Source organism: Nocardioides mangrovi, assembly GCF_020073815.1.
Taxonomy (GTDB): Bacteria; Actinomycetota; Actinomycetes; order Propionibacteriales; family Nocardioidaceae; genus Nocardioides; species Nocardioides mangrovi.
Genome location: NZ_JAIQZJ010000021.1, coordinates 1 through 56,910 on the forward strand (window position 1 = coordinate 1; position 56,910 = coordinate 56,910).

Sequence of the window (56,910 nt, forward strand, 5' to 3'; positions counted from 1 at the left end):
TGTTAAGCACGCCGCCAGCGTTCGTCCTGAGCCAGGATCAAACTCTCCGTTGAAAACGTAAAATTCTACCCTGACAGGAGACACTGACATCAAATGTTGTCAGAATCATTGTCAAAGAAATCCGCGACCAAACCCACCCGAAGGCAGACCCAGTCAACGGGGCATAAACAAACTAATTCGTCGACTATGACACACTGTTGAGTTCTCAAAAATCAGACGCACTCGGAAGTTCGGCTTTTCGGCCTCCCCGTCCGGGGCAACTCGTAAAACTTAGCGGATTGTTTTGGCCCGGTGCAAATCCGGGCTTTTCCGCCGCATCCCGCGCACACCACAGTGCTTTCCAATTTTGGAGGGTCTCAGTGAGACGCGCTTCGCCACCGGAAAGGTGATGATGAGAAGGGGATGGCCGCCGGGGCCGGAGGCCCGACCTGACCGGTCTTGCCTCCCGCCGCTCCCTGGCGACTCGGAGAACATTAGGGGACTCTGCGGCCGAGTTCAAATCGGGCGCGCGTGACCCGGCGCACAACCACGTTTACGCAGGTCAGGAGGGGGTCAGCGGACCTCGACGCCGGCGAAGTTCTTCTTCCCGCGGCGCAGCACGAGCCAGCGCCCGCCGATCAGGTCGTCGCTCGACGGCACCTGCTCGGGGTCCTCGACCCGCTGGTTGTTGAGGTAGGCACCACCCTCGCCGACCGTGCGCCGGGCCTCCCCCTTGCTCTTGGCGAGTCCGGTCGCGACCAGGAGGTCGACCACGGAGGGCAGCTCGTCGCCGTCGACGACCGTGCTCCCGGTCTCCTGCAGCGCGGCGCCGAGCGTGTCCGGGCTCAGCCCGGACAGCTCTCCCCCGCCGAACAACGCAGCCGACGCCGCCTGGATGCGCTCGGTCTCCTCCGCACCGTGGACCAAGGTGGTCACCTGCTCGGCGAGCGCGCGCTGGCCCGCGCGCAGGAAGGGCTTCTCGGCGTGCTGGGTCTCGATGTCCTCGATCTCCGCGCGGGAGAGGAAGGTGAAGATCCGCAGCAGCTCCCCGACCTTCTCGTCCTCGACGTTGAGCCAGAACTGGTAGAAGGCGTACGGCGACATCATCTGCGGGTCGAGCCACAGGGCGCCGCCCTCGGTCTTGCCGTACTTCGTGCCGTCGGACTTGGTCACGAGCGGCGTCGCGAAGGCGTGGGCCTTGCCGCCGTCGGAGCGGCGGATCAGCTCGACGCCGCCCGTCAGGTTGCCCCACTGGTCGGAGCCGCCGAACTGGAGCGTCACGCCGTGGTCGCGGTAGAGGTTGAGGAAGTCCAACGACTGGAGCAGCACGTAGCTGAACTCGGTGTAGCTGATGCCCGCGTCCAGCCGGCTCTTCACGACGTCGCGCGCCAGCATCCGGTTGACGGGGAAGTGCTTGCCGATGTCGCGCAGGAAGTCGATCGTCGAGAGACTCGCGGTCCAGTCGTAGTTGTTGACCATGGTCGCGGCGTTGGCGCCCTCGAAGTCGAGGAAGGGCTCGATCTGGTGGCGGACCCGCTCGACCCAGTCCTTGACCGTGTCGAGGCTGTTGAGCACGCGCTCCCCCGACTCCTTGGGGTCACCGATCATCCCGGTCGCGCCCCCGACCAGGGCGTAGGGCGTGTGGCCGGCCAGCTGGAGCCGCTTCGCGGTGACGATCTGCACCAGGTTGCCCATGTGGAGGCTCGGCGCCGTCGGGTCGAAGCCCACGTAGAACCGCACGCTCCCCACGGAGAGGGCCTCGCGCAGCGCGTCGAGGTCCGTCGAGTGGGCGATGAGGCCGCGCCACTCGAGGTCGTCGAGGAGTGTGGGATCGACGGTCACGGTGAACCTTTCAGTGCGGGATGTGCGGTCCCAGCCTGCCATGGAGCGCGTGACTAGGCTCGCGGGGATTCGGGAAGGACGGATGACGTGATCGCAGGGAGGTACGTGCTCGACCGCGAGATCGGGCGCGGGGGGATGGGCGCGGTCTGGCTCGGCACCGACGAGGTGCTCGGTCGTCAGGTCGCGCTGAAGCGCGTCGGGATGGGCCCTGGCGGCGCCACCCCGGACCTGGAGCGGGCCGAGCGCGAGGCCCGGCTGGCCGCCCGCCTCAACCACCCGCACGTCGTGGCCATCTACGACCTCGTCGAGGACGGGGACGAGCGCTGGCTGGTCATGGAGTACGTCGCAGGCGTCACGCTCGCCGCCCTCGTGCGCTCCGAGGGCCCGCTGCCGAACGAGCGCGCCGCCGCGATCGTCCGGCAGGCAGCGGACGCGCTGGCTGCGGCGCACGCAGCCGGGATCGTCCACCGCGACGTGAAGCCCTCGAACATCCTCGTCGGCCCGGACGGCCAGGTGAAGCTGTCGGACTTCGGCATCGCCCGCGCCCAGGCCGACGCCTCCCTCACCCAGACCGGGCTGGTCACCGGCTCGCCGGCGTACCTGGCGCCCGAGGTGGCCTCGGGCCAGCAGGCGACCGCGGCCAGCGACATGTGGTCGCTCGGCGCGACGCTCTACCACTCGCTTGCCGGGCAGGCGCCGTACGAGGTCGGCGACAACGTGCTCGGGGCGCTCTACCGGATCGTCCACGAGGAGCCGCCGCGGCTCGCGGGTGCCGGGTGGCTGGACCCGCTGCTGCGCGCCACCATGGCCACCGACCCGCACCAGCGCTGGACCAGCGCGCAGGTGCGCGACTACCTGGCCACCGGGCCGTCGGCCGCGGCGGCGCTGCCCGTGCCGGCGGCGGCTCCGGTCGCCGAGACGCCGACCCTGCGGACGCTGACCATCCCGCCGGCCGCCCCGCCGCCGGCGGCGCCGCCGGTGACCCCACCTCCCCGCGAGCGCCGCGGACGCGGCGCCGTCGCGATCCTGGCCGTTGCGGCGATCGTCGTCGCGGTCGCCCTCGTCGCCTGGCTGGCGCTGCGCGGCGACGACACCCCGGCCGAGACGGGCACCGACAAGCCGACGCGGTCGGCCTCCTCGGGGCCGGCGACGTCGGGCACGTCGCAGGCCGCGGTCACCGAGGACGGCATGGAGAACTTCGTCGAGGACTACCTCGCGACGGTGACCACCGATCCTCACGCGGCGTGGCAGCAGCTGACACCGGACTTCCAGGCGCAGAGCGGCAACTTCGGGCAGTACCAGAAGTTCTGGCGCACCATCAGCACCGCCGACATGACCAGCGCGCAGGCGGACCCGGAGTCGAAGCAGATCACCTACACGGTCGAGTACCAGCACCCCGACGGCTCGAAGACGAGCGACGAGGTCACCCTCACCCTCGAGGGCACCGACGGGGACTACCTCATCGCCGCGGAAGACTGAGTCCCCGCGCCCTCGGACCCCCTACCCTGTGCTCGGGAGGTTCGATGGAGCTGGCGGCGCTGTACCGCGACATCGTGGAGAGGTCGCCCGACGCCATCTGGGTCTGCGACCTGGAGGGTCGCACCCTCTACGCGAACCCCGCGATGCTGCGGCTCTACGGCGTCGACGAGGCCGAGATGGCGCGCACCACGGTCTTCGACTCCCTCGACGAGCCCGGCCGCCAGCAGTTCCGCGAGCACCTCGAGGTGCTCAAGAGCGAGGGCGCGAACGGCGAGGACGTCGACGTCCTCTTCTGGCGCAAGGACGGCACCTCGCTGTGGGTGATCATCAGCGAGCGCGAGCTCCGCGGCCCCGACGGCGAGATGGCGGGCTTCGTGCACCGGATCAGCGACTACAGCGGCCGGCGACGCGCGCTCGACGACCTCACGGAGAGCCGCCGCCGGCTCGCCGAGGCGCACCGGCTCGCGCGACTCGGCAGCTGGGAGTGGGACGTCGTCACCGACGAGATCACGGCGTCCGAGGAGCTCTGCGCCCTGTACGGGCTCGACCCGACGGCGTTCCCCGTCACCTACGACGACTTCCTCGGCATCGTGCACGAGGAGGACCGCGCGGCCGTCGACGCCGCGGTCCAGGAGGCGCGCGACGAGCCGCGCGAGTTCCGCTTCCTCTGCCGGATCAGCAGTGGGGACACCTGGGTGTGGACGCGCGGGCGCGGCGAGTCCGTCGCCGGCGCGGACGGCCAGGTGGTCGCGATGTCGGGCACCCACCAGGACGTGACCGAGACCAAGCTCGCCGACCTGGCCCTGGAGGACCAGGTCCGCCAGAACACGCTCATGCAGACCGTGGCGGTCGCCGCCAACGAGGCGCGCAGCCTGCGGGAGGTACTGTCCCAGGCGCAGCACCTCGTGCTCCTGCACGACGACTGGAGCCGCGGGCGCGCGTTCGTCCCGGACGAGTCCGGCGAGCGCGTCGTACCCCTCTACGTGAACGAGGGCGACGACGAGGCCGACCTGGCCACGCCGGAGCACACGGCGATGGAGCTGGACCTGGCCAACCGCGCCTTCCGTGAGCGCGCCTCGAGGTGGGACGAGGAACGGCTGACGATCGCCTTCCCCGTCTCCTACGACGAGGAGGTGGTCGCGGTCGTCACGATCACCTCCGATCCCCCGCTCTATCGCCACGACATGATCCAGTCGATGGTCGAGCAGGTCGCGGTGCAGCTGGGCCGGGTGGCCGAGCGCGAGCGGCACGAGCGAGAGCTCGCCGACGCCCGCGACGGAGCGATGGAGGCGTCACGGCAGAAGTCGGAGTTCCTCGCGACCATGAGCCACGAGATCAGGACCCCGCTCAACGGCGTCATCGGCTTCAACGACCTGCTGATGCGCAGCGACCTCAGTGCCGACCAGGCGCGGCTGGCCTCCGGCGTCCAGGTCGCCAGCCGCGCGCTGCTCGCGATCATCAACGACGTCCTGGACTTCTCGAAGATCGAGGCCGGGATGCTGGAGCTCGAGCGGCTCGACTTCGAGGTGCGACCGGTCTTCGACCAGGTCGCGAGCATGCTCGCCGAGGCCGCACGCGCCAAGGGTCTCGAGCTGATCGTCTCCTGCCACCCCGACGTGCCGGAGGTGCTCTCCGGCGACCCGACGCGGCTCGCGCAGGTGCTGGCCAACCTCGGCTCGAACGCCGTGAAGTTCACCGAGTCCGGCGAGGTCTTCATCCGCGCGACCGCGACCCCCGCCGCGGACGGCGGCACCGTCCTCGAGGTCAGCGTCACCGACACCGGCGTCGGGGTCGACCCCGAGCACGTCGCGACGCTCTTCGACGCCTTCACCCAGGCGGACGCCTCGACGACGCGGCGGTTCGGCGGGACCGGGCTCGGCCTCGCGATCTCCCGCGAGATCGTCCAGGTGCTGGGCGGCGAGATCGGGCTGCGGCCGAACCCCGGCGGTGGCAGCGTCTTCTGGTTCACCGCGACCTTCGCCGAGCCGGCCGGCCCCGGCGTCGACCCCGACGACGAGCACGGCCGCGCCTGGCTCGCGGACCGGCGGGTGCTGATCGTCGACGACAACGACCACAACCGGCTGATCCTCGAGGAGCAGCTGGCCCGCTGGCGGATCCGGACCCTGTCCGCGGTCAGCGCCGACGAGGCCGAGCGACTGCTCGCCGCGGCGGTGGCCGCCGGCGACCCGGTCGAGGGGGTCCTGCTCGACATGAGCATGCCCGGGCGGGACGGGCTCGACCTGGCCCGCGCGCTGCGCCGCGCCCCGTCGTACGCCGGGCTGACGCTGCTGATGCTGACCTCGGCGACCACGCCGACGCCCGCGGAGCTCGAGGACGCGGGGATCGCGGCCTGCCTGTCGAAGCCCGCCCTGGCCGGGGAGATCCGCACCGCCCTCCTCGCCCACCTCGCCGGCGTCGGTCCGCGCGGCGAGGAGGAGGCGGTCCCCGCCGACGGCCCGACCACCTCGCGCCGGGTGCTCGTGGTCGAGGACAACCCGGTCAACCAGCTCGTCGCCGTCGGCCTCCTGGAGGCGATGGGCTACACCGCCACCACCGCCGACGACGGCGAGGCGGCGCTGGCGGTGCTCGCCACCAGTGCCTTCGACGCGGTGCTGATGGACGTCCAGATGCCCCGCATGGACGGTTACGCCGCGACCCGGGCGATCCGGGCCGGTGAGAGCGACGGCCAGCGGCTCCCGGTGATCGCGATGACCGCGGCCGCCGTCGAGGGCGAGCGGGACCGCTGCCTGGCCGCCGGGATGGACGACTTCCTGACCAAACCGGTCGACTCCGCCGCGCTGAGCGCCGTGCTCGATCGTTGGACATCCCACGGGGACACACCGGTACGCCGTACGCTTCCCCGCGTGTCCGCACCTCGGGAAGAGCAGTCGTCCGGCGACCTCGGCATCCTCGCTCTGGATCGCCTCGACGAGCTCCGTGACCTCGACCCCGGCAACACCGCCTACCTCGACCGGGCGATCGGGAACTTCGTCACCAACACGCCCGGCACCCTGGAGCAGATCCGCACCGCGGCCGACGAGGGCGACGCCCCGCTGCTCAAGCAGGTCTCGCACAAGCTGGCGGGCGGCGCGCTCAACCTCGGCGTGACCGCCGCCGGGCGCGCGGCGCAGCAGATCGAGCTCGTGGCCGACACCGGCACCACCGACGGGGTGACCGACCTGCTCGACGAGCTCGAGGAGCAGCTCGCCGTCGGCCGCTCGGCGCTCCTGGCCTACCAGGCGCAGTACAGCTCCGGCGCGGCGTCCTGAGGTTCGGCGTACCCGCGAGCGGGTACGCCGTGCAGCATGAAGAGCATCATCGGCCTCGTGGTCGTGGTCTGGCTGGTCATCGGCGTGCTCGCTGCGTGGCAGCGCGGCTACTTCGGCGACGACCGGGACGTCAGCTGCAAGTCGACCGGGGACACGGTGCTGACCATCGTCGCCGGCCCCCTCAACTACTTCGGCGCGAACCCGAAGGTCGACTGCGAGGTGAACCTTCCCCAGCCGTCCCAGTGAGGATCAGCGGTCCTCGGTGCGGTCCTCGGCGCGCTCCTCGTCGGCTGTCGGCGGCGCCGACCGGTCCAGCGCGCCCTGGTTGCCGACGAACGCCGCGACCGGCGGGATCAGTGCCGCGACCACGCTCATCACGACGGCGGCGGTGGTCGACCACAGGCGGACGACGTTCCACGCCAGCAGGATGAGCACCACGCAGGTGCCCATCAGCCAGAAGTAGGCCCGGTGCCGGCGTCGTCGTTCCACTCCTCGACGGTAGTCCGGCGCCCCGCGGCGGTGGTGCGAGGCCGAGCGCGGCGCCTGTCACGCCGGGTCAGCGCTTGTTCCCACCGTGCTGCAGCACCGTGGGTAGAGGCAGTAACGGGGCGTGACAGCCACGGAAGGCCCGGCTGCGAGGCAACCGGCACGAGATCGGTAGGCTCACCCGCCACGGGGCGGTAGCTCAGTCGGTCAGAGCAGAGGACTCATAATCCTTGGGTCGTGGGTTCGAGCCCCACCCGCCCCACGCGAGCTCCGCGGCACTACCGCAGGACCGCGCGCAGGTCGAAGGACATGTTCGGCGTCGCTCGGTAGTTGAGGTGGGTCTCGGCGCTGACGACGTTGGTGCCGTTGACCAGCAGGCTGGTCGGGACAGTGATCGTCAGGGGCGCGCCGCGGGCCGTGGTCGTCGAGCGGGCCGACGAGGCGTAGGTGTTGTAGGAGATCGTGCCGGTCGGCATGTTCGAGCGCGCGACCTCGGTGCCGTTGACGTAGACGACAACGCCATCGTCGGCCCAGGTGGTGAGGGTCAGCGAGGTGACCTTCGTGGTGTCGAGGACCTGGAAGCTCCGGCGCGCCTGCATCGCGATCGGCCGGTCGGAGGTGGTCGCGAAGGAGTCGACGTTGGTGGCCACGGTCGAGTCGCCGAAGCCGAGGGGCGCCGTGCCGCTCCCCCACGACGAGTCGTCGAACACGGCGGTCGTCCAGGCGACCGGTGGCGTGGAGGCGACGTACCGCCAGCGCCAGGTGGCGCCGTACGGGATCACCGTGGGGTCGGCGGAGGCGACCGTGATCGGATGGGAGGCGGTGCCGATCGCGCCGTCGTCGTCGGTCACGGTCAGGGTCACGGGGTAGGTGCCGGAGACGGCGTAGGCGTGGGTCGGCTGGGCACCCGTGCCGGTGGTGCCGTCACCGAAGTCCCAGGAGTACGACGCGACGGTGCCGTCGGAGTCGCTCGAGCCGCTGCCGTCGAAGGACGCCTGCAGCTGGTTGGCGGAGCTCGTGAACGCCGCCGTTGGCCGGGCGTTGCCGGTGAGGACGGTCGCGGTGAGGTCGAAGGTGACGTCGGGGGTGCCGCGGTAGTTGAGGTGCGTCTCGACGGCCACGACGTTGGTGCCGGCCACGAGCAGCCCCGGATCGGCGTTGATGTGCACGGCCGGCGCACTGGCCGCCTTCGGCGCCGCCGACGCGAACGTGGTGGTCGTGACCGCACCGGCCGGCATGTTGGCGCGCCCCACCTCGGTGCCGTTGACGTAGACGACGGCACCGTCGTTGGCGACCGTGTCGAGGACCAGCTGGCTGACGCGGGACGGGTTGGCGACCGTGAAGGTCTTGCTGAAGTACGCCGCGCGCGGCCGGTCGCTCGTGCTCGCGAAGGTGTCGATGTTGGTGATCACCGACGTCGCGCCGAACCCGAGGGGTGCGTTGCCGCTGTTCCAGCCGGACGAGTCGAAGCCGGCGGTGTTCCAGCCGGACGGGAGTGCGGCGTTGTCGAACTTCCACCGCCACGCGGACCCGTTGGCGATCACGGTCTGCGTGGGCGAGTCGGCGGTCACCGTGTGGGTGACGGTCGACAGGGAGCCCTCGTCGTCGAGCACGCTCAGGGTCACGTCGTAGTCGCCGCCCGCGGCGTAGGTGTGCGAGATGGTGGCGCCGGTGCCGGTGGTCCCGTCGCCGAAGTCCCACGAGTAGTAGGTGACCGAGCCGTCGGGGTCCGTCGACCCGGTCGCGTCGAGGTCGGCCGTGAGGCCGTCGACCGACGAGGTGAACGCGGCCGTCGGCGACTGGTTGGTGTCGGAGGCCGTGGCCGTGAGCGCGTCCAGCTCGACGTCGAGACCCATGTCGGAGGACGTCCGCGAGAACTGGTGGACCTCGATGGCGACCGTGTTGCGGCCGGTCACCAGCAGACTCGTCGGGGGCGTGAAGCTCGCCAGCGCCGTCTCGGCGCCTCCCGAGCGGTCGGTGAGCGCGAGGGTGGAGCTCGTGATCGAGCCGCTCGGCAGGTTGTCGCGCGCGACCTCGGTGCCGTTGAGGTAGACGACCGCCCCGTCGTCGGAGGAGAGCAGGAGCGACAGGCTGTCCGGGACCGTCGCGAGGTCGAAGGCCGCCCGGAAGTAGGTGGTGATGTACTTGTTCGACGACGACGAGCCGTAGCTCAGCACGGTCGTGTCGAAGGTGTCGCCGTACCCCAGGCGTGGGATGCCGGTGGCCCAGGAGCTCGCGTCGAAGCCCGCGGTGCTCCAGCCGGTCGGGGTGGTGCCCTTGTCCCAGTAGGACCACGCGGTGTTGGGCCCGAGCAGGGTCGTGGACGACGGCGGTGACGGCGGCGGCGCCGACGTCGCGGGGAACCGCGCGAACCCTCGGGTCGGCAGGCCGTCCACCGAGGTGAAGTCGCCGCCGACCACCAGGCCCTTGTCCGAGACGTCCACGGTCCACGAGCCCCAGAACTGGTCGAAGGTGGGCCGGAAGGTCGGGTCGATGGCGCCGGTGGAGGCGTCGGCGGCCAGCAGCTTGAGGGCGGTGTTGCCCTGGTAGCCGTCGTGGAAGCCGAAGTAGACCTCGCCGCGGTAGTAGGCGAGCGCCTGGTTGTCGCCGTCGGTGACGTTGCGCCAGAGCCGGGTCCCGGACGTCGTGCTCCAGGCGGCGGTCGCGTTGGTGGCCGAGCCACCCGCAGCGAAGAGCTTGCTGCCGTCCTCGTTGACCTCGACGGCGAACGAGGGCTTGGCGGCGTTGGCGAAGACCAGCGAGCGCACGGCGCCGGTGGTGGCGTCCGCGGCCGCCATCCCGTTGCGGCTGGCGCCCCCGAAGGTGCCGAAGTTGCCGACGACGTAGAGCGTGCCCCCGTCGGGGCTGGTGGTGAGTCCGTAGACCGAGTTGTTCGGGGTCGCCGCGAAGCCGCTGACCGCGGCGCCGGTGGTCGGGTTCAGCTTGGCGAGGCGGGACCGCGCGACGCCGTCGATCGTGGTGAAGTTGCCGCCGACGTAGAGCGCGCCGCCGCAGTAGAGGAGGGCGCGGACGGAGTCGTTGGCGGCCGGCGCGAAGCTCGCGTCGAGCGCCCCGGTGACGAGGTTGACCTTCGCCAGGTAGCTCCGGGTGGCCCCCGCGAACGTCTTGAAGGCGCCCCCGACGTAGAGGGACGCGCCGTCCGTCGCGAGCGCGCGGACCGTGGTCGAGGCGTCGGCACGGAAGGAGGTCACCAGGTCGCCGTCGCTCATGCTGAACGCCGCCAGGTTGGCGCGCGGGACCAGCGTGCCGTCCGGGGCGATCGCGTTCTTGAACTGGCCGCCGACGTAGACGGTGTTGCCGACGATCAAGGTGGTGTAGACGGTCCCGTCGACCTGGTAGCCGGTCGCGGGCGTGCCCGCGGTGAAGAGCGTGGCGGCCCGCGTGGGTGCCGGGGGAAGTGACGTCAGACCGAGCAGCAGGGCCAGGAGGAGCAGGAGCCTGAGCGGCGTGACGTGCTTGCGCGTGGGCATTCCCTCCGCCCGGTGCATGGGGGTCTTGGACGCCCACCGGGGGGAGCCGGTGGGCGTCCCTCATTCGAGCACCACGCCGACGGGACGGTCATGCCCAGTCCTCGGTAGATCGCACGCCGCGGGCTCAGTCCGCCGTCTCCCGCTCCTCCAGCAGCTCCGCCTTCTGGCGTCGGGTCCGTCGGAGGTCGACCATGGCGGCGGCGGCCGTGGCCAGCGCCTCGGCCTCGCGCGCCTCGGCCTCGGCCTCGGCCACGGGGTCGGAGTCGCCCGCGACCTCCTCGCGGGCCTGGGCGGCCTCCTCGCGGACCTGGCGGTCGTCCGCCACGGCCTTCTCGACCTGCCGGTCGGTGTCGCGCAGCGACCGACGCAGGGCGCGGGTGCTCAGCGTGGCCGCCAGCTCGGCCCGCTCCTCCTCGGGGTCCCAGTCGACCGAGGGCCACTCCGGGTCCATCTCGATGAGGGTCTGGGTGAGGATCTCGGTGATCGCGAGCCGGGAGTACCACTTGTGGTCGGCCGGTACGACGTACCAGGGCGCGGCCTCGGTGGAGGTGCGCCGGAAGACGTCGGCGTAGGCCTCCTGGTAGGCGTCCCACTTGCGCCGGGTGGGGATGTCGTTGGCGCTGTACTTCCAGTGCTTGTCGGGTCGGTCGAGGCGCTTCATCAGCCGCTCCCCCTGCTCGTCGTGGCTGACGACCAGGCCGAACTTCACGATGGTCGTCCCCGACTCGACGAGATCGGCCTCGAAGGCGTTGATCTCGTCGTAGCGCTTCTCCCAGACGTCGGGCGTGACCAGCTCGTCGACGCGGGCGACCAGGACGTCCTCGTAGTGGGAGCGGTCGAAGACGCCGATCAGGCCCGGCTCGGGCAGCGCCTTCTTGATGCGCCACAGGAAGTGGTGCTTCTGCTCCTCGGGCGACGGAGCGCCGAACGATCGCAGCGCCACTCCCTGCGGGTCGACCATGCCGAGCACATGGCGGGCGACGCCGCCCTTGCCGGCCGTGTCGAGACCCTGGACCACGACGAGCAGGGACCGGTCTCCCCCGGCCCGGCCCTCGGCGAAGAGGCGCTCCTGGAGCTCGCTGAGCAGGTCGCCGCGGCCGCGGGAGAAGCCCTTGCCCGCCTTCTTCCCACCGGTCCAGCCGGGGGTCGCGTCGCGCTCGATCGTCGACAGCGCGACGGACTCGTCGGCGCGCAACAGGTCGCGCGGGTCGTCGCTCCAGCTGTCCTCGTGCTTCCCCACGTGTCAGCTCCCCTCTCCGGGTCGGGGCCGGCCGTCCGGGTCGAACAGCAGGTCGTACAGCCGCGGGGCCCAGAGCAGCTGGGCGGCGGTCAGCTCAGGAGCCGCGAGCCGACGCAGCCGGCCGGGCGGTCGCTGGTGCTCGTGCTCCGCCGCGGCGAACTCGGCCGCGTGGTCGAGCACGCGCCGGCGACGACGTGCGTGGCCCGGGATCCGCCCGATCAGCGACACCGGCACGGGCACCGGGCGGCGCGGGCGCCGGTCGGCGAGCACCCCGCGGACGCCGGTACGCCGGTCGGGCACGTCGCCGGCGTACCAGGCGTCGAGCGCGCTCGCGCAGGCCACCATCGCGTCGAAGAGCTCGTGCGGGTCCTCCGGGACCTCGTCAGGACTGCACCCGAGGTGCTCGGCGACGAGCGTCCGCAGCAGCACCCGGGGGAACGAGTCCTCCGGTGCCGGCCCGTCCAGGTCGCCGCGAGCGTCGACGACCGTGCAGGCGATCTCGCTGTCGCTGGTCCACGAGCGACGGTTCAGGTTGTCCGAGCCGACGCTGGCCCACCGATGATCGATGATGCACGTCTTGGAGTGGACGTAGACCGGCATGCCCTCGTCGTTGGTCAGCCCGAAGACCGCCACCCGGTCGCCGCCGGCCTCGAGGATCCGGCGCATGGCCAGCATCCGGCCGTAGAGCTGGGGCACCTCCACCGCGGCACCCTCGCGATCGGGCACCATCGGGAGGATGACGATCAGCCGCAGATCCGGCTTCGCACGCAGCGCCTGCGCGAAGTGCTCCCCGACCTCCTCGGACCACAGGTACTGGTCCTCGACGTAGACCAGGCGATCGGCCTGCGCGATGGCCTTGGCGTTGCCGAGCATCACCGAGCGCTCGCCGTGCGGGGCGAAGTCGAAGCTCTTGGGGTAGATCACCGGGAAGGTGCGGACCACCTGGACGATCTCGTGACCGTCGGTCCGCGGCGGCGGAGGCGGGGTCTGCTCGCCCAGCGGCTCGGGCGACAGGTCCTCCTGGTGGACCAGGCTCGACAGCAGCCGGCCGGGGTTGACCGTGAGCGGGGTGCTGTCCTCCCAGCGCTCCCGGAACGTCGTCTCCACGTCGTGGACCGCCGGTCCCTGCACCGCCACCTGGACGTCGTGCCACGCCGGCGTCGGACCGTAGGCCCGGGCCATCTCGACCGGCTGTCCGTCGCCCTGGTGCTTGGCGTCGTCGCGGCGCCCGTGGCACAGGTCGATCCCGCCGACGTAGGCGATGTCGCGGGTGGGGTCGTCCGCGTGCCGGATGACCACGAACTTCTGGTGGTGCGCGCCCCGGGTCCGCACCCGCATGTCGCGCAGGCACTGACCGCCCGCCTCGCCGATCTCCTCGCCGAGCTGACGGTGGCGGTGGGCACTGAAGCCGAGGCGGTGCCAGTGGGACCGCCACAGCAGCCCGCGCACCTCGACGCCCCGGCGTACGGCGTCGATGAGGGTGTTGTTCAGCGTCGAGCGCGGGTCGTCGGTGAGCTGCTGGTCGGGATCCCCCTGCCAGTCCGCGAAGTAGAAGCGGTCGCCGGGCCCCAACGCGCAGATGCGCTCGTGGAGCTCGGCGAAGTAGTCCCGCCCGTGCACCAGCGCGCGCACGGTGTTGCCCGTGCTCCATGCCGTCCCGTCGCCCCGCACCGCATCGATCGCGGTGTGCGGGTTCTCCCTCTCCTCGCTCACGAGGAGCCACTCCCTCACGTCCACGGCGGGCATTCTGCTCATCTCGACGGCCGGGCAAACGGCGCGTGAACTCCCACGTTTGCGCGAGCCCGTCGCTGCGCACTCTCCCGGTGTGGAGGGAGAACACACGCGAGCGCGACGACTCGTGCGGGCAGTCGTGTACGGCGTGGCAGTGGCCCTGGCCCTGGCCGTGCTGGCGCTGCTGGTGCGCTCGAACTTCGACCCGCTGATCGACCTGGACCAGCGGGTCAGCGTCGCGGCGACCGACTTCACCCGGTCCCACGAGGGGTTCCGCTCGCTCGCGGAGACCTGGGAGCTGATCAGCCAGCCGTGGGTGATGTACGCGGTCGTCGGCGTGCCGCTCTGCGCCGTCGCCTGGTTCGTCCTGCACCTGCGGACCCGGGCACTGTGGGCGCTCGCCACGATGGCGACCGGCTGGGCCGTCGCCGTCGGCATCAAGCTCGTGGTGCAGCGAGCCCGGCCGGCGATCGAGGACCCCTTCTCGGTCCACGCCGGCTACTCCTTCCCCAGCGGTCACGCCGCCAACAACGCGATCGTCGTGACGATCGCGCTCCTGCTGCTCCGGCCGGTGCTGGGCCCGACGGCCCGCTGGCTCCTGTTCGGCGTCGGGGCGCTGTGGGTACTGCTGACCTGCGCCGATCGTCTCTTCATGGGCGCGCACTTCCTCTCCGACGTGGTCGCGGGCGTGCTGCTCGGCTGCGGACTCTGCCTCGCGTCGTACGCCGGCTACGTGGGCTGGAGCCCACCCACCCCCACCCCTGACAAGGAGTCGAACAATGGCGTTCCTCACCCGGTGGCATGACGACCCGTCACGCCCGACCCTGAAGGAGGCCGGGCGCGACCTCGGCGTCCGCGTCGCCGCACCCCTGGTCGCCTGGTGGCTGGTCGTGCTGGCGATCGGCTGGATGCTGACCGACGGTCCGCTCCACGACCTCGGCGTCCGCGAGGAGCGCGTGAACAAGTGGTTCGCCTCGTCGCGCACCTCGCTCTTCGACGGCATCACGCTCTTCTTCTCCTGGACCGGCGCGACGGTCAGCATCATCGGGGTGTGCGTGGTCGTGGTGGCCGTCGTCTGGTGGCGCACGCGGCAGTGGTGGTTCGCCGTCATCCCGCTCATCGCGATCTCCGCGCAGGCCCTGGTCTTCTTCTTCACCACGCTGCTCATCGACCGTGAGCGCCCGCACGTCGAGAAGCTCGACGACTCGCCACCGACGTCGAGCTTCCCCAGCGGCCACACCGGTGCGGCGACCGGCCTCTACTTCACCCTCGCCCTGATGGCCCTGCGGATCCGGCAGCCCGCGCTTCGCGCCGTGGTCGTGACCGTGTGCCTGCTGATCCCCTTCTGCGTCGGCACCGCGCGCCTCTACCGCGGCATGCACCACGTGAGCGACGTGGTGGTCGCCATGGTCAACGGGGCCCTCGCCTGCCTGCTCGCCTGGAACTGGCTGCGGCGCACTCCGGCGGTCGAGGGCGGCCAGACCAGCGAGCGAGCAGGAATGGCCGCGTCGCACCGCGGGTAAGTCCTGTCAGGGGGAGGGAGAGGGAGAGATGGCACAGCAGAACATGTCGGCACACGTCGACCGCGCGACCAACGCCGCCAAGGGGGCCGCCGCGCAGGCCGGAGACCATCCGGTCGTGGAGTGGGGAGCACGCCTCGGCTACGCGGCCAGCGGGGTCCTGCACCTGGTGCTCGCGTGGCTGATCGCGCAGATCGCCGTGGGCGCCGGAGCGCACGCCAGCCAGTCCGGTGCGGTCGGCACGCTCGCCCGGCAACCGTTCGGTCAGTTCCTGCTCTGGGTGCTGGTGGCCGGCTTCGCGCTGCTCGCGCTGTGGCAGGCGACCGAGGTCGTCACGTCGCGGGAGGCCTTCGACAAGGCGAAGGCGGGCGGCAAGACCGTCCTCTACGCCGCGCTCGCCTGGACCGCCGGGGTCTTCGCCGTCGGCGGGCACACCTCCAGCAACAAGCAGACGCAGGACTTCACCCGGACGCTCATGGACGCGCCGGCCGGCCGGCTCCTGGTCGGCCTGGTCGGTCTGGCGATCGTGGGGGTCGCGATCTACCACATCTACAAGGGCTGGAAGAAGAAGTTCCTCGAGGACCTGCAGGAGCACCCCGGCCGCTGGGCCGTCGTCGCCGCTCGGGTCGGCTACATCGGCAAGGGCATCGCCCTCGTGGCCGTCGGCTTCCTCTTCATCACCGCGGCGTGGCAGCAGCAGGCCGGCGACGTCACCGGCCTCGACGGTGCGCTGAAGTCGCTGCGCGACCTGCCCGCCGGGGCCGTGCTCCTGATCGGCATCGCGCTCGGGTTCGCGGCGTACGGCGTCTACTCCTTCGCCCGAGGTCGCTATGCGCGCGTCTGACGTCACCGTCGTCGTCAACCCGATGAAGGTGGACGTCGAGGAGGTCCGGTCGACGCTGGCGGACGTCGCGGCCGAGTCGGGTCTGCCGGAGCCGACGATCGTCGAGACGACCGAGGACGACTGCGGCTTCGGGCAGACCCGCACAGCGGTCGAGCGAGGCGCGAGCCTGGTGTGCGCGCTCGGCGGCGACGGGACGGTCCGCGCCGTGGCGCAGGAGCTCGTCGGGACCGGCGTTCCCCTCGGCCTCCTCCCCGGCGGAACCGGCAACCTGCTGGCGCGCAACGTGGGTGGCGGGGTGGACGGTCTCGCGGACGCCGCGCGCATCGCCTTCGCCGGTCGCGACCGGGTCATCGACGTCGGCTGGCTCGTGCTCGATCCCAGCCCCGCGCAGCTGGACGGGATCCCGGAGCCTGCCGACAACGTGCACTGCTTCACCGTCATGGCCGGCGTCGGCTTCGACGCCCAGATGATGGCCGACGCGCCCGAGGGGGTGAAGGACAAGGTCGGCTGGGCGGCGTACGTCGCCAGCGGAGGACGTCACCTCACGGACCCGCCCTTCTCGCTGGAGGTCGTCGTGGACGGCGAGGCCACGTCCGCCACCAAGGCCCGGACCGTCGTGGTCGGCAACTGCGGCGAGCTCACGGGCGGCATGGTGCTGCTGCCCGACGCGGAGCTCGACGACGGGCTGCTCGACGTCGCGACGGTCAGTCCCGAGAGCCTGACGCAGTGGATCGGCGTCGCCGCCCGGGTCCTGGCCGAGCGCGGCGACGGCCCCGCCCTCGAGCGCTCGAGCGGGCGCGACGTGACGGTGGCCGTCGACCCGCCGCAGCTGTGTGAGGTCGACGGTGACGTGCTGGTCGAGGCGACGACCATGAGGTTCGTGATCCAGCCCGATGCCCTCGTGGTGCGCGTCAGCCAGGACGTCGGCGAGCCTCAGCAGGAGGCGTTGTAGGACGCACGCTGGAGCGAGGCGCCCTGGGTGACCTGCTTGCCACCGTCGAGCGTCCAGGAGCGCTGCCAGTCGGAGAAGAGCATCGTGTGGTTCATCTCCTTCTCGCCGTCGCCGACCAGGCTGAAGCGCAGGGTCATCGGAACGCCGGAGACGGCCTTCGGGTCGTTGACGACGCCGACGGTCCTGCCGTCGACGAACCAGGTGATGTGTGACTTGCCGAGCTCGATCCCGATCGCGGCGGACCGCTGACCGATGTCGATCTTGCGCGTGGCGGTCCACTTCGTGCCGGAGGCCGACCGCGCGCCGATGTCGATGCTGTGGCCGCCGGCGTCGATGTCGGCGACGGTGATGTTGCGGGTGCCGCAGCGGTAGTCGCTGGCGCGCTCGGGGACCAGCTCGAGGACCGCGTGGTAGTCCTGGGCCCCGGTCTCGAAGCGCTTGATCCGGAACGCCGTCTCCCAGCGGCCGTACGCCGCGGGGTTGTCCTGCATCGTGGCGCGAGTGGTGCCGACGTCGCCGTCGCCCCGGAAGTTGCGCCCGCTGTCGAGCGAGATCTGGCCGTTGAGCTGGGCCGCCCGGCCGGTGCCGTCGGAGGAGTCGAGCCACCAGCCCCGCCGGTCGGTGCCGCGGTAGGGCCGGCTGGTCAGGGACTCACCGGAGGTCCAGGCGAAGTCCCAGAGCGAGATGCCCCAGAGGTGGGCCTTCGCGGCGGTCTGGCCGTTGCGGCTGCTCGGCGAGCCGGTCTCCTTGTACGGGCGGGACGGCGCGGTCGGGGCCTCGTCGCGGCCGACGTTGGGGTGGAGCGGGTCGACGACGCGGACGGTGAACGGGAAGGACGGGTACCAGCCGATCTTGTCGCCGCCCTTGGTCCAGTCCTCCTCGCGGACGCGGTAGGTGACGTAGCCCGCGGCACCGACGGTCTGCACGAAGGCGCCGTTGCCGAGGATGCTGGTCCTGGTGGTGTCGAGCGTCTTCCAGGTGTCGCCGTCGACGCGCTGCTGGAGGGTGAGGGTGCGCCCCGGGATGACCGGCGGCGGCAGGTCGGGGCGCCCGACCAGGGTGGGCGTGGTGTCGACGGCGATCGTGAACGGGAGGTTCATCACCACTTCGCCGTCGTCGAGGCCCGGCAGCTTGGCGGTCGAGAGCGTGAGATCCTGCGACTTCGCGTCGAAGTCCCACGAGCCGGTGACGGCGCCCTTGCCCACGACCCGCATCCGGATGTTGAACATCGACGGCGCGGGATAGGTGAAGGTGAAGCTGCCGTCGGGCTTGGTGGTGGTGCTGAAGCCCTCGACGTCGCTCCACACGTCGCCGATGCGACCCATGTTCTTCTGCAGGTGGATGCGACGGACGCCGCTGACACCGAGGTCGCCGGAGAAGGTGAGCTGCTGACCGCCCACGAACAGCGAGCCGGGGCTGACCAGGAGCGAGCCGACGGACCGCTTCGCCCGGTGCTTCGCGTGGTGCCGCTCGGCGGCGGCTCCGGGCGCGGTCAGACCGGCCAGCACGATCCCGGCCAGTGCGATCCCGAGCGCAAGGCGCGCGAGAGTACCCGTCTTCTCCACGGAGTCGACGGTAGGTCTGGACCAGCGTCCTGTCCGACGAATGCGGACATTAGTGATCGTGCCGCCGAATACCCCGTTCTGGGTACGCCGTCAGTCGCTGCCGTCAGCTGGTGCGGCGGGAGTCGAGGGCGAGGGCGAGCGCGTTGAGGCCGGCCCAGCCGAGCGTCACGCCGAGGACCTTGCGGCGGACGTCGGGATCCTCGGTGCGGGTCGCCAGCAGCGCCCCGTCACCGAGGTCCATCGCGATCCGGGCGAGCATCGCGGCGCGGACGGTGCCGGGTCGCCGGCCGAGGATCGCGAGGCTGCTGATCGCGAGGTCGCGGACGCCGTACGTGCGCGCCAGCAGCTCGAGGCCCTCTCGGTCCTTGCGATCGGCGTCGAGCGCCTGCCACAGGTGGGCGGGCTGGGCGAGGGCGTAGCCGCCGTACGCGGCGGTGGCGGTGGAGACGAGGCGGCTCAGCGGGTAGCTCATGGGTGCGGCGTACCCGCTGGCCCCCTCGATCACGCGGGCAGCGGCTGCTCGGTCTCGAGGTCGACGGTCACCAGCGAGCGAGGTGCAGACCGCGTCCACGAGCCTGACCACGTCCCGTCGTCCGGCTCCGTGTCACGGCGAGGCGACCGCGCTCCGATCGCGCGACATGCCGAGGGCCTTGTCGAGGGCGGGCGTGAGGTAGGACGCGTACTCGACCGTGACGTGGGCGAGGTCGCGCCGGGTGATGTAGTCGCCGACGACGCCCGGGCAGCGGCCGTGCAAGCAGAACCAGCGCGTCGGGTCGAGCACCTGCACCCCGGCACTCGCGGCTCCGCGGCTGGCGGCGTCGATGAACTGGTCGACGAGCGGGTCCTGCGAGGAGACGCAGCGCTCGAGGGTGGCCCGCCGCTTGGCCAGGCACTCCACGGCCTGGGCGGTCGTCGCCGGAGGGTCGTCGAGGTAGACGACACGCTCCGAGTGCGCGGACACGTCCACGAGGGTGCGCCGTACGCCCTCCTCGAACGCGGCCAGCTCCCCGGCGGTGTCCGTCACGTGGCTGCCGTCGTCGAGGACGTAGCCGCGGTTGGGGTTGGCCTCCGAGGCCACGAGCGTCAGGTCGGGAGCGAGGTCGTCCACCTCGGAGCGCGCCCAGTCCTGGAAGTCGGCGCACTCCTCGGCGGGACCGCCGACCTTGAGCCAGGGCGTTACGTCCGCACCCGGACACCCGACGCGCACCAGCCAGTACGCGCGGTACCCGTGCTTCTCCGCGATGCGGTCGAGCGCAGGGATCCACTGCCGCGCATGGGAGTCGCCGACCAGCACCATCGTCTTGTCGCCGTCGGGATCGCCCATCGGGCACAGGTCGGTGGACGGGTCGTTCCAGTAGTCGCAGGCGCCGAGGTCGGGCTTGAGCTTGTCGAGGTGGAACGGGTCCGGCCGGAGCCCGCCCGGGATCTCCAGCCCGTTGTCGGCCGCGAGGAGCGAGGCCTGCACCAGCGCGACGTACGGCGACGGGTCGAACGACGGCACCGGCTCCCCCGACCGCTGGCCGTAGTGCGCGAGCGTGATCGGCTCGCCGTGCGGCACGTCCACGCGCATCACCACGGCCTTCGCCCCGACCAGCGCGGGGATCACCAGCACGAGGGCCGCGGGGTAGAGCAGCAGACCGCGCGAGGGGCGCACGGAGATCACCCGCGCGTGGCGCACCGGGTTCTCGACGAGGTGGTAGGTCAGCGCCGAGACCGCCAGCGCCGCCACCAGCACCGCCAGCCCGCGTGCCCCCGAGACCGGCCCCCAGATCGCCGCGGCGAAGACGAGGAAGGGCCAGTGCCACAGGTAGAACGAGTAGGACCAGTCCCCCACGGCCCGGAACGGCCGGAGGGCGAGCAGCCGCTGCGGGAGCGCGGAGGCACCCGCGGTCGGCACCCCGCCGAGCAGGAGGAGGACGGCGCCGAGCACCGGCAGAGCGGCCGCCGACCCCGGGAAGGGCGTCGTCGCGTCGTACGTCAGCGCGGCGGTGAGGATCGCCAGGAGGCCGATCCACGACGCCGCCGTACGCAGCCCGCGCGGGGTCGCCTGCGCGCGGGCGACCAGGCACGCGGCCAGTGCGCCCGTGGCCAGCTCCCAGACCCGGGCGCGCGTCGAGAAGTAGGCGCCGACCGGCTCGCTGGCCGTGTCGAGCAGCGAGAACGCGAACGACGCGGCGATCACGACCAGCAGCGCCAGGGCGACGTACCGCGCGTTGCCCCGGGGAGCGACGTGGCCCCCGTTGCGCCGGCGGCGGGCGACGACCCAGATGACGACCGCGATGAGGAGTGGCCAGAAGAGGTAGAACTGCTCCTCGACCGCCAGCGACCAGTAGTGCTGGAAGGGTGAGGGGCTCGCGTCACCCTGGAAGTAGTCGGTCCCGTCCCGCGCGAACTTGATGTTGCCGGCGAAGAACAGCACCCAAGCCGCGTCCTCGATCGCCGCGATCGCCTGGACACCGCTCAGCAGCGCGACGGAGGCGCCGACGGTGACCAGGAGCACCAGCAGCGAGGCGGGCAGGATGCGGCGCGCGCGACGCGCGTAGAAGTCCCGGAGCGAGATCCGCCCGTGGCGGTCGTGGTCCTTCAGGAGCAGCCCGGTGATCAGGAACCCGGAGATCACGAAGAAGACGTCCACCCCGACGTACCCGCCGTGGAACGGCCCGACGTCAGCGTGGTCGACCGCGACCAGGAGGACGGCGAGGGCCCGCAGACCCTGCACGTCACCTCTGAACTGCCCCCGAGACATCGATCGATCGTAAGTCGGCGCGTGCCGTCAGGACGAGTTTGACATCGGTGGGTCGGACATGCAGACGGGCCCGCCTCACTCGCGTGAGACGGGCCCGTGATCTGCTCCCCCGGTTGGACTCGAACCAACAACCCTCCGGTTAACAGCCGAATGCTCTGCCAGTTGAGCTACAGGGGATCGGGTGCAGCCCGCACAGGTTAGCAATCGGCCGCCCCAACGAAAAATCGAGGTGCCCCGACCGGGATCAGTCGACTCCGACTTCCGCGCGGGCGGCCGCGAGGGCCTCCTCGGCGGCCCGGCGTACGGCGGGATCGGCCGGGTCGACGCCCTCGTCGAACTCGTAGATCCAGCTGATCGGCCGATCCCCGGCGGGTGCCCGGCGGGCGATCACCCGGAGCGCGCGGCGACCATCGACGGGCACGCTGCGCTGGAAGACGACGCTGGCGGTGACCCGCTCCCGGAGCAGCTCGAGGAGCCGGCCGGGCTCCTCGATGGTGAAGGTGTGCTCGGGTCGCGGCTCGCCCCAGGTGCCGACCTCGCTGACCCGGAGGACCCCGGTGTCGCGGTCCCAGTCTGCGGCCTGGACGTCCTCCCACGGGATCCGGAGGGTCTCCTCGAGGCGGAACGTGCCGCCCTGCGAGCGCGCGACGTAGAGCGCGTCGCGGGTGCCGCCGAGGTGACCCTCGTCGGCGCGGGCGTCGGCGAGCAGCCGCTCCCCCCGCTCGACCCGGATCGGCGGTCGCTCGCCGCGGCGGAAGAGGCTCATACGGCGGGACCTCGCAGTCGGTCACGGATGCTGCGCCGCTGGCTCTCGAGGGTCGCGAGCTCGCCGAAGATGGCGTTGAAGCTCTCGACGTCGGCCGGATCGGTGCGGTGCAGCCGGGAGCTGAGGTCCTCGATCCGGCGGCCGACGGCGCGCTCCTGGAGGCGGAGGAGGTACTCGGTGACGTACGCCGCGTCGGGAGCCTTCTTGAGCGGCGCCACCGCCAGGGCGCTGATCGCCGAGACGACCGCCGGGTCGTCCGTCGAGTCGCGCAGGCGGGCCGCCCAGCCCTGGTCGCCGACGCCGGCGGCGATGCCACCGGCGGCCGCCACCAGCTCCCAGATCGCCCGCAGCGTCGGGTGGGTGAAGCTCTCCGGTCGGATCTCGGTGGTGAGGCGGCCGATGTTGATCGGCGCCTGGATGACCAGCATCAGCGTCTCCCGCTCGATCGCGAAGCGCGGGTCGCCGATGCTCGGGAGCGGAGGCGTCTCGGGACGGTCTGCCTCGGACGCGGCGGGGGTCGCGTGCTGGTGCTGGTCGGGAGCCGGCTTGCGGCTGGCGGCGCGGCGGACCTCCGCGCGCGCCTCGTCGGGGTCGACGCCGATCATCCCGGCGAGCTCGCGGGCGAACGCGTCGACCTTGGACCTGTCCCGGATGCTCGACACCAGGCGCGCGCCCTCGCGCAGGGCGTCGATGCGACCGTCGGCGCGGTCGAGGTCGTACTTGGTGATCACGTTGGACAGCACGAAGCGGTAGAGCGGCACCCGGCCGCCGATCAGGTCGCGGACCGCGTCGTCGCCCTTCTTGATCCGCAGGTCGCAGGGGTCGAGGCCGTCGGGCTCCACGGCAACGTAGGTCTGGGAGACGAAGTTCTGGTCGCCGCCGAAGGCACGCAGGGCGGCCTTCTGCCCCGCGGCGTCACCGTCGAAGGTGAAGATCACCTCGCCGCGCGACCCGTCGCGGTCGTCGAGGAAGCGGCGCAGCACCCGGGCGTGGTCGTCGCCGAAGGCGGTGCCGCACGTGGCGACCGCCGTACCGACCCCGGAGAGGTGGCAGGCCATCACATCGGTGTAGCCCTCGACGATCACGGCCTGGGACGACTGGCCGATCGCCTTGCGGGCCAGGTCGATGCCGTAGAGGACCTGGCTCTTCTTGTAGAGCTTGGTCTCGGGGGTGTTGAGGTACTTGGCCTCGATCCGGTCGTCGTCGAAGATCCGCCGCGCGCCGAAGCCGATGGTGTCGCCGCTCGCGTCCCGGATCGGCCAGAGCAGGCGCCCGCGGAAACGGTCGTACGCCGAGCGCCCGATCGCCACGACACCGGCCTCGACCGACTCCTCCTGGGAGAAGCCGCGGCCACGGAGGTGCTTGGTCACCGCCTCGCCGTCGCGGGGGGCGAAGCCGATGCCGAAGGTCTCGGCGGCTGCCTGGTCGAAGCCACGTTGGATGAGGAAGTCGCGGGCGGCTCGGGCGTCGGAGGTCGCGAGCTGCTCGGCGTAGAACTGCTGGGCGACCTTGTTGGCCTCGATCAGTCGGCCGCGCTGCGGGCCCTTCGGCTTGTCGTCGCGCCCGCCGAAGCCGTCGTCCTCGCGCCGGAGCACGATGCCCTGCTTCTCGGCGAGCCGCTCGACCACCTCGCCGAAGGCGAGGCCGTCGACCTTCATCAGGAAGTTGATGACGTCGCCGCCTTCTCCGCAGCCGAAGCAGTGGTAGAAACCTCGACTCGGGTTGACGTTGAAGGACGGCGACTTCTCGTCGTGGAAGGGGCAGAGGCCCTTGAGCGAGCCGCCGCCGGCGGGGCGGAGCGTGACGTACTGGCCGATGACGTCGTCGATGCGCGTCTTCTCGCGCACCTCGGCGATGTCCTCCTCGCGAATCCGTCCGGCCACGGGGCGATCCTACGAGTGGGTCAGTAGTCGCCGGACATGATGTTCACCAGCTCCTCGCCGGCGGCGTACCGGTGGAGCTGCTCGCGGACCAGCCGGTGGGCGCGCGGCCACATCGCACTGCTGGCGCCGCCGACGTGCGGGGAGATGAGCAGGTTCGGGGCGTCCCAGAGGGCGTGGTCCTCGGGCAGCGGCTCGACCTCGGCGACGTCGATCGCCGCGTGGATCCGGCCGCTGTCGAGCGCCTCGAGCAGCGCAGGGGTGTCGACGACGGCGCCGCGGGCGACGTTGACGAGCAGCGCGCCGTCCTTCATCGCGGCCAGGAAGCCGGCGTCGACCAGGCCGCGGGTGGCGTCGGTGAGCGGGACGACGAGGATGACGACGTCGGCGCGCGGGAGCAGGGTGGGCAGCTCGTCGATGGCGTGCACCCGGGGCTCACCGCCGCGGGCGGTGCGGGCGACCCGGACCACCTCGACCTCGAAGGGCAGCAGCCGCCGCTCGATCGCCTCCCCCACCGCGCCGTACCCCACGATCAGGACGCGGCGGTCGGCGAGCGCGGGGTACCAGGCGGTGCGCCACTGGTGGCGGTCCTGGTCGCGCACGAAGGTGGGGACGCCGCGCAGGCTGGCCAGGGTGAGCGTGACCGCGAGCTCGGCGGTCGAGGCGTCGTGGATGCCGCGGCCGTTGCAGAGCGTGACCCCCTCGGGGACGTGCGGGCGGATGTTGTCGACGCCCGCGGTCAGGGTCTGGATCACCTCGAGGCCGGTCATCGCGCCGAGGACCTCGGAGACGCGCGGCCCGACCTGGTACGGCGGGACGTAGAACCGGACCTCGCCCACGCTGTCCGGCACGTGCTCGGTGGGGTCGACGACCTCGTAGCGCAGGCCGTCGGGCGGGTCACCTCCCTGGTCGCTGAGCTCGGCGGGGTCGAACGGCAGCCAGACGAGTCGGTCGGTCATGCGCGGCCTCCCAGCAGGGCGTGACGGTCGATCGCGCTGGCGTCCGTGAGCGAGGCGACCTGGTCGAGGACGACCCGCAGCCGGGCGGTGTCGTCGGGGGCGGCGTGCCAGTCGTCGGCGAAGGGGCGGTCGAGCGCGTCGGGCCCACGGCGGGCGAGCTCCGCGACGAGCTCGCGGAGCAGGTCGCGCTGGCGCTCCATGAGCGCGACGCGGTCGTCGGCCTGCATGACGTAGTGGGCGGCGACGCCCTTGAGGACCGCGATCTCCAGGCGGGTCTCGTCCGGTACGACGAGGTCGGCGCGGTAGCGAACGAACGGCCCCTCGCTCGCCGCGAAGGTCGCGTGCTGGACCGCGCCGCAGAAGCGGCCGATGACGTCGCTGGTGAGGTTCTTCAGGGCCGCGAGCGAGCGCCGGCTGCCGTCGTACGGCGCCGTCGGCCAGCTGCCGACCGACCGGAGCCCCGCGAGGGCGGCGTCGAGGACGTCGTCGGCGGCGTCGGGGAGGTACCAGTCGCGCACGGCCTGCCAGACCGCCGCGGTGTCGAGGGCGGTGAGGTCGATGCGGCCCGCGACCACGCCGTCCTCGACGTCGTGGACCGAGTAGGCGACGTCGTCGGCGAGGTCCATCACCTGCGCCTCGACGCACTGCCGGGTGCCGTCGGCGGCCCGGCGCATCCAGTCGAAGACCGGCCGGTCGTCCTCGTAGACCCCGAACTTGCCGTCGGCACCGGCCTCGGCGACCCGCCAGGGGTACTTCGTGCAGGCGTCGAGGGTCGCCCGCGTGAGGTTGAGGCCGACGGACGCGCCGGAGGCGTCGACGGTCTTGGCCTCGAGGCGGGTCAGCAGCCGCAGCGTCTGGGCGTTGCCCTCGAAGCCGCCGCAGGACTCCCCCACCTCCGCCAGCACCCGCTCGCCGTTGTGCCCGAACGGCGGGTGGCCGAGGTCGTGCGCGAGCGCGGCGGTCTCCGCGATGTCCGGCTGGCTGCCCAGCGCCCGGGACAGGTCGCGGGCGACCTGGGCCACCTCGAGGCTGTGGGTGAGCCGGTTGCGCACGAAGTCGTCGCTCTGCGGGCCGACCACCTGGGTCTTCGCCGCCAGCCGCCTCGAGGACGCGGCGTGCACCAGCCGGGCCCGGTCCCGCTCGAACGGCGTGCGCTCGGGCGCGTCCACGCGCTTGGGCGGCTCCTCGACCAGGCGCTCGCGCGCGGCCGCGTCGTACAGATCGTCCATCGGACGCAACCCTAGGGGACTGCTTGACCTCAACCGGGCTTGAAGTCGTCTGATGTCCGCCATGACCGTCTCCACGACCGATCTCGACGAGATCCGCGCCCTCATCGACGACGTCGCCGCCGGCGTCAACAGCCACGACCCCGACCGCTGCGTCGCCCACGTGCACGCCGACGCCGTCTTCGTCGTCGCCAACGGGTCGCGAGCCCACGGCCGGGCGGCCGTCCGCGCGGCACACGAGCGGGCGTTCGCCGCGGCGGCGACGCCGGCTGGGGACGCCCGGTTCGTGGTGCTGGACGCGGCGTTCCCGCGCCCCGACCTGGCCGTCGTCACGACCGGCGCCTACCGCGCCGGACCGGACGAGGCGGTCGACCTCGAGCGTCCGTCGATGGTCGTGCTGTGGACCCTGGCGCGCGAGGCCGGCGGGTGGTCGGTCGTCGCCCGGCAGTTCACGCCGGTGGGCTGACCCGGGTGCTCAGTACGTCGAGACGTGCACGTGGTCCATGTGGTTGGCGGTCGGCGAGCCGTGGTCGCCGTACGCACGCCAGCCCTCGGAGGCCCGCTCGGGCGTCCAGATCCGGTCCCACCAGATGACGTCGTAGAGGTGCAGCTCGGCGGCGTGCTGCTGGAGGAACGCCGCGATCGTGTCGCCGAGGGCCTTGTCGCTGGTCATGATGTCCAGCGCCTTGCCCGAGGAGTGCTCGCCGTGGGCGTCCCAGCCGCCGTACGACGTGATCTGCGGGAAGGCGTGGCAGACCGAGCGGTAGACGTAGACCGCGTTGGAGGTCAGGCCACTCTCGACCGACGGGTCGGGGCAGGGCTCCATCGAGAGGCCGGCGGCGGCCGTGAGCGGCTTGTCCTCGGAGAGGTAGCCGGTCGTCACCCAGCGGGACTCGCCGTCGACGACGATCTCGACCCGGTCGGCGGCGCGCCGCCCGGTGATCAGCACCTGCTTGCCGGCCGCGATCTCGCCGTCCTTGCCGGCGGACTCCGCGGGGCCGGTCCAGAGGTTGAGCGCCGTGGTGGTCCACATCTTCGTGTGGGCGTCGCTGACGGCGCGGTAGGTCGCCGTACGGGTCACGCTGCGGTCGAAGGCCGCCTGGAGCGAGGCGCGGCCGGTCGACCGCGACTCCGAGCGGGACGCGACGTCACCGTGGTGCAGCGACCCGGCGGCGGCGCCGGAGATGCTGGCCGCGTCGTTCGTCGCGAGCAGGGTGCTGGGGTGGGGGTTGCTGGCGACGACGCCGATGGTGACGGCGGAGGCGGTCGCGAGCAGGGCAAGCGGCGCGGCCACGGTGGCGGCACGGGGCTTGCGGCGGGCATCGGTGTCCCGCTTGTGGCGATGGTCTGCCACAGCGCTGATCCTTTGCTGGTTGCGGTCAGGACGCGTCACCTACGTCATCGGCGAGCACCCGGTGATCTACCCGGATAGTTGATAACGAAACGGCAACGACGGCCGAGTCAACCACAGCCAAAGTCGACTGTCCGAATCTTGATTGAGAAATCTCGGCGTGTTCCCGGTCACCCGCCGGTGGTCTCGTCCGCGTCCTCCTGGAGGTGGCAGCCCGCCCCATCGGCGTCGTCGAGCCAGCCCTCGGGCAGCACGACCCGGTCCCGCGGGGAGCCCTGGCGGCCGCGCGGCGTGCCGAGCTCGCTCGCCGGGAACGGCTCGTCGGGGTCGAGGTCGGCGAGCAGCCCGTCGAGGTCGGCGAGGGTCGAGACCAGGCCGAGCGACTTGCGCATCTGGCCACCCGCGGCGAAGCCCTTGAGGTACCAGGTGACGTGCTTGCGGAACTCCTTGCAGCCCCGCTCCTCCCCCATGTGCTGGCACAGCAGCTCGGCGTGGCGGCGCATCATCGCGGTCACCTCGCCGAGCGTCGGCAGGGTGGCGACCTCCTCGCCGCGGAAGGCGGCGGCCAGGTCGCGGAAGAGCCAGGGCCGGCCGAGGCAGCCGCGGCCGACGACGACGCCGTCGGCGCCGGTCTCCTCGACCATCCGGAGCGCGTCCGCGGCCTCCCAGATGTCACCGTTGCCGAGGACGGGGATCTCGACGCTCGCGGCCAGCTCGCCGATCGCGTCCCAGTCGGCCTGACCGGAGTAGGCCTGCGCGACGGTGCGTCCGTGGAGGGCGATCGCGGCGACCCCCGACTCCTGGGCGATCCGCCCGGCGTCGAGGTAGGTCAGGTGGTCGTCGTCGATCCCCTTGCGGGTCTTCATCGTCACCGGCACGTCGTACGGCGTGGCCGCGGCGACGGCATGCTCGAGGATCTCGCCGAGCAGCCCGCGCTTCCACGGCAGCGCACCGCCACCGCCCTTGCGGGTGACCTTGGGGACGGGGCAACCGAAGTTGAGGTCGATGTGCGCGACGCCGTACTCCGCGCAGAGGATCTCGGCCGCCTTGCCGACGTAGACGGGGTCGGTGCCGTAGAGCTGCACCGAGCGGGTGGTCTCGAGCTCGTCGAAGACGAGCATGTCCTTGGTGTGCTGGTCACCCTCGACCAGGCCGCGGCTGGTGATCATCTCGCAGACGTAGAGGCCCGCGCCCTGCTCGGCGCAGAGGCGCCGGTAGGCGGCGTTGGTGATGCCGGCCATCGGGGCGAGCACCACGGGGACGTCGACCGTCAGGGAGCCGAGGGTCAGCGGTGCGGGCATGGCTTCATTGTCCGCACGGACGCGGCGGCCGCCCAAATCCACCGCCGGCGCGAGAGTTTCATCGGCCGGCCGATGAAACTCCCCCAGGACGGCCGAGGTCAGCCCTTCTTCTTGCCGCTCTTCTTCTTGCCGTCGTCCTTGGCGGGCTTGTAGGTCGTGACGTCGCCGGTCCAGATGATCGGGTCGAAGGTCTCCTCCGGCCGGAAGCTGACGGCGTCGAGCTGACCGTGGTCGGGCGCGAGGTAGACGAGGCAGACGTCCTCCTTCGCGCCCGGCTTGAACTTGTCCGGCAGGGCGGTGCTCGGGCACGGCGCGAAGGCGCTCGCGAACGGCGTCGACTCGAGCAGGACGTTCTGGTCGTTGACGACGTAGAGGGGCACCCGGCGGCCGCCGAGGTCGGTGTCGCCGACGTTCTTCACGGTGGCGCGCACGAAGTAGGGCGTCGACTTCTGCTGCTCGGAGCTCAGCTGCCAGGCGCCGAACGAGTCCTTGATCGTCGTCTTCTCCAGCGAGCTGACCGTGATGTCGAGGGTGCCGACGAGGTTCTGCCGCGGCTCCCACGCGACGGTCGCCTCGTCCCCCACCGACAGGTGGGTGCCGGGCGGGGTCAGCTGGACGCCGTCCGGCACCGGGAGGTACGGCGTGGCGCTCGTCGAGCCGCTCGGGCTGGTCGGCGACCCACCGTCGCTGGAGTCGTCGTCGCTGCTGGAGCACCCGGCCACGGCCAGGGCACCGGCCAGGGCGAGCGCGAGCAGGCTCGCCCGTGTGGAACGCCGCGTCATTCGGTCAGTGTGCACGAGCCCGGGCGTCAGCAACCGACGAAACGCTCGGCGAAGTAGCCGGTGATGCGGTCGAGCGAGACCCGCTCCTGCGCCATGGTGTCGCGCTCGCGCACGGTGACGGCCTGGTCGTCGAGGGTCTCGAAGTCGACCGTCACGCAGTACGGCGTACCGATCTCGTCCTGGCGGCGGTAGCGGCGGCCGATCGCGCCGGAGTCGTCGAAGTCGACGTTCCAGCCGGCGCTGCGCAGCGTCATCGCGAGGTCCTTCGCCTTCGGCGAGAGGTCGGCGTTGCGGCTCAGGGGCAGGACCGCGACCTTGACCGGCGCGAGGCGCGGGTCGAGCTTGAGCACGACGCGCTTGTCGACGCCGCCCTTGGTGTTGGGCGCCTCGTCCTCGGTGTAGGCGTCCACGAGGAAGGTCATCAGGCTGCGGGAGAGGCCCGCCGCCGGCTCGATGACGTAGGGCATGTAGCGCTCGTTGTTGGCCTGGTCGAAGTAGGAGAGGTCCTGACCGGAGTGCTTGGAGTGGGTCGACAGGTCGAAGTCGGTGCGGTTGGCGATGCCCTCGAGCTCGCCCCACTCCGACCCGGCGAACTTGAAGCGGTACTCGATGTCGACGGTGCGCTTGGAGTAGTGGCTGAGCTTCTCCTGCGCGTGCTCGTAGTGACGCAGGTTGTCGGGGTCGATGCCGAGGTCGACGTACCACTTGGTGCGCTCGTCGATCCAGTACTGGTGCCACTCCTCGTCCTCGCCCGGCTTGACGAAGAACTCCATCTCCATCTGCTCGAACTCACGGGTGCGGAAGATGAAGTTGCCCGGCGTGATCTCGTTGCGGAAGCTCTTGCCGATCTGGGCGATGCCGAACGGCGGCTTCTGGCGGCTCGAGGTCACCACGTTGGCGAAGTTGATGAAGATGCCCTGGGCGGTCTCGGGGCGCAGGTAGTGGAGGCCGGACTCGTCCTCGATGACGCCGAGGTAGGTCTTGAGCAGGCCGGAGAACTGACGCGGCTCGGTCCACGCGCCGCGGGTGCCGCAGTTGGGGCAGGCGATCGTGGACATGTCCACGTCGTCGGGGTTGTCGATGCCCTTCTTCTCCGCGACCTCCTCCTGGAGGTGGTCGGCCCGGAAGCGCTTGTGGCAGGACTGGCACTCGGTCAGCGGGTCGGTGAAGGTGTCGACGTGGCCGCTCGCCTCCCACACCTGACGGGGCAGGATGATGCTGGAGTCGAGGCCGACCATGTCGTCGCGCATGGTGACCATGGACTTCCACCACTGGCGCTTGATGTTCTCCTTGAGCTCCACGCCGAGCGGGCCGTAGTCCCAGGCCGAGCGGGTGCCGCCGTAGATCTCACCGCACGGGAAGACGAAGCCCCTGCGCTTCGCGAGCGAGACGACGTGGTCGACGGTGGACGGCGGCGGCTTGGCCACGATGGAGCTCCTGCTGGTCGGCCGGCTGGCTGCCGGTCTGGCGTTTCGGTGGAGGGTTCAGCCTAACGAGCGAGGCGAGCCGATATTCAAGGTGGTGCCGGGCTCCGCGGCCTCGTACGCCGACGGCTCCTCGATCGCCCGGCTCAGGATCGCGACCGCACGCAGCTTCACGTCGTACGACGAGAGCGCTCGGCGATAGCTGCCGACGTTCTCCCACCGGGTGCTGAGCACCCAGAGCTCGGGATCGTCGACGTTGCGGCCGATCTCGCCGCCGGCGTACCCGGCACACGCGGCGAGCGCCTCCCGGGCGGTCGCGAGGTCGACGCGGAACGCCTCTCCGTCCGCCTCGGGCACGCGGAACCTGTTCACGACGAGCACGGGCAGATCGTAGCGACGACCGGAGTTGACAATCATTCTCAACTGCAGTGAGAATCGTTCTCATGAAGAGTCTCGCCGTCGCGGCCATCGGTGCCGCGCTCCTGCTCCCGGTCGTCAGCGGTTGTGCCGCGTTCACCGACGACTCCGCCTCCTCCGCCGACGGAGTCGAGGTCGCGGCGGCGTTCTACCCCCTGCAGTACGTCGCCGAGCGGGTCGCCGGCGACCGGCTCGGTCACGGCGTCACCGTCGAGACCCTCACCGCCCCCGGCGGCGAGCCGCACGACCTGGAGCTGAGCCCCAAGCAGGTCGCCGACGTCGCCCAGGCCGACCTGGTCGTTTACGAGCGCGGCTTCCAGCAGTCGGTCGACGACGCGGTCGACACCAACGCGACCGGCGACACCGTCGACGCGGCCTCGGTCGTCGACCTGGTGCCCTTCCGCGAGCACGGGGTCGACTCCGACGAGATCGATCCGCACTTCTGGCAGGACCCGCTCATGCTCGCCGACGTCGCCGACACGGTCGCCGACCACCTCGCGGACATCGACCCCGGCCACGCGGACGACTACCAGGCCAACGCCGACGACCTGCGCTCCGACCTCGAGCAGCTCGACCAGGACTACACCGCCGGCCTCGCCTCCTGCGAGCGCAGCACGGTCGTGGTCAGCCACGACGCATTCGGCTACCTCCAGCGCTACGGCATCCAGATGAAGGCGATCCTCGGCCTCTCCCCCGAGTCCGAGCCGACGCCCGCCGACCTCGCCGAGCTGCAGGACCTGGTCAAGAGCGAGGGGATCACCACCGTCTTCTCCGAGACACTTGCACCCAAGGAGGTCGCCGAGTCGCTCGCCCACGACACCGGTGTGAAGAGCGCCGTGCTCGACCCGATCGAGGGCCTCTCGGACGAGACCGCGGACGAGGACTACCTTTCCCTCATGCGCTCCAACCTGTCGGCCCTCCAGGAGGCGAACGGCTGTTGAGCGCGACACCCCCCGTCATCGAGCTGCGCGACGGCGCCGTCGCGATCGCCGGCCGGCCGATCGTGCGGCACGTCGACCTGGCAGTCTCCTCAGGTGAGTTCGTCGCCCTGATGGGCGCGAACGGGTCCGGCAAGTCGACGCTGGTCCGGGCGCTCACCGGCCTCCGCCCGCTCGCAACGGGGTCGCTGCGCCTCTTCGACACCCCACTCGATTCCTTCCACGACTGGCAGCGGATCGGCTTCGTCCCGCAGCGCGGCGGTGCCGCCTCCGGCGTACCCGCCTCGGTCTGGGAGGTCGTCGCGTCGGGGCGGCTGACCCGGCGCCGGCTGCTGCGGCCGCTGGGTCGCGCCGACCGGGCCGCGATCGACGACGCTCTCGAGGTCGTCGGCCTGGCCGACAGGGCGAAGGTCGGCGTGTCCACGCTCTCCGGCGGCCAGCAGCAGCGGGTGCTCATCGCCCGGGCGCTCGCCGGCGAGCCCGAGCTCTTCTTCCTCGACGAGCCGACGGCCGGCGTCGACCTGCCCAATCAGCAGGCGCTCGCGGACGCCCTCGGCACCCTCTCGGACCGCGGCGCCACGGTCGTCCTGGTCGCGCACGAACTCGGCCCGATGGCGCCGCTGATCGACAGGGCGGTCGTGATGCGCGACGGCCGGGTCGCCTACGACGGGCCGCCGCTCACCAGCGAGCAGGTCGCCACCGCCCACCTGGACCTGCACACCCACGACCACGGTCACCACCACCGCGACCACGAGCAGCACCACCACGACCACGCCCCGCACGTCTCCTCGCTCCTGGACGGTGACCGATGACCCCCCCCATGAGCGACTTCCTCGACCTGCTCGGCCTTCCCTTCATGCAGCGGGCGATGATCGCCGCCGTCTTCACGGGCCTGGCCGCTCCCGCCGTCGGCACCTATCTCGTCCAGCGCCGTCAGGCGCTGATGGGCGACGGCATCGGCCACGTGGCCGTCACCGGCGTCGCGCTCGGCCTGCTGACCCACACCTCCCCTACCTGGACGGCGGTCCTGGTAGCGGTCGCCGGCGCGATCCTGATCGAGATCATCCGCGAGCGTGGCCACACGAACGGCGACGTCGCGCTGGCGCTGCTCTTCTACGGCGGCCTCGCCGGCGGCGTCCTGCTCACCGGGCTGGCCAACGACAGCGGCGCCCGGCTGCAGACCTACCTCTTCGGCTCGATCGTCTCGATCGCGATCTCCGACGTCATCGTCACGATGGTGCTCGCCGCGGTCGTGGTGCTGATCTGCATCGGGCTCGCCCCGCAGCTCTTCGCGGTCGCGCAGGACCAGGAGTTCGCCCAGGTCGCGGGGCTCAATATCCGCCTCTACAACCTGATGGTGGCGGTGCTCGCCGCCGTCAGCGTGACGGTCGCGATGCGGACCGTGGGCCTGCTCCTGGTCTCGGCCCTGATGGTCGTCCCGGTCGCCACTGCCCAGCAGGTGACCCGCTCGTTCCGGACGACACTGGGCGCGGCGATGGTCCTCGGCACGGTCGCCTCCCTCGGCGGCCTGCTGATCTCGGCGTACACCTCCACGGCGTTCGACGCGCGGGTCACGCCCGGCCCGACGATCGTGCTGCTTGCCCTGGCCGGCTTCGCGCTCGCCTGGCCGGTCGGCATCTGGCTGCGCTCGCAGCGCCGGCTCCAGACCCCCTTCCCCGTCGTACCGGCTGTGCCACACGAGGTGGCCGACGAGCACGCGCACGAGCACGGCTCCGACTGCGGCCACGTCGCGGTGCCGCACGGCGACCACGTCGACTACGTCCACGACGGTCACCGGCACGCCGTCCACGGGAAGCACTATGACGAGCACTGAGCAGAGCGGGGGCATGCGGCCCACCAAGCAGCGCCGCGCGGTCGTCGAGGCGATGGAGTCCTTCGCCGACTTCCGCTCCGCCCAGGAGATCCACGAGCTGCTCGGCGAGCGCGGCGAGCCCGTCGGTCTGGCCACGGTCTACCGGACCCTCCAGCGGCTCGCCGACGCCGGCGAGGTCGACCAGCTGCGCACCGAGGACGGCGAGGCGATCTACCGTCGGTGCTCGGAGACCCATCACCACCACCTGGTCTGCCGCGAGTGCGGCGCGACCGTCGAGGTCGAGGGCCCTGCGGTCGAGCGGTGGACGCGGAGCATCGCCGCCGAGCACGGGTACGGCGAGGTCAGCCACACCCTCGAGATCTTCGGGACCTGCGCCCGCTGCGGCTGAGGGATCAGCGCCCGAGCGGCAGCAGCACCCGGAAGCGGCTGCCGTGGCCGGGCCGGCTCTCCACCTCGACCCGGCCACCATGGCCCTCGACGATGTCCTTCGCGATCGAGAGCCCCAGCCCCGCGCCCGCGATGGCTCGGCGCTCGGCCTCGCGGCTGCGGAAGAAGCGGTTGAAGAGCCGGTCGATGTCGTCGGGCTCGATGCCGATCCCCGTATCGGTGACCTCGAGCACGGCCTGGTGGTCCTCCCCCGCCAGCCGGACCCGGACCGACCCGCCGGACTGGGTGTACTTCACGGCGTTGGAGACGAGGTTGTCGACGACCTGCGCGATCCGCTGCGCGTCCGCGACGATCGCCATCGAGTCGGGGGCGACCATCGACAGGTCGACGCCGGACTCCTCGGCTGCGGTGCCCATCGCATCGACGGTGTCACGGACGACGTCGGCCAGGTCGATCCGCTCGCGCGCGTAGTCGACCGCGCCGGCGTCGTGCTGGGCCACCGACAGCAGGTCGGCGATCAGCCGGTGGAGCCGCTCGGTGTTGCGCTGGATCACGGCGAGGTGCTTGCGCGCGCCGAGCGACAGCTGGGTGTCGTCCTCCAGCAGCTGGGAGTAGCCGACGATCGAGGTGAGCGGCGTGCGCAGCTCGTGGGAGACGAGGGCGACGAACTCGTTCTTCACCTGGAGCGCCCGCATGATGTCGGTGACGTCGGTGTAGCCGAGCGCGGCGCCCTCGAACGTGCCGTCCTCGGAGCGGATGGCCCGGGCCGAGACCGAGATCGCCCGGCGGGTCTCCGGGTCCTCACCGACCCAGATCCGGACCTCGTCGAACTCCTCGCCCTGGGCGGCGCGGGAGCTGGGCGCGGCCTCGGCGGCGAGCGGGGTGCGACCGTCGGCGTCGAAGACGAGGCCGCTCTCCTGGCCGGCGCGACCGTCGTGACCGTCGGGGTAGCCGAGGTCCACGAACTCCTGGTGCCGGCGGTTCATGCCGATGTAGCGACCGCTGCCGTCGAGGAGCAGCAGCCCGACGTCGACGGTGTCGAAGATCGCGTCCGACACCCGCCGCTGGTGGGCGATCGTCTCGAGCGCTCCGGCGAGCCGGTCACGCTGGTGCTCGGCCTCGGCGCGCTCGTGGTTGACCCACTCCATGCTCTCGGCGATCACCAGCGCGGCGGCACCGGCGACGACCGGGTAGAGCACCGCCCGCGCGGTCTCGACCGGCGCGAACCCGGCGTACATGATCGACGGGACGGAGACCAGGAGCACCACCGCGACCACGCTGATCACGACGCCGCGACGGCCCGCGATCCGGCCGAGCCAGAGCACGGGCATCACGATCAAGAGGCCGCTGCCGGCGTCCGGGTCGAGGCGTGCCAGCCCGACCGCGAGGAGGTCGGCCACCGCCAGCACGATCGGTGCGTGGGGGGCACGGCCGGGACGCAGCAGCGGCGTGACCGCCGCCAGCACCGCCACGATCAGCAGGGAGGCCATCGGCCAGGACACCCACGGCCACCGCGCGCCGAAGGCGTAGCGCAGGCCGAGGTCGAGCAGGTAGAGCGCGGTGAAGCCGTACTGGAAGACGCGCGGATCGGTCATCGAGGTGGACAGCCACCGCCGTCTCCCCGTGCTCAGCGCACTCGTGCCCATGTCCCCCGGCCTCTCTCCCGCTGGGGTCTTCGTAGCACGGTTGTCACACGTTGGGGAGTGCTCCGCCGTAACGACGGTCACGACGTGCATACAGCTCGATCGCGTGCCACAGGTGGCGCCGGTCGACGTCGGGCCAGAGCACGTCGGTGAAGACCATCTCGGAGTACGCCGCCTGCCACAGCATGAAGTTGGAGAGCCGCTGCTCCCCCGACGTGCGCCAGACCAGGTCGGCGTCGGGCAGCTCGGGCACGTAGAGGTGCTTGGCGAAGGTCTTCTCGCTGACCTTCTCCGGATCGAGCCGGCCGGCGGCCACCTCGCGCGCGATGCCGCGGGCCGCGTCGGCGAGCTCGGCCCGGCCGCCGTAGTTGACGCACATGGTGAGCGTGAGGACCTTGTTGTGCTTGGTCATCTCCTCGGCGACGCGGAGCTCGTCGATCACCGACTTCCACAGCCGCGGGGCACGGCCGGCCCAGCGCACCCGGACGCCGAGCTCGTGCATCTCGTCGCGGCGGCGCCGGATCACGTCGCGGTTGAAGCCCATCAGGAACTTCACCTCGTCGGGCGAACGCGACCAGTTCTCGGTGGAGAACGCGTAGGCCGAGATGGCACCGACGCCGAGCTCGATCGCACCCTCGACGACGTCGAAGAGCGAGTGCTCGCCCTGCTCGTGACCCTTGGTGCGCGGCAGGCCGCGCTCCTTCGCCCAGCGCCCGTTGCCGTCCATGACGATCGCGACGTGGTGCGGGACGAGGTCCTTCGGGATCGCCGGCGGCCGGGCCCCCGAGGGGTGCGGCGTCGGCCGTCGTACGGCGCGCTTCACGCCACGACCCTAGGGCACGACTCCTGATCCGGCCGCGCTCACGAGGCGAGCCGCGCGGACGACGGGAGCGGCAGCACCACCCGGAACTCGCTGCCCTGCCCGAGCTCGCTGTCGACCTCGATCCGGCCGCCGTGGCCCTCGATGATCGCCTTGGCGATCGAGAGCCCCAGACCGACGCCCTGGATCGCGGCGAGGGTCGCCTCGCGGGTCCGGTAGAAGCGGGTGAAGACGTGCGCGTGGTCCTCGGGACTGATGCCCATCCCGGTGTCGTGGATCCGGATGACGACGTGGTCGGTCTCGACGGCGGCGTGCACGCCGGCCTGACCGCCGGGGCCGGTGTACTTGATCGCGTTCGAGACCAGGTTGGTGACCGCGCGGCCGAGTCGACCCGGGTCGCCCCGGAAGCGCAGCGCGGCCGGCACGTCGACCGTCAGCGCGACACCGGCCTTCTCGGCGTGGGCCCGCGCGGCTGTCACGCAGTCGTGGATGATCGAGGCGAGGTCGGTGTGGGTGTGCCCGACGACCGGCTCCGGACGCGGGGTCGAGCCCTCGCTGAGCAGGTCGCCGACCAGCCGCTCGAGGCGGTCGGCGTTGCGGGCGACGGCGTTCAGGTGCTTGTGGAGCAGGTCGTCGAGGTCGGGCCGGTCGCGCATCACCGCGACGTACCCGACGATCGAGGTCAGCGGCGTCCGGAGCTCGTGCGAGACCAGCGCCATGAACTGGTCCTTCACCTGGAGCGCCCGCATCAGCTCGGTGACGTCGGTGTAGGAGACCGCGGCACCCAGCAGGTTGCCGTCCTCGTCCTCGACCCGGCGAGCCGAGATCGACATCGCGCGGCGGGAGGCCTCGTCCCGGCCCACCCAGACCCGGACGTCGTCGAACTCCTCGCCACGCCGCGCGCGGGAGGTCGGCACCACGTCGACCGGGAGGCGCGAGGTGCCGTCCTCGTCGAAGACCCACGGATCGGCGAGGTCCCCACCCGGGTAGGCCATCTCGGAGAACTCCGCGAGCCGCTGGTTGATGAGCAGCGGCTGGCCGTCGGCGCCGAGCAGGGCAAGCCCGATGTCGACCGCCTCGAAGATCGCCTCGGCCGACCGCCGGTTGCGCTCGATCACCTTCATCGCGGCGAGCAGCTCGGCCTCACGCTCTTCTGCGCGAGCCTGCGCCGCGCGGGCGGCGGTGAGCCCGGCGCTGATGGCGACGGCACCGACGCCGGCGACGACCGGCAGGACCACCAGCCGCTCGAGGGTCGCGGGACCGACACCGTGCGCGATCAGCCCCGGCAGGCTGATGAAGGCGAGGGTGGCCGCCACCGCGAGCCCGGCACCGCCCAGGCCGAGCTCGAGACCGAGGTAGAGCGCCGGCAGGACGAGCAGGGGAGAGGCCCCGCCGAGGTCCGACCCGGCGGCCAGCATCCCGAGGGTCGCGATGCTGAGGACCGCGACCGCGAGGATCAGCCACCGGCGCTCGATCGCTCCGGGGATGGTCAGCACGACCGTGAGCAGCACGGCGATGCCGACCCCGGCCACCGGCCAGGAGAGCGGCTCGACCTCGGCGCCGCCCAGGGCGCGCAGCACCAGGATCGCGGCCAGCAGGGCGGCGAACCCGCCGTGCAGCACGCGCGGATCCGGGCGGCCGGCGTTCCAGCGCAGCTGGGTGCACAGCCACCGGCCACGCTCCATCCAGCTCTTCACCGCGGACCTCTCGACAACCCGGTCTGTCGGGGTTCTGTTCGGCAGGTCCGTCGGCGACTTGAGCGTCGCGTCGTGTGGTCAGGACCGCACGACGTACGGCAGCGACTTCAGGCCGCGCTCGAGGTGCCAGGCGAGGTAGCCGGCGACGAGCGAGCTCGCCTCCCGCTGGTGCCGCGGGTCGGCGGCGTCGACGACCGCCCAGTCACCGGCGAGCAGCGCCCCGAGCAGGGCGACCGTCTCGGGCGCCGGGCTGGCCGACCCGGGGACCCGGCAGGTGACGCAGAGGATGCCGCCCATCGACGGGTTGAACCACCGGTGCGGTCCGGCACCGGGGTTGGGGAACGTGCCGCAGCGCGCGCAGTGGTCGAAGGACGGCGCGTAGCCGGCGACCGACAGCGAGCGCAGCAGGTAGGAGTCGAGCACCTGCCCGGAGCCGTGCTCGCCCTTGACCATCGCCCGCAGCCCGCCGACCAGCAGCAGGAACTGCTGCACCGACGGCTCGCGCTCCTCGGTCACCAGCCGGTCGGCGGTCTCGAGCATCACCGTGCCGGCGGTGTAGCGGTCGTAGTCGAGCCCGAGGTCCCCGGCGTAGAGCGTGAGCGTCTCCGCCTGGGTGATCGTGTCGAGGTTGCGCCCCTCGGCGAGCTGGAGGTCGACGTGGCTGAACGGCTCCAGCCGGGAGCCGAACCGCGACGTGGTGCGGCGTACGCCCTTGGCGACCGCGCGCACCCGTCCGTGCTGCCGGGTCAGCAGCGTGATGATGCGGTCGGCCTCACCCAGCTTGTGGGTGCGCAGCACGATCGCCTCGTCGCGGTAGAGCACCCCCCTATTGTGCGGGGCGACCGTCAGGATCCGGCACGCCGACGGCGGCGTGGCGCGTGCCAGGCCCGGGTCGCGAGGTCGAGCGCGGCCTCGTCGAGGCGCCCCGGGCGCAGGCGCCACTCGAGGGCGGTGCGGGCGCGGACGAGGGTGGCGTCGGGGAGCTCGCCGGCCAGCATCTCCGCGTCGGCGTAGGGGCGCATCGGGTCCCACGGGTGACCGACGACCAGGGCCGGCACCCGGATCCGGCGACGCTCCAGCGCCGAGGGCGCGGCGCGGCCGAAGAAGAGGCCGTGCACGAGCGCCGCGACCGCGGCCGGACGCTGGTCGCAGGCATCGAGCGCGATCCCGGCCCAGAAGGGCACCACGCCACGCGGGACCGGCCGGGTCGCGCGCCGCAGCGCCGAGACGGCCAGCGGCAGGAACCGGGCGGTCAGCAGCAGCGGCCCGAAGGTGAGGATCCCGGCCTCGACCCCGTTGTCGAGGATCGGCGCCTCCAGCAGCAGTCCCCGGACCCGACTGGGGGCGATCGCGGCCACCTCCAGCGCGATGTTGGCGCCGAGCGAGGGGCCGCCGACCACGGCCTGCGGGGCGCCGACGTGGTCGAGGAGCGCGACGACCTGCTCGGCGAACGCCGTCACTGAGTAAGCCTGGGGGTCTGCCGGCCGATCAGAACGTCCGTGACCGAGCAGATCCAGCGTGAGGACGTGCAGCCCGCCGGCGGCAAGTGTCCGGGCCAGGGGCTGCTGCATCCGGCGCGGGAGGAGCTCGCCGGGCAGGAGCACCACCCAGGCGTCGCCCGCGCCGTACTCGGTGAACTCGAGGCGGTCACGACCGGCGTGGGTCTCGACGAAGAACTGCCCGATCCGCTCCGACACCAGCACACCGACCATGCCGACACGGTAGTCGACGACTATGGGTTGACCCGGTCGTGCCTGAGGATGGGGGGCATGTCCGTCCCGGGGCCGTCGCGTCCGCAGCCGCTGCTCGGCTGGTACGGCGCTGCGTCGCTGCTCGCGCTGATCTTCGCCGCCGGGCTGGGCGCCGTCGTCCTCGCCCCGCAGACCGGACCGGTGGCGGCGTGGTACCCGGCGGCCGGTGTCTCGGTGGCGCTGCTGGCCCTCTCGCCGCGCTCGCGCTGGCTCGCCCTCGCGGTCTCGGTCACGGTGGTGACGGCCGCGGCGAGCATCCTCGGCGGCCGTGACCCGGAGGTGACGCTGGTCTACGCGACAGGCAACGCGTGCGAGGCGCTCTTCGCGGCGTGGGTGCTGCGGCACGGCGCTGACGAGGTGCCGCGGCTGCGCGGCACCGAGGACATGGTCCGGATCCTCGTCGCCGGTCTGGCCGGCGCCGCCTCGATCACGGTCTTCGCCACCGTCGGCGCCGCGACGCTGACCTCGACCGACCCGTGGGCGATCGCGCGGACCTTCTTCACCAGCCACCTCGCGGCGACCCTCATCGTGGTGCCCGCTGCGTTGTCCCTGGCCGCGACCCGCGAGCGCCCGCGCCGGATCGCCGAGACGACGGTCCAGGCGCTCGCCCTGGTCACCGCGACCGCGGTCGTCTTCTGGCCGGGCCACGGGCTCTCGCTGGAGTTCGCTCCCCTGCCCTTCCTGGTCTGGGCGGCGCTCCGCCTCGACCTGCGGGTGGTCACGCTCGAGCTCGTCGCGGTCAGCGCCGCGGTGACCCTCTTCAGCCTCCACGGCGGCGGGCCGTTCGGCTACGACTTCGAGCGCGGCGCCGTCGGCGCCGACTCGGCCGCCTCGCTGGTCCAGCTCTACCTGCTCACCAGCGCGTTCCTCACCGTCCCGCTCGCGATCACCGTCGAGCAGCGCCGGTCGCTGATCGGGGAGCTCCTCGACAGCGAGCAGATGACCGAGGCGACCCTCGACACCACCGCCGCGCTCATCCTCGTCACCGACCTCGCCGGCACCGTCGTCCGGGTCAACCAGGCGGTCACCGCGCTGACCGGGTACGCCGAGGACGAGCTGCTCGGCCGGCACATCGAGGACATGCCGTTCGCCCCACCGGGGTCGTCCGGCTACCCGGCCGGCCTGCCCGAGGAGCCGGACGGCCAGGTCGGGCGCGAGACCGGAGCGGTCACCCGCGGCGGCGACCGGATCAAGATCCTCTGGAACACCAGCTACGTCCGTGACGAGCGCGGCCGCCCGACGTACGTCGTCATCACGGGCACCGACCTGACCGCCGAACGTGCCGCGGCCGGGCTCAACCAGCACCTGCTCCAGGCCGCGATCACGACCGCGCTGATCGGCATCGACCCGCAGGGTCGGATCACGCTCTTCAACGCCGGCGCGGAACGGCTGCTCGGCTACGACCAGCAGGACATGGTCGGGGTGCCCTTCGTGCAGGTCATCGAGTCGGCGCAGCTCGTGGAGCGCACCGGGTCCGCCGACCCCGTGGACGCGTTCGCGGCGCTGGTCGGGACGATCGGCGCCGAGGGGACCACCAGCCAGCGCGACTGGACCTGGACCGGCGAGGACGGCCGACGGCTGACCGTCTCGATGACCCTCGGCATCGCCGGCGACGCGCTCTCCTCCCGCGTCGGCTACCTCTGCGTGGGGCGCGACGTCACCGAGGCCCGGGCCAGCCAGGAGCTGCTCGTGGCCGCGCTCGAGAAGGAGCGGGTCGCGGTCGAGCGGCTGCGGAAGGTCGACTCGGCGAAGAACGAGTTCGTGTCGACGGTCAGCCACGAGCTGCGGACGCCGGTGGCCAGCATCGTCGGCTACACCGAGATGCTCCAGGACGGCACCGTCGGCGAGCCGACCTCGATGCAGGGACGCCTGCTGGCGAGCATCGAGCGCAGCGGCAAGCGCCTGATCGCGCTCTGCGACGACCTGCTGACCCTCGGCGGACTCGACAGCGGCTCCGCCGAGATCGACCGCGACGTCGTCGACCTCTCCGAGCTGGTCGACGCCGCCGCCGACGCGATGCGTCCGCTGCTGGCCGGCCGCGACCTCGACGTCGACTTCGGGGCCACCGGCCCGGTGGAGGTGCTCGGCGACCGGGCCCAGCTCGACCGGGTCCTGATCAACCTGCTCAGCAACGCCGTGAAGTTCACCGAGGACGGCGGCCGCATCGAGTGCCGCACCGAGGTGCGCGACTCCGAGGCGGTCCTCGTCGTCAGCGACACCGGCATCGGCATCCCCGTCGAGGAGCAGTCGGAGCTCTTCGAGCGGTTCTACCGGTCCTCGACCGCGCAGGACCGGGCGATCCAGGGCACGGGGCTCGGACTCTCGATCGTGGCCGCGACGGTCGCGGCCCACGGTGGGCGGATCGACGTCCGCTCCGCCCACCTCGAGGGCACCACGATCACGGTGCGGCTGCCCCGCGCCCGCGTGTCGGCTACGCCCGGTTCACCGCGCTGATCACGGCCTTCAGCGACGCCGTCACGATGTTCGCGTCGATGCCGACGCCCCAGTAGGTCGTGCCGCGCACGACCAGCTCGACGTACGCCGCCGCGAGCGAGTCGCCGCTCGCGGTGAGGGCGTGCTCGGCGTAGTCGAGGAGCCGCACGTCCCAGGGGTCGACTCCGGGCGGGTGCGGAAGCTCGTTGATCGCGCCGATGAAGGCCGAGAGCGGGCCGTTGCCCTCGCCGTGGAGGCTGGTGAGCTCACCGTCGACGTACACGTTGACGTCGAGGGCGTCCTTCTCCCCCGCCGCCGACGAGGTGTGGACGGAGTTGAGCTTGAGCGGGGTCTCGCGGTCGAGGTACTCGGCGCGGAAGATGCTCCAGATCTCGTCCGCGGTGAGCTCGCCGCCCTCGGCGTCGGTGTGCTCCTGGATGACCCGGCTGAACTCGATCTGCGCGCGACGCGGCAGGTCGAGCTTGTGCTCGGCCTTGAGCAGGTAGGCGACGCCGCCCTTGCCGGACTGGCTGTTGACCCGGATGACCGCCTCGTAGCTGCGACCGACGTCCTTGGGGTCGATCGGGAGGTACGGCGCCTCCCACGGCAGCGTCCCGACCGGGACGCCCTGCTCGGCCGCCTGGCGGTCGAGGTCCTCCAGGCCCTTCTTGATGGCGTCCTGGTGGGAGCCGGAGAAGGCCGTGTAGACCAGGTCCCCGGCGTACGGGTGGCGCGGGTGGACCGGCAGGTTGGTGCAGTACTCGACGGTGCGACGGATCTCGTCGATGTCGGAGAAGTCGATCATCGGGTCGACGCCCTGGCTGAAGAGGTTCATGCCCAGCGTCACCAGGTCGACGTTGCCGGTGCGCTCGCCGTGGCCGAAGAGGCAGCCCTCGATCCGGTCCGCGCCGGCCATCGTCGCGAGCTCGGTCGCGGCGACCGCAGTGCCGCGGTCGTTGTGGGGGTGCAGCGAGATGACGGTGTTCTCCCGGCGGGTGAGCTGGCGGCCGAACCACTCGATCTGGTCGGCGTAGACGTTCGGCGTCGCGACCTCGACGGTGGCCGGCAGGTTGAGGATGATCTCGCGGCCGTCCTCGGGCTGCCACACGTCGGAGACCGCCTCGCACACCTCGACGGAGAACGGCAGCTCGGTGCTGGTGAAGATCTCGGGGCTGTACTCGTAGCCGATGACGGTCACGTCGAGGTGCGCCTCGACGTACTTGGTGACCAGCTGGGTGCCGCGGACGGCGATGTCCTTGATCTCGTCCTTGCTGGCGCGGAAGACCACGCGGCGGAAGAGCGGGGCCAGCGCGTTGTAGAGGTGGATGTTGGCGCGCGGCACGCCGATCAGCGACTGCACGCTGCGCTCGATGAGGTCCTCGCGGGCCTGGGTGAGGACGGAGATCGTGACGTCGTCGGGGATGTGGTCGCCCTCGATCAGCTGGCGGACGAATGCGAAGTCGGTCTCGCTCGCGCTCGGGAAGCCGACCTCGATCTCCTTGTAGCCCATCTTCACGAGCAGGTCGAACATCGTCATCTTGCGGGCCGGGCTCATCGGGTCGATGAGCGCCTGGTTGCCGTCGCGCAGGTCGGTGGAGAGCCACCGCGGCGCCTCGGTGATCGTCCTGGACGGCCAGGTGCGGTCGGGCAGGTCGATCGGCGGGAACGCGCGGTAGCGGTGGAACGGCATCCCGCTGGGCTTCTGGCTCTGCCGGATATCGAAGGGGGTGGTCATGGGGTCCTCGCTGGTGGGTCGTCGTCGGTCTCGTGAGGGCCGGCGCACGCGATCACTCCGCAGCGAGGGGGTCCGGCTCTGCTCAGACCTCGCTGCGGCAGCGAAGGAGGAGGCTGCGCATCATGACCCGGTCACCATAGCACCGAGCCTCGGGCGGTCGACCGGATCGTCCTACCTGACGAAATGGTCGCGGATCGGCCCGGAGCACGACCATCCCGTCAGGTGCGACGGGCGGGGGCGGCCGCGGGAGGGTGGCAGGGTGGGCGCATGCCGCGGCTGCTGATCGTCCACCACTCGCCCACCCCGGCCGTGCAGGCGCTGACGGACCGGGTGATCGCCGGGGCGAACGACGACGAGATCGAGGGCGTGGAGGTCGTCGTGCGCGCGGCGCTGGAGGCGCGGGCCGAGGACGTGCTCGCGGCGGACGGCTACCTGCTCGGCACGACGGCGAACTTCGGCTACATGAGCGGCGCGCTCAAGCACTTCTTCGACACGATCTTCCTGGAGGCGGGCGGAGCCCTGGGCGAGGACGGCTCCGCGAGCGCGGCGACCGGCGGGAAGAAGCCGTTCGGGCTGTGGGTGCACGGGCGGTACGACGCGACCGGCGCCGTCCGGTCGGTGCTCTCGATCGTCGGGGCGCTGCCCTGGACGCAGGCGGCGGAGGTCCTCGAGGTGATCGGTGACGTCGACGACGAGCACGAGGCGGCGGCGTACGAGCTCGGCGGGACGCTGGCGGCCCTGCTGACCTGACCCCGGTACGATCGCCGCTGGCCCCGCCCGAGGAGAACTGTTGTCGCCCGTTCCGCACCACCTGCGCACGCTGGCTGCGCTGCTCGCGGTGGCGACCCTCTGCCTGGCCGGCTGCGGTGACCAGAGCGCGCCCGCAGCGGACGAGAAGGCGCCCGAGCTCGGCGCCTGCCGGGTGCTGACGCCCGAGGACGTGGCCAAGCCGAGCAACGACACCGACAGCGTCGCCTGCAGCGAGGACCACACGGCTGAGACGTACGCCGTGGGCGACCTGCCAGCCGACCTGCACGACGCCGACTACGACAGCGCCGAGCTGGGCTCGTGGGCCTACGAGACCTGCTCGGAGCGCTTCATGGACTTCCTCGGCGCCGACGACAGCCTGGTGATGCGCACCGTGCTGAGCTGGGCGTGGTTCCGGCCGTCCGAGGCGGCCTGGGACGACGGAGCCCGGTGGTACCGCTGCGACGTGGTCGGCGGCGGCGAGCAGAGCAAGGATTACGTCCAGCTGCCCACGACGGCCAAGGGCCTGCTGCTCGGCCTGCCGAAGGACCGCTGGATGGTCTGCGCCGAGGGGGCCACGGTGTCCGGCTCGGTGAAGGTGCCCTGCACCGAGACCCACGACTGGCGCGCGGTCACGACGATCTCGCTGGACAGCCTCGGCAAGGACTACCCGGGCGACCGGCTGGTCGAGGTCAAGACCCGCGACTTCTGCTCGTCCTCGGTCGGCGCCTGGCTCAACTACCCCGTCGACTACGACTACGGCTACACCTGGTTCCGCCAGGCCGAGTGGGAGGCGGGCAACCGCCGGTCGGTCTGCTGGGCGAAGACACCGAAGTGAGTCGGATGAAGGTCGTCGCCGTCCTCGTCGCCGCCCTCGCCGTGCTCGCCCTCGGTGCGTGCACCGGCAGCGACGAGACGCCGGACGCCCCGACGTCGACCAGCGCCACCCCGAGCGCCACGGCGACCCCGGAGGCGGCGCCGAGCCCACCGGGGCCGCGCGCCTGCCACGACCTCACGTACGACGCCGCGGTGGCGCCCACCGACGAGGCCGACCCGGTCGACTGCGCGGCGCGGCACACCACGATGACCTTCGCGGTCGGGCGCCTGGACACCCAGGTGGACGGTCACCTGCTGGCCGTCGACTCCGACCGCGTCCGCGAGCAGGTGGCGACCGAGTGCCCGCAGCGATTCGCGACGTTCGTCGGAGGCACCCTCGAGCAGCGGCGACTCAGCATGCTGCGCACCGTCTGGTTCACGCCCACGGTCGCGGAGTCGGACGCCGGCGCCTCGTGGTTCCGATGCGACGTCGCGGCCCTCGCCGGCGACGACGAGCTCACCCCGCTGGCCGGTCGGCTCGCCGGCGTGCTGAACAGCGAGGAGACGCGCGACCGCTACGCGATGTGCGGCACCGCCCAGCCCGGCAGCCCGGACTTCGCCCGGGTCATCTGCTCGAGCAAGCACTCGTGGCGGGCCGTGGCGACCGTGACCTTCGCCGAGGGCGACTACCCCGGCGTCGACGAGGTCCGGTCGGCCGGCGACACCCCGTGCAAGGACGCCGGTGCCGCCGCGTCCGGCGGGTCGTTGGACTACCAGTGGGGCTACGAGTGGCCGACGGCCGCGCAGTGGAAGGCCGGCCAGACCTACGGCATCTGCTGGGTGCCGTCGACCTAGTGTCGCGGGTGGAAAGTATCTGGATGGTTGGTGTCGTCAGGGTGCGTGCCATGGCGGCTCGAACCGTCCAACGACTTTTCGCCCGCGGCACTAGCCCGCGAGCTGGGCGGCCATCTTCTCCATCAGCGTCGTGAGCCCCTTGAACGGGCGCACCATCACGGTGAAGTCGACGAGCCGGCCGTCGCTCCCCCACGTGAGCATGTCGACGCCGTGCACCGTGATCCCGTCGAGCTCGGCGCGGAACTCGAGCACGGCGGAGTCCTCGGCGTACCACTCCCGCACGTAGGTCAGCGTCGGGCCGAGCACGGCGATGGCGGCGGAGAGGTACGCCGTGGTGAGCGCCTTGCCCTCCTGGGTGCGGTGCACCGCGGGCGAGTGGAAGGTGCAGTCGTCGGCGAGAAGAGCGTCGAGCTGGGACGGGTCGCGGGCCTCGGCGAGCGCGTGCCAGGCCGCCACGGGTGCGGGTGTGGTCATCAGAACCCCAGCTTCCGGAGCTGGCGCGGGTCGCGCTGCCAGTCCTTGGCGACCTTGACGTGGAGGTCGAGGTAGACGGGGGTGCCCAGCAGGGCCTCGATCTGCTGGCGCGCCCGCGAGCCGATCGACTTCAGCCGCGAGCCCTTCGGGCCGATGATGATGCCCTTCTGGGAGTCGCGCTCGACGTAGACGTTGGCGTGGATGTCGAGCAGCGGCTTGTCCTCGGGCCGGTCCTCGCGCAGCTGCATCTCCTCGACCACGACGGCCACCGAGTGCGGCAGCTCGTCGCGCAGGCCGTCGAGCGCGGCCTCGCGCACCAGCTCGGCGACCAGGATCTCCTCGGGGGCGTCGGTGAGGTCGCCGTCGGGGTAGAGCTGCGGGCCCTCGGGGAGCAGCCCGACCAGCAGGTCCTGGAGGAGCTGCACCTGGTCCCCGGCCTTGGCCGAGACCGGCACGATCTCGGCCCACTCGACCCCGATCTCGGCGCCGAGCGCCTGGATGTCGAGGAGGTGCTGGCCGATCTGCTCGGCGGACGCGAGGTCGGTCTTGGTCGCGATCGCGACCTTGGTGGTGCGCTTGATCTTGGCCATCTCGGTGGCGATGAAGCGGTCGCCCGGCCCGATCTTCTCGTTCGCCGGGAAGCAGACCGCGACGACGTCGACCTCGGCCAGCGTCGTCGCCACGAGGTCGTTGAGCCGCTCACCGAGCAGGGTGCGCGGTCGGTGCAGGCCGGGGGTGTCGACGAGGATCAGCTGGGCGTCCTCGCGGTGCACGATGCCGCGCACGACGGTCCGGGTGGTCTGCGGCTTGTCCGAGGTGATGACGACCTTCTGGCCGACCAGCGCGTTGGTGAGCGTGGACTTGCCGGCGTTGGGCCGCCCCACGAAGGAGACGAACCCGCTCCGGTGGCTCTGCTCGTCGGTGGTGGTCATGCGTTGTCCCTCGCCTCGTCGTACTCGGCCCAGATCTGCTCGTCGCTCTTGCCCGCTGCCTTGCCGGCCCGGTAGATCGGGCCCGGGTCGACCGCCCGGGGCTGGCGCTGGGCGACGCCGCGCCAGTAGCCCATCACGTCGTACGCCGTGCTCGGGAGTCGGCGCTCGCGCATCAGGTGCTTGCGGATCGCGCGCATCTGCGCGGACTCGCCGGCCATCCAGAAGTAGCCGTCGCCCTCGGGCCAGTCGATGCCCTCGACCGCCTCGGCGAGCCGGCTCTCCCCGTGGCCCGGCGGCGTGAGCCAGGCGACCTCGGCCCGGTCGGGCAGGTAGGCCGGGAGGTCGTCGGGCACCTCGGCCCAGATCCGGGTGGGGACGTCGACCGACTCGGCGACCCGCGCCATCGCGGGCATCGCGGTGAGGTCGCCGACCAGCAGCAGCCACGCGGCGTCGTCGGGCATCGCGAAGGAGCCCTTGGGCTCGCTGATCGTGACGGTCTCCCCCACCACGTCACGCTGCGCCCACTCCGTCACCAGGCCGACCTCGTGGACCACGACGTCGACCACGAGCTCACCGCCGACCCAGGACCGCACGGTGTAGTAGCGGCTCTGGAACTGGCCGGGGACGACCAGTCCGACCCACTCGTCCGGCACACCGGTGCTGGCGAAGTCGGCCAGGCCCGGTCCACCCAGGGTCAGCCGGACCAGGTGGTCCGAGAGCTGCTCACGACGCAGCACCTCCGCGTCGTACTGCTGGGCCCTCGTGCTCACCCGTCCACGTTATCGGTCATGCTCCGAAGTCGTGACGCAGCGGGTAGCCGCTCTCCCCCTGGGACGTGGTCTTCGTCGCGAGCACGTGGTGGAGCTGGATCTCGTTGCGCTCGAAGGCCAGCCGCGAGCCCGCCATGTAGAGGCCCCACACGCGGGCGGTGCCCTCGCCGACCTCCGCGACGCAGGCGTCCCAGTTGTCCTGGAGGTTCTTGCACCAGCCCGCGAGCGTCTTGGCGTAGTGGACCCGGATGTTCTCGTGGTGCTGGACCTCGAGGCCGGTGTCCTCGACCGCGGTCACGATGGTGCCGGAGCCGATCAGCTCGCCGTCGGGGAAGACATAGCGGTCGATGAAGGCGCCGGTGTTGCGCGGCCGGTTGTCGTTGCGGGTGATGCAGTGGTTGAGCAGCCGACCCTCGGGCTTGAGGTGGTCGCGGATCCAGGTGAAGTACGACGGGTAGTTCTTCACGCCGATGTGCTCGGTGAGGCCGATCGAGGAGATCGCGTCGAAGCCGGACTCCTCGACGTGGCGGTAGTCCATGAACCGGACCTCGGCGAGGTGGTCGAGGCCCTCCTCCTTGATCCGGCGCTGCGCCCACGAGGCCTGCTCGCGCGAGAGCGTGACGCCGATCGCGTGCACGCCGTAGTGCTTCGCGGCGTGCCGCACCATGCCGCCCCAGCCGCAGCCGAGGTCGAGGAGCCGCTGGCCGGGCTCGAGGCCGAGCTTGCGGGCGACCAGGTCGTACTTGGCCTCCTGCGCCTCCTCGAGCGTCGCGTCCTCGGTCGGGAAGAGCGCGCAGGTGTAGGTCATCGACGGACCGAGGACGTACTCGTAGAACTCGTTCGACACGTCGTAGTGGTGGTGGATCGAGTCGGCGTCGCGGCCCTCGGAGTGCCGGAGTCCCTCGACGAGGCGGCGCCAGCGCGGGAGCGTCTCCTGCGGCGGGACCGGCGGCGGCTTGAGGTGGGAGAAGCCCAGGCTGCGCACGATGTTGAGCGCCTCGACCGGCGAGGGCGTGCGGAACTTCGTGTGGTTCATCAGCAGCGAGAACGCGGCGTAGGGGTCGCCCGGGTGCACGCCGTGCAGGTCGAGGTCGCCGGCGACGTACGCGCGGGCCAGGCCCAGGTCGCCGGGCGCGCTCATGATGTAGGACAGGCCGCGCTCGTTGAGGAGCTCGATGCCGAACTCCGCGTCCTCGGGACCGGCTGAGCTGCCGTCGTACGCCGTGAACCGCAGCGGCATCCCGTCCCTCATCAGGGACTCGATCGCCGCGCCGATGGTGTAGGTCCTGCTCATCGTCTCTTCACCGCCTTGTCGTACAGGGATGTCAATCTGTCCTGCGGGTCGTAGCGACCCTTCACGGCGGCGAGATTGGCGCCGTCGTACAGCTCGTCGAAGGTCGCACGGTCGTAGAAGGCCTCGCTGTAGAGCGACTTGTGGCCGTCGAGCTCGTGCACCTTCTGCTCGATCGCGCGGTTGCGCGGGGCGTCGACCGCCTCGGGGCCGACATGGACGGTCCCCCAGAAGCCGACGTTGACGTAGAGCCGGTCCGGCTCGAGCGGGTAGGTCGGCCAGTCGCGCTCGGCCCGGCACGGGCAGAGCCAGACCGGGCGCATGCCGATCGCGTCGTCGAACCACTCGAGGAACTCGGGCAGCCGCTCGACGGGCACCTCGATGTCCTGGATGACCCGCTCGCGCTGCGGCCGGCCGGCCCGGCGGTCGAGCCGATCGGCGATCGAGAAGCGCCGGTCGAGGCCGAGCAGCTTCATGTAGACGTCCGAGCGCCGCCAGCGCTTCGGCCAGAAGCGGCGGATCGTCGGGTTCTGCGCGCCGAACGCGCCCGAGCACCAGAACCAGTCGGTGTCCCAGCGCCAGAGGTAGTCGTACATCGAGAGCAGGTCGGTCTCCCGCTGCTGGATCGACCGGTAGAAGACGTCCTGGCCGGTGTAGTCGCTCGTCGCACCCGGCTCCTCCTGCCAGGTGGCGAGGGTCAGGTAGTACTCCCCCGGCGCGAAGGCGACGCCGTCCATCCCGTCGACCCGAACGCCCTCGTGCTCGCCCGAGTCGGCGATGTCGGCCGCGGTCTTGGCGAGCAGCCCGGCGTCGTCGAAGCGGACGTGCCGCAGCGCGACGTACGACGGGACCGGCTCGAGCCGGATCTTCAGCCGGGTGGCGTAGCCGAGCGAGCCGTAGGAGTTGGGAAAGGCGTCGAACAGGTCGCTGTTGACCTCGGGCGAGCAGGTGACGACCTCACCAGCGCCGGTGAAGACGTCCATCTCGAGCACCGACTCGTGCGGCAGCCCGTTGCGGAAGCTGGTCGACTCGATGCCGAGGCCGGTGACCGCGCCGCCGAGGGTGATCGTGCGCAGCTGCGGGACGACGTACGGGATCAGGCCGTGCGGGAGCGTCGCGTCGACGAGGTCCTCGTAGGTGCACACGCCCTGCACGTCGGCGGTCTGCGCGAACGCGTCGATCGCGATGACCCCGTCGAGGCCGGAGACGTCGAGTCCCGGGGCCGTGGTGGCGGCACGAGGGCGGAAGAGGTTGGTGGTCTTCTTCGCCAGCCGGACCGGCGCACCGGCCGGGATCTCGGCGTACGACGCACGTAGGCGGCCGACGGCCGCCTCGTGTGCTTCCCAACCACGCAGACTCACATCCGAGGAACTTACTCCTCTCGCGTGTCGCGTGTGTTGCCGACCCTCGCTACGCGGAGAGTGTCTCCGCAATCACACCTTGATCGCCTGGTAGGTGAGGCGGATCGAGAACGTCCGGATGTCGTACGACGCACCCGCACCTGTGTACGCGCGCCAGTAGACGAGATTCGCGTGCCGGCCGTAGAGGTAGTGGGTCGCGCGGCCGCTGTGCAGCCAGTGCCACCCCAGGCCGTGATTGGCCCACGCCCCCTGCGGGCCACGCTCCGGGTCGAAGAGCTCCAGCCGGAGCCGCGAGGTCGGCACCGAGGAGGCCGCGCCGCCGTAGGCTCCGAGTGCGAGCTTCGTGTAGGAAACGGCCGCCGGCAGGCGCATGCGGTGCACGCTCAACGCGATGCTCTGCCGGGTGCTGCGGTTGCACGTCACGTTGGTGGCGTAGCCCAGGGAGCCCTGCCAGCCCCGCGACCCCGGTCGCCGGAGCTCGGAGCACGCGCCGACCGACTGGTCGATCATCGAGCCGGCCGCCGACACGGAGAAGGTCTTCGTCCGGGTGACCATCCGCCCCTCGCGGATGGCGACGGTCGCGACGCGCCCGGTCGCCACGTTCCCGGCCTTGTCGACGACGACCAGACGTACGGCGTACTTCCCGGGCTCGAGGGCGGTGCCGTCGTCGGCTACGCCCCTCCAGGAGCGGAAGAGCTTGGCGAAGCCCTCGGTCGACCGGTAGACCACGGCACCGGACCGGTCCAGCACCTCGAAGTGCAGGTGGTTCTCGCTCGAGCGAGCCGTCAGCCTGGTCGTGTCGAGGTAGCCGTCGCGCTCGGGGTAGATGACGTCGGTGGACAGGACCACGTCAGGGACCGAGGGAGCGGTCCGGTCGATCTGGAACTGCACACGGGTCTCGAGGCTGAAGGCGTCGCCGTAGCCGTCGTAGTGCTTCCGGAGCCGCCCGATCAGGTGGTACGTGCCCTCGGGCAGGTCGGCGACGTCAGCGCTGACGCTCCCGGTCGCAGGCTCGCCCGTCAGCTCGACCGGGATCTGGGATCCCCCGACCGACGGCGACTCCTCGATCCACCAGTCGAACCGGTACGCGCCTGCCGGAGCGCCGCGCACCACGACGCCGAGGACGTCGTCGCTTCCGCCGAGAAGGTGGTCGGGCACGTCGAGGTCGAGGTTGAACGCCCCGTGGATGGACACCGGAGGCGACGCCACACCGGTGTCGACGCACTCGCTGCTCCACCCGGCACACCGATAGATGTGGAGCGGGCCGTCGTAGTCGGTGTTCAGGGTGAGCGTGGTGTCCCCGTGGCTGTCGATCCATCTGGACAGTCCGTCCGTCCCGACGCCGAGCTGGGTGTCCGCCGCGGCGGGGTCATCGGTGTCCTCGACGTGGATGACGTACGGCGGGTTGTCGCCGCCGATGTTGGTCTGGTCGGGCCAGGTGACGGTCGGCGCGGGAATGGCGCTGAGGTCGGTGTCGTCGGCGTGGGCGGCCGGGACGACGGCGAGGCCCGCGAGGGCGACGGCGGCAGCGAGCAGGACGGATCGGACGTGCATGTGGAGTTCCCCCGAGATGAGATCGACGCCGACGTGACGGCGTCGGGGGAAGGCTATGACGCGGTCGTCTCCAGGAGCGAACCCCTGACGTCGCCGCGGTGGACCACGACGCCGGTGCCGGCGAAGTCGCGGATCGCGGCGAGGTCGTCGGGGAAGACGACGTCGGCGGAGGTGAGGACGACGGCGGCCTCGAGGCCCTGCGAGCCGGAGGCGACGGCCATCGCCACGCAGACGCCGAGGGCGGAGACCCGCAGCGAGGGCAGGTCGACGGTGGCGGCGGCATAGGTGCGGCCGTCGGAGTCGCGGACGGCGGCGCCCTCGGCGGCGCCGGTGCGGGCACGGGTGGCGCGGGCCAGGGTGACCAGCTTCCTGTCCTCGGCGGAGAGCTCAGTCATCGCCGTCCTCCTGGTCGTCGTCGGGCACCGGGACCCTCGAGATGAGGACGGTGCCGATCCGGTTGCGGCGGCCGGTGGCGGCCTCGGCCTCGAAGCGGAGGCCGTGGGCCTCGACGTGGGAGCCGGGGATCGGGACCCGGCCGAGGTGCTTGGCCATCAGGCCGCCGACGCTGTCGACGTCCTCCTCCTCGACGTCGAAGCCGAAGATCTCGTCGAGGTCGTCGATCGGGTAGCGGGAGGAGACCCGGACGCTGCCGTCGTCGTGGGTCTCGACCTCGACCTCCTCCTCGTCGTACTCGTCGGTGATCTCGCCGACGATCTCCTCGAGGACGTCCTCGATGGTGACCAGGCCGGCGGTGCCGCCGTACTCGTCGACGACCACGGCGATGTGCTGCCGCATCGCCTGCATCTCGGAGAGCAGCGCGTCGACGGGCTTGGAGTCGGGGACGAAGTGGGCGGGGCGCATCATCTCCTCGATGCGCTGGGTGAACTCCACGTCGGGCGCCTCGAAGTCGCGGCGCACGATGTCCTTGAGGTAGGCGACGCCCAGGACGTCGTCGAGGTTCTCGCCGATGACCGGGACCCGGGAGAAGCCGCTGCGCAGGAAGAGCGACATGGCCTGGCGGAGGTTCTTGTGGCGCTCGATGTAGACCACGTCGGTGCGCGGGACCATCACCTCGCGGGCGATGGTGTCGCCGAGCTCGAAGACCGAGTGGATCATCCGGCGCTCACCCGACTCGATGACCGCCGAGGCCTCGGCGAGGTCGACGAGCTCGCGCAGCTCGGTCTCCGTCGAGAACGGGCCCTCGCGGAAGCCCTTGCCCGGGGTCAGCGCGTTGCCGACCAGGATGAGCAGGCGCGGGATCGGGCCCAGGACGGCGGTGACCGCGGCGAGCGGCGCGGCCGAGGCCAGGGCGACGCGCTCGGAGTGCTGGCGGCCGACGGTGCGGGGGGCGACGCCGATCGCGACGAACGAGACGACCAGCATGATGCCGATCGTGGTCAGCACGGCCGGCCACCAGGAGCCGTCGTACACGCCGTGCATGACCTGGGTGACCAGGACGATGGCGGCGATCTCGCACAGCAGCCGCAGCATCAGCGCGGTGTTGAGGTAGCGCGGCGGGTCGTCGAGCAGCGCGACGAGGCGGGTGGCCCCGGCGCGGCCCTCCGACTGGAGCTCCTCGGCCCGGGCGCGCGAGAACGTCGAGAGCGCGGCGTCCGCGGCGGAGAAGAGTCCGGCGAGCGCGACGAGAGCGGCCGCCGCCACCAGCAGCCAGACGTCGTGACCGTTCATCAGGCGGTGGTCGAGCGCCAGGCGGCGAGGAGCTCGTCCTGGAGGCCGAACATCTCCTTGTGCTCCTCCGGCTCGGCGTGGTCGTAGCCGAGCAGGTGCAGGATGCCGTGGACGGTGAGCAGCTCGATCTCGGCCTCGGTGCCGTGGCCGGCGGTCGCGCCCTGGCGCTCCGCGACGTCGGGGCAGAGGACGAGGTCGCCGAGGACGCCCTCCTCGGGATCCTCGTCGACCATGCCGGGCCGCAGCTCGTCCATCGGGAAGGCGAGCACGTCGGTCGGGCCCTCCTTCTCCATCCACTGCTCGTTGAGCTGGGCGATGGTCGGCTCGTCGACGGCCTTGATGCAGAGCTCGGCGAGCGGGTGCACGCGCATCCGGTCCATCACGAACCGGCTCAGCGCCGCCAGCTGCTTGACGTCGAGGTCGCGCCCCGACTCGTTGAGGACCTCGATGCTCACGCGCGGCCGCCCTGGGTCGTGGTCTTCTTCAGCTCGGCGCGCGCGTCGAACTCGTCGTACGCCGCGACGATCTTGCCGACCAGCCGGTGCCGGACGACGTCGTGGCTGGTGAGCCGGTTGAAGGAGAGGTCCTCCACCCCGTCGAGGATCTCCTCGACCACCCGGAGACCGGACTTGGTGCCACCCGGCAGGTCGACCTGGGTGACGTCGCCGGTGACCACGATCTTGGAGCCGAAGCCCAGGCGGGTCAGGAACATCTTCATCTGCTCGGGGGTGGTGTTCTGCGCCTCGTCGAGGATGATGAAGGAGTCGTTGAGGGTGCGGCCGCGCATGTAGGCCAGCGGCGCCACCTCGATCGTCCCGGCCGCCAGCAGCTTGGGGATCGTGTCCGGGTCGATCATGTCGTGCAGCGCGTCGTAGAGCGGCCGCAGGTAGGGGTCGATCTTCTCGCTGAGCGTGCCGGGCAGGAAGCCGAGCCGCTCCCCCGCCTCGACCGCAGGCCGGGTCAGGATGATCCGGTTGACGTTCTTCGACTGCAGGGCCTGCACGGCCTTGGCCATCGCCAGGTAGGTCTTGCCGGTGCCGGCCGGGCCGATGCCGAAGGTGATGGTGTGCTTGTCGATCGAGTCGACGTACCGCTTCTGGTTGAGCGTCTTGGGCCGGATCGAGCGGCCGCGGTTGCTGAGGATGTTGAGGCTCAGCACGTCGGCCGGGCGCTCGGTCGTCTCGGCGCGCAGCATCGCGTGGACCCGCTCGACGGTCTCGGACGTGATGCCCTGACCGGTGCGGATGATCGAGACCAGCTCGTCGAGCAGCCGCTCGGCGAGGGCGACCTCGCCGGGCTCGCCGCGCAGGGTGATCCGGTTGCCGCGGACGTGGATCTCGGCGTCGAAGGCGCCCTCGATGATCCCGAGGTACTCGTCGCCGGGGCCGAGGAGGCTGACCATGTTGATGCTCGTCGGGACCACGACCGTGTGCCGGGTGGCGTTGGCGGGTGCTCCCTGGGGGTTGCTGTCAGTCATGGATGCCCGGGCGGGCGACCTCTCTGTCGGGTGGTTGAGCGACATCCATGCTACGGGAGCCGCGGTCGGCGGCCCAGCGAGTTGCCGACCGGCGGAGGCGGGGCTGATCGCCGTGCCAAGCAGCGCAATTGCGCGGTTCGGACAGTGCTCGGGCAGATTCGCCGTCAGAACAGCGCAATTGCGCGGTTCGGACGAGCGCCCGGACGGCGTCGGTCCCGGTAGCGTGGCGGAATGAGGGAGGTCGAGACGTACGACGAGTGGGACGAGGACCCGGACCCGGACGATCCCGAGCTGACCCCGGCCTGGTTCCCCGGCCACCACCTCCCCGAGGAGGCCCGCCGGATGGGGCTGACCCACCACGTGCCCGACGGGGCCCTCCTCGACTTCGCCGGCACCCTCGACCCGGCCAAGCCGTTCCACCGGATCACCGCCTGGGCGATGCTCGTGGTCTTCGGT

Annotated in this window: 49 protein-coding genes, 2 tRNA genes and 1 pseudogene (1 of these 52 only partly in view); 18 read left to right on the forward strand and 34 right to left on the reverse strand. The window is 71.5% G+C overall.

Features of this window, described 5'->3' with window-relative positions; all coding sequences use genetic code 11:
- Positions 1 to 552 precede the first annotated feature (552 nt).
- Positions 553 to 1,821, reverse strand: a complete 1,269-nt coding sequence (gene tyrS, locus K8U61_RS22715) for a tyrosine--tRNA ligase (RefSeq protein WP_224125295.1) — start codon at positions 1,819 to 1,821, stop codon at positions 553 to 555.
- Positions 1,822 to 1,908: 87 nt separating this feature from the next.
- Here tyrS and K8U61_RS22720 point away from each other — a divergent pair, with 87 nt between their 5' ends.
- The 3 genes from K8U61_RS22720 to K8U61_RS22730 are packed head-to-tail and all read left to right on the forward strand — an operon-like array spanning position 1,909 to position 6,815.
- Complete coding sequence (locus K8U61_RS22720) at positions 1,909 to 3,300, forward strand: serine/threonine-protein kinase (protein WP_224125296.1); 1,392 nt, start codon at positions 1,909 to 1,911, stop codon at positions 3,298 to 3,300.
- A gap of 44 nt (positions 3,301 to 3,344) precedes the next feature.
- Positions 3,345 to 6,569: a response regulator gene (locus K8U61_RS22725; RefSeq protein ID WP_224125297.1), complete on the forward strand. Its 3,225-nt coding sequence runs from the start codon at positions 3,345 to 3,347 to the stop codon at positions 6,567 to 6,569.
- Positions 6,570 to 6,605: 36 nt separating this feature from the next.
- A complete protein-coding gene (locus K8U61_RS22730) occupies positions 6,606 to 6,815 on the forward strand; it encodes a hypothetical protein (protein WP_224125298.1) in 210 nt (69 codons plus the stop codon).
- Positions 6,816 to 6,818: 3 nt separating this feature from the next.
- Here the strand turns inward: K8U61_RS22730 and K8U61_RS22735 are convergent, their stop codons facing one another.
- Complete coding sequence (locus tag K8U61_RS22735) at positions 6,819 to 7,058, reverse strand: DUF3099 domain-containing protein (protein WP_224125299.1); 240 nt, start codon at positions 7,056 to 7,058, stop codon at positions 6,819 to 6,821.
- A gap of 185 nt (positions 7,059 to 7,243) precedes the next feature.
- Between K8U61_RS22735 and K8U61_RS22740 the strand changes: the two genes are divergently transcribed.
- Positions 7,244 to 7,317: transfer RNA gene (locus K8U61_RS22740), tRNA-Ile, on the forward strand.
- 16 nt (positions 7,318 to 7,333) lie between these two features.
- On the opposite strand, the gene K8U61_RS25270 is transcribed toward K8U61_RS22740, so the two are convergent.
- The 3 genes and pseudogenes from K8U61_RS25270 to K8U61_RS22755 all read right to left on the reverse strand — a co-directional run bounded on the left by K8U61_RS25270 (position 7,334) and on the right by K8U61_RS22755 (position 13,523).
- Complete coding sequence (locus K8U61_RS25270; RefSeq protein WP_272491985.1) at positions 7,334 to 10,546, reverse strand: PKD domain-containing protein; 3,213 nt, start codon at positions 10,544 to 10,546, stop codon at positions 7,334 to 7,336.
- 394 nt (positions 10,547 to 10,940) lie between these two features.
- Positions 10,941 to 11,786 (reverse strand): annotated as a pseudogene (locus tag K8U61_RS22750) (PPK2 family polyphosphate kinase); the annotation flags it as partial.
- 3 nt (positions 11,787 to 11,789) lie between these two features.
- On the reverse strand, positions 11,790 to 13,523 hold the full coding sequence (locus tag K8U61_RS22755) for a phospholipase D family protein (RefSeq protein ID WP_224125301.1): 1,734 nt from the start codon (positions 13,521 to 13,523) through the stop codon (positions 11,790 to 11,792).
- A 142-nt stretch (positions 13,524 to 13,665) separates the two neighbouring features.
- Between K8U61_RS22755 and K8U61_RS22760 the strand changes: the two genes are divergently transcribed.
- From K8U61_RS22760 to K8U61_RS22775, 4 genes are read left to right on the forward strand one after another with little or no spacing between them, the layout of a single operon-like run.
- The gene (locus K8U61_RS22760) at positions 13,666 to 14,322 is read left to right on the forward strand and encodes a phosphatase PAP2 family protein (RefSeq protein ID WP_224125302.1); all 657 of its coding nucleotides are present in this window, start codon (positions 13,666 to 13,668) and stop codon (positions 14,320 to 14,322) included.
- Positions 14,297 to 15,040, forward strand: coding sequence for a phosphatase PAP2 family protein (locus K8U61_RS22765; protein ID WP_224125303.1), 744 nt, complete (start codon positions 14,297 to 14,299; stop codon positions 15,038 to 15,040). The genes K8U61_RS22760 and K8U61_RS22765 overlap by 26 nt, the downstream gene beginning before the upstream one ends.
- Positions 15,041 to 15,068: 28 nt before the next feature.
- Positions 15,069 to 15,881 carry a DUF1206 domain-containing protein gene (locus K8U61_RS22770; RefSeq protein WP_224125304.1) on the forward strand — a complete coding sequence of 271 codons (813 nt, stop codon included), beginning with the start codon at positions 15,069 to 15,071 and terminating at the stop codon, positions 15,879 to 15,881.
- Positions 15,868 to 16,833 (forward strand): diacylglycerol/lipid kinase family protein, encoded by a 966-nt coding sequence (locus K8U61_RS22775; protein WP_224125305.1) that lies wholly within the window; start codon positions 15,868 to 15,870, stop codon positions 16,831 to 16,833. The genes K8U61_RS22770 and K8U61_RS22775 overlap by 14 nt, the downstream gene beginning before the upstream one ends.
- Here the strand turns inward: K8U61_RS22775 and K8U61_RS22780 are convergent.
- The 8 genes from K8U61_RS22780 to K8U61_RS22815 all read right to left on the reverse strand — a co-directional run bounded on the left by K8U61_RS22780 (position 16,815) and on the right by K8U61_RS22815 (position 25,978).
- Positions 16,815 to 18,398, reverse strand: a complete 1,584-nt coding sequence (locus tag K8U61_RS22780; RefSeq protein WP_224125306.1) for a hypothetical protein — start codon at positions 18,396 to 18,398, stop codon at positions 16,815 to 16,817. The two genes, K8U61_RS22775 and K8U61_RS22780, sit on opposite strands and share 19 nt — an antisense overlap.
- A 103-nt stretch (positions 18,399 to 18,501) precedes the next feature.
- On the reverse strand, positions 18,502 to 18,870 hold the full coding sequence (locus K8U61_RS22785; protein ID WP_224125307.1) for a hypothetical protein: 369 nt from the start codon (positions 18,868 to 18,870) through the stop codon (positions 18,502 to 18,504).
- A gap of 132 nt (positions 18,871 to 19,002) precedes the next feature.
- Positions 19,003 to 21,144: an acyltransferase family protein gene (locus K8U61_RS22790; protein ID WP_224125308.1), complete on the reverse strand. Its 2,142-nt coding sequence runs from the start codon at positions 21,142 to 21,144 to the stop codon at positions 19,003 to 19,005.
- Positions 21,145 to 21,248: 104 nt separating this feature from the next.
- Positions 21,249 to 21,321, reverse strand: a tRNA-Asn gene (locus K8U61_RS22795).
- 67 nt (positions 21,322 to 21,388) lie between these two features.
- Entirely contained in the window at positions 21,389 to 21,910 is a 522-nt protein-coding gene (locus K8U61_RS22800; protein ID WP_224125309.1) for a hypothetical protein, read from the reverse strand.
- The gene (gene dnaG / locus K8U61_RS22805) at positions 21,907 to 23,793 is read right to left on the reverse strand and encodes a DNA primase (protein WP_224125310.1); all 1,887 of its coding nucleotides are present in this window, start codon (positions 23,791 to 23,793) and stop codon (positions 21,907 to 21,909) included. Before dnaG ends, K8U61_RS22800 begins: the two co-directional genes overlap by 4 nt.
- A 20-nt stretch (positions 23,794 to 23,813) precedes the next feature.
- The gene (locus K8U61_RS22810; RefSeq protein ID WP_224125311.1) at positions 23,814 to 24,749 is read right to left on the reverse strand and encodes a 2-hydroxyacid dehydrogenase; all 936 of its coding nucleotides are present in this window, start codon (positions 24,747 to 24,749) and stop codon (positions 23,814 to 23,816) included.
- Entirely contained in the window at positions 24,746 to 25,978 is a 1,233-nt protein-coding gene (locus tag K8U61_RS22815) for a deoxyguanosinetriphosphate triphosphohydrolase (protein ID WP_224125312.1), read from the reverse strand. Before K8U61_RS22815 ends, K8U61_RS22810 begins: the two co-directional genes overlap by 4 nt.
- A 52-nt stretch (positions 25,979 to 26,030) precedes the next feature.
- On the opposite strand from K8U61_RS22815, the gene K8U61_RS22820 reads away from it, so the two are divergent.
- Positions 26,031 to 26,441 carry a YybH family protein gene (locus tag K8U61_RS22820; protein WP_224125313.1) on the forward strand — a complete coding sequence of 137 codons (411 nt, stop codon included), beginning with the start codon at positions 26,031 to 26,033 and terminating at the stop codon, positions 26,439 to 26,441.
- A gap of 9 nt (positions 26,442 to 26,450) precedes the next feature.
- Here K8U61_RS22820 and K8U61_RS22825 read toward each other — a convergent pair whose 3' ends face one another.
- The 5 genes from K8U61_RS22825 to K8U61_RS22845 form a co-directional block, all read right to left on the reverse strand.
- The gene (locus K8U61_RS22825; protein ID WP_224125314.1) at positions 26,451 to 27,329 is read right to left on the reverse strand and encodes a VldE C-terminal domain-containing protein; all 879 of its coding nucleotides are present in this window, start codon (positions 27,327 to 27,329) and stop codon (positions 26,451 to 26,453) included.
- Between the two features lie 167 nt (positions 27,330 to 27,496).
- A complete protein-coding gene (gene dusB / locus K8U61_RS22830) occupies positions 27,497 to 28,627 on the reverse strand; it encodes a tRNA dihydrouridine synthase DusB (protein ID WP_224125315.1) in 1,131 nt (376 codons plus the stop codon).
- A 98-nt stretch (positions 28,628 to 28,725) separates the two neighbouring features.
- Positions 28,726 to 29,409, reverse strand: coding sequence for a hypothetical protein (locus K8U61_RS22835; RefSeq protein ID WP_224125316.1), 684 nt, complete (start codon positions 29,407 to 29,409; stop codon positions 28,726 to 28,728).
- 26 nt (positions 29,410 to 29,435) lie between these two features.
- Positions 29,436 to 30,836 carry a glycine--tRNA ligase gene (locus K8U61_RS22840; protein ID WP_224125317.1) on the reverse strand — a complete coding sequence of 467 codons (1,401 nt, stop codon included), beginning with the start codon at positions 30,834 to 30,836 and terminating at the stop codon, positions 29,436 to 29,438.
- 57 nt (positions 30,837 to 30,893) lie between these two features.
- A complete protein-coding gene (locus K8U61_RS22845) occupies positions 30,894 to 31,214 on the reverse strand; it encodes an antibiotic biosynthesis monooxygenase family protein (protein ID WP_308043311.1) in 321 nt (106 codons plus the stop codon).
- Between the two features lie 62 nt (positions 31,215 to 31,276).
- Between K8U61_RS22845 and K8U61_RS22850 the strand changes: the two genes are divergently transcribed.
- Genes K8U61_RS22850 through K8U61_RS22865 form a run of 4 tightly spaced genes read left to right on the forward strand, consistent with a single transcriptional unit; the run spans position 31,277 to position 34,410 of the window.
- The gene (locus K8U61_RS22850; RefSeq protein WP_224125319.1) at positions 31,277 to 32,191 is read left to right on the forward strand and encodes a metal ABC transporter substrate-binding protein; all 915 of its coding nucleotides are present in this window, start codon (positions 31,277 to 31,279) and stop codon (positions 32,189 to 32,191) included.
- The gene (locus K8U61_RS22855) at positions 32,188 to 33,000 is read left to right on the forward strand and encodes a metal ABC transporter ATP-binding protein (protein ID WP_224125320.1); all 813 of its coding nucleotides are present in this window, start codon (positions 32,188 to 32,190) and stop codon (positions 32,998 to 33,000) included. Before K8U61_RS22850 ends, K8U61_RS22855 begins: the two co-directional genes overlap by 4 nt.
- Before the next feature lie 8 nt (positions 33,001 to 33,008).
- A complete protein-coding gene (locus K8U61_RS22860; protein WP_224125321.1) occupies positions 33,009 to 34,022 on the forward strand; it encodes a metal ABC transporter permease in 1,014 nt (337 codons plus the stop codon).
- Positions 34,023 to 34,035: 13 nt separating this feature from the next.
- Entirely contained in the window at positions 34,036 to 34,410 is a 375-nt protein-coding gene (locus tag K8U61_RS22865; RefSeq protein ID WP_272491986.1) for a Fur family transcriptional regulator, read from the forward strand.
- A 4-nt stretch (positions 34,411 to 34,414) separates the two neighbouring features.
- Here K8U61_RS22865 and K8U61_RS22870 read toward each other — a convergent pair whose 3' ends face one another.
- The 5 genes from K8U61_RS22870 to K8U61_RS22890 all read right to left on the reverse strand — a co-directional run bounded on the left by K8U61_RS22870 (position 34,415) and on the right by K8U61_RS22890 (position 40,281).
- Complete coding sequence (locus tag K8U61_RS22870; RefSeq protein ID WP_224125323.1) at positions 34,415 to 36,004, reverse strand: sensor histidine kinase; 1,590 nt, start codon at positions 36,002 to 36,004, stop codon at positions 34,415 to 34,417.
- 94 nt (positions 36,005 to 36,098) lie between these two features.
- The gene (locus K8U61_RS22875; protein WP_224125324.1) at positions 36,099 to 36,875 is read right to left on the reverse strand and encodes an isoprenyl transferase; all 777 of its coding nucleotides are present in this window, start codon (positions 36,873 to 36,875) and stop codon (positions 36,099 to 36,101) included.
- A gap of 38 nt (positions 36,876 to 36,913) precedes the next feature.
- Positions 36,914 to 38,569, reverse strand: coding sequence for a sensor histidine kinase (locus K8U61_RS25610; RefSeq protein ID WP_224125325.1), 1,656 nt, complete (start codon positions 38,567 to 38,569; stop codon positions 36,914 to 36,916).
- Positions 38,570 to 38,647: 78 nt separating this feature from the next.
- A complete protein-coding gene (gene recO, locus K8U61_RS22885) occupies positions 38,648 to 39,391 on the reverse strand; it encodes a DNA repair protein RecO (RefSeq protein ID WP_224125326.1) in 744 nt (247 codons plus the stop codon).
- 23 nt (positions 39,392 to 39,414) lie between these two features.
- Entirely contained in the window at positions 39,415 to 40,281 is an 867-nt protein-coding gene (locus K8U61_RS22890) for an alpha/beta fold hydrolase (protein WP_224125327.1), read from the reverse strand.
- 57 nt (positions 40,282 to 40,338) lie between these two features.
- Here K8U61_RS22890 and K8U61_RS22895 point away from each other — a divergent pair, with 57 nt between their 5' ends.
- Complete coding sequence (locus K8U61_RS22895; protein WP_224125328.1) at positions 40,339 to 42,774, forward strand: ATP-binding protein; 2,436 nt, start codon at positions 40,339 to 40,341, stop codon at positions 42,772 to 42,774.
- On the opposite strand, the gene leuA is transcribed toward K8U61_RS22895, so the two are convergent.
- Positions 42,752 to 44,488, reverse strand: coding sequence for a 2-isopropylmalate synthase (gene leuA, locus K8U61_RS22900; RefSeq protein WP_224125329.1), 1,737 nt, complete (start codon positions 44,486 to 44,488; stop codon positions 42,752 to 42,754). The two genes, K8U61_RS22895 and leuA, sit on opposite strands and share 23 nt — an antisense overlap.
- A 267-nt stretch (positions 44,489 to 44,755) precedes the next feature.
- Here leuA and K8U61_RS22905 point away from each other — a divergent pair, with 267 nt between their 5' ends.
- From K8U61_RS22905 to K8U61_RS22915, 3 genes are read left to right on the forward strand one after another with little or no spacing between them, the layout of a single operon-like run.
- Entirely contained in the window at positions 44,756 to 45,238 is a 483-nt protein-coding gene (locus tag K8U61_RS22905) for a flavodoxin family protein (RefSeq protein WP_224125330.1), read from the forward strand.
- A gap of 40 nt (positions 45,239 to 45,278) precedes the next feature.
- Complete coding sequence (locus K8U61_RS22910; protein ID WP_224125331.1) at positions 45,279 to 46,073, forward strand: septum formation family protein; 795 nt, start codon at positions 45,279 to 45,281, stop codon at positions 46,071 to 46,073.
- 5 nt (positions 46,074 to 46,078) lie between these two features.
- A complete protein-coding gene (locus K8U61_RS22915; protein ID WP_224125332.1) occupies positions 46,079 to 46,906 on the forward strand; it encodes a septum formation family protein in 828 nt (275 codons plus the stop codon).
- A 90-nt stretch (positions 46,907 to 46,996) separates the two neighbouring features.
- On the opposite strand, the gene K8U61_RS22920 is transcribed toward K8U61_RS22915, so the two are convergent.
- From K8U61_RS22920 to K8U61_RS22965, 10 genes are all read right to left on the reverse strand, one after another.
- Complete coding sequence (locus K8U61_RS22920; RefSeq protein ID WP_224125333.1) at positions 46,997 to 47,380, reverse strand: nuclear transport factor 2 family protein; 384 nt, start codon at positions 47,378 to 47,380, stop codon at positions 46,997 to 46,999.
- The gene (gene era / locus K8U61_RS22925) at positions 47,380 to 48,312 is read right to left on the reverse strand and encodes a GTPase Era (RefSeq protein ID WP_224125334.1); all 933 of its coding nucleotides are present in this window, start codon (positions 48,310 to 48,312) and stop codon (positions 47,380 to 47,382) included. The genes K8U61_RS22920 and era overlap by 1 nt, the downstream gene beginning before the upstream one ends.
- Positions 48,309 to 49,082, reverse strand: coding sequence for a siderophore-interacting protein (locus K8U61_RS22930; protein WP_224125335.1), 774 nt, complete (start codon positions 49,080 to 49,082; stop codon positions 48,309 to 48,311). The genes era and K8U61_RS22930 overlap by 4 nt, the downstream gene beginning before the upstream one ends.
- 16 nt (positions 49,083 to 49,098) lie before the next feature.
- A complete protein-coding gene (locus K8U61_RS22935) occupies positions 49,099 to 50,376 on the reverse strand; it encodes an SAM-dependent methyltransferase (protein WP_224125336.1) in 1,278 nt (425 codons plus the stop codon).
- Positions 50,373 to 51,734, reverse strand: coding sequence for an FAD-binding oxidoreductase (locus tag K8U61_RS22940; protein ID WP_224125337.1), 1,362 nt, complete (start codon positions 51,732 to 51,734; stop codon positions 50,373 to 50,375). Before K8U61_RS22940 ends, K8U61_RS22935 begins: the two co-directional genes overlap by 4 nt.
- A gap of 72 nt (positions 51,735 to 51,806) precedes the next feature.
- On the reverse strand, positions 51,807 to 53,288 hold the full coding sequence (locus K8U61_RS22945; RefSeq protein ID WP_224125338.1) for a hypothetical protein: 1,482 nt from the start codon (positions 53,286 to 53,288) through the stop codon (positions 51,807 to 51,809).
- A 53-nt stretch (positions 53,289 to 53,341) separates the two neighbouring features.
- Positions 53,342 to 53,683: a cytidine deaminase-like protein gene (locus tag K8U61_RS22950; RefSeq protein ID WP_224125339.1), complete on the reverse strand. Its 342-nt coding sequence runs from the start codon at positions 53,681 to 53,683 to the stop codon at positions 53,342 to 53,344.
- Positions 53,676 to 54,977, reverse strand: a complete 1,302-nt coding sequence (locus tag K8U61_RS22955) for a hemolysin family protein (protein WP_224125340.1) — start codon at positions 54,975 to 54,977, stop codon at positions 53,676 to 53,678. Before K8U61_RS22955 ends, K8U61_RS22950 begins: the two co-directional genes overlap by 8 nt.
- On the reverse strand, positions 54,977 to 55,432 hold the full coding sequence (ybeY, locus tag K8U61_RS22960) for an rRNA maturation RNase YbeY (RefSeq protein WP_224125341.1): 456 nt from the start codon (positions 55,430 to 55,432) through the stop codon (positions 54,977 to 54,979). The genes K8U61_RS22955 and ybeY overlap by 1 nt, the downstream gene beginning before the upstream one ends.
- Positions 55,429 to 56,454, reverse strand: a complete 1,026-nt coding sequence (locus K8U61_RS22965) for a PhoH family protein (RefSeq protein ID WP_224125342.1) — start codon at positions 56,452 to 56,454, stop codon at positions 55,429 to 55,431. Before K8U61_RS22965 ends, ybeY begins: the two co-directional genes overlap by 4 nt.
- Positions 56,455 to 56,685: 231 nt before the next feature.
- Here K8U61_RS22965 and K8U61_RS22970 point away from each other — a divergent pair, with 231 nt between their 5' ends.
- Positions 56,686 to 56,910, forward strand: the 5' portion of a protein-coding gene (locus K8U61_RS22970; protein WP_224125343.1) for a hypothetical protein. 45 nt of this gene lie beyond the right edge of the window; the window shows 225 of its 270 coding nt (coding positions 1–225); it begins with the start codon at positions 56,686 to 56,688; its stop codon lies off the right edge, out of view.

Excerpts from the sequence above, each read along its gene's own strand:
- K8U61_RS22965 (WP_224125342.1), bottom strand. The coding sequence starts at position 56,454 with ATGACTGACAGCAACCCCCAGGGAGCACCCGCCAACGCCACCCGGCAC.
- K8U61_RS22860 (WP_224125321.1), top strand. The coding sequence starts at position 33,009 with ATGAGCGACTTCCTCGACCTGCTCGGCCTTCCCTTCATGCAGCGGGCG.
- K8U61_RS22725 (WP_224125297.1), top strand. The coding sequence starts at position 3,345 with ATGGAGCTGGCGGCGCTGTACCGCGACATCGTGGAGAGGTCGCCCGAC.
- K8U61_RS22850 (WP_224125319.1), top strand. The coding sequence starts at position 31,277 with ATGAAGAGTCTCGCCGTCGCGGCCATCGGTGCCGCGCTCCTGCTCCCG.
- K8U61_RS22935 (WP_224125336.1), bottom strand. The coding sequence starts at position 50,376 with ATGAGCAGGACCTACACCATCGGCGCGGCGATCGAGTCCCTGATGAGG.
- K8U61_RS22945 (WP_224125338.1), bottom strand. The coding sequence starts at position 53,288 with ATGCACGTCCGATCCGTCCTGCTCGCTGCCGCCGTCGCCCTCGCGGGC.
- K8U61_RS22955 (WP_224125340.1), bottom strand. The coding sequence starts at position 54,977 with ATGAACGGTCACGACGTCTGGCTGCTGGTGGCGGCGGCCGCTCTCGTC.
- K8U61_RS22820 (WP_224125313.1), top strand. The coding sequence starts at position 26,031 with ATGTCCGCCATGACCGTCTCCACGACCGATCTCGACGAGATCCGCGCC.
- K8U61_RS22950 (WP_224125339.1), bottom strand. The coding sequence starts at position 53,683 with ATGACTGAGCTCTCCGCCGAGGACAGGAAGCTGGTCACCCTGGCCCGC.
- leuA (WP_224125329.1), bottom strand. The coding sequence starts at position 44,488 with ATGACCACCCCCTTCGATATCCGGCAGAGCCAGAAGCCCAGCGGGATG.
- K8U61_RS22835 (WP_224125316.1), bottom strand. The coding sequence starts at position 29,409 with ATGACGCGGCGTTCCACACGGGCGAGCCTGCTCGCGCTCGCCCTGGCC.
- K8U61_RS22730 (WP_224125298.1), top strand. The coding sequence starts at position 6,606 with ATGAAGAGCATCATCGGCCTCGTGGTCGTGGTCTGGCTGGTCATCGGC.
- K8U61_RS22800 (WP_224125309.1), bottom strand. The coding sequence starts at position 21,910 with ATGAGCCTCTTCCGCCGCGGCGAGCGACCGCCGATCCGGGTCGAGCGG.
- era (WP_224125334.1), bottom strand. The coding sequence starts at position 48,312 with ATGACCACCACCGACGAGCAGAGCCACCGGAGCGGGTTCGTCTCCTTC.
- K8U61_RS22890 (WP_224125327.1), bottom strand. The coding sequence starts at position 40,281 with ATGGTCGGTGTGCTGGTGTCGGAGCGGATCGGGCAGTTCTTCGTCGAG.
- K8U61_RS22870 (WP_224125323.1), bottom strand. The coding sequence starts at position 36,004 with ATGACCGATCCGCGCGTCTTCCAGTACGGCTTCACCGCGCTCTACCTG.
- K8U61_RS22790 (WP_224125308.1), bottom strand. The coding sequence starts at position 21,144 with ATGTCTCGGGGGCAGTTCAGAGGTGACGTGCAGGGTCTGCGGGCCCTC.
- K8U61_RS22865 (WP_272491986.1), top strand. The coding sequence starts at position 34,036 with ATGCGGCCCACCAAGCAGCGCCGCGCGGTCGTCGAGGCGATGGAGTCC.
- K8U61_RS22895 (WP_224125328.1), top strand. The coding sequence starts at position 40,339 with ATGTCCGTCCCGGGGCCGTCGCGTCCGCAGCCGCTGCTCGGCTGGTAC.
- K8U61_RS22775 (WP_224125305.1), top strand. The coding sequence starts at position 15,868 with ATGCGCGCGTCTGACGTCACCGTCGTCGTCAACCCGATGAAGGTGGAC.
- K8U61_RS25270 (WP_272491985.1), bottom strand. The coding sequence starts at position 10,546 with ATGCCCACGCGCAAGCACGTCACGCCGCTCAGGCTCCTGCTCCTCCTG.
- dusB (WP_224125315.1), bottom strand. The coding sequence starts at position 28,627 with ATGCCCGCACCGCTGACCCTCGGCTCCCTGACGGTCGACGTCCCCGTG.
- K8U61_RS22765 (WP_224125303.1), top strand. The coding sequence starts at position 14,297 with ATGGCGTTCCTCACCCGGTGGCATGACGACCCGTCACGCCCGACCCTG.
- K8U61_RS22815 (WP_224125312.1), bottom strand. The coding sequence starts at position 25,978 with ATGGACGATCTGTACGACGCGGCCGCGCGCGAGCGCCTGGTCGAGGAG.
- K8U61_RS22905 (WP_224125330.1), top strand. The coding sequence starts at position 44,756 with ATGCCGCGGCTGCTGATCGTCCACCACTCGCCCACCCCGGCCGTGCAG.
- K8U61_RS22920 (WP_224125333.1), bottom strand. The coding sequence starts at position 47,380 with ATGACCACACCCGCACCCGTGGCGGCCTGGCACGCGCTCGCCGAGGCC.
- K8U61_RS22810 (WP_224125311.1), bottom strand. The coding sequence starts at position 24,749 with ATGACCGACCGACTCGTCTGGCTGCCGTTCGACCCCGCCGAGCTCAGC.
- K8U61_RS22785 (WP_224125307.1), bottom strand. The coding sequence starts at position 18,870 with ATGAGCTACCCGCTGAGCCGCCTCGTCTCCACCGCCACCGCCGCGTAC.
- K8U61_RS22915 (WP_224125332.1), top strand. The coding sequence starts at position 46,079 with ATGAAGGTCGTCGCCGTCCTCGTCGCCGCCCTCGCCGTGCTCGCCCTC.
- K8U61_RS22770 (WP_224125304.1), top strand. The coding sequence starts at position 15,069 with ATGGCACAGCAGAACATGTCGGCACACGTCGACCGCGCGACCAACGCC.